Origin of the sequence: Stenotrophomonas sp. TWI602 (assembly GCF_039674045.1) — a bacterium.
Lineage (GTDB): Bacteria > Pseudomonadota > Gammaproteobacteria > Xanthomonadales > Xanthomonadaceae > Stenotrophomonas.
Genome location: NZ_JBDJMT010000010.1, coordinates 57,672 through 114,183, shown reverse-complemented (window position 1 = coordinate 114,183; position 56,512 = coordinate 57,672). Strand labels below are relative to the sequence as shown.

General features: G+C 66.5%; 54 protein-coding genes (2 of these 54 only partly in view). 25 read left to right on the top strand and 29 right to left on the bottom strand.

Translation table 11 applies throughout. The features are described 5' to 3' along the window. Positions 1-472, top strand: the 3' portion of a protein-coding gene (locus tag ABE483_RS11630) for a glycine zipper 2TM domain-containing protein (RefSeq protein ID WP_019185918.1). It extends 14 nt beyond the left edge of the window; 472 of the gene's 486 nt are visible here — the last part of the coding sequence; its start codon lies off the left edge, out of view; its stop codon occupies positions 470-472. Positions 473-556: 84 nt separating this feature from the next. On the opposite strand, the gene ABE483_RS11625 is transcribed toward ABE483_RS11630, so the two are convergent. After that, positions 557-760 carry a cold-shock protein gene (locus ABE483_RS11625; RefSeq protein ID WP_019185917.1) on the bottom strand — a complete coding sequence of 68 codons (204 nt, stop codon included), beginning with the start codon at positions 758-760 and terminating at the stop codon, positions 557-559. Positions 761-991: 231 nt separating this feature from the next. Between ABE483_RS11625 and ABE483_RS11620 the strand changes: the two genes are divergently transcribed. The 3 genes from ABE483_RS11620 to arsC all read left to right on the top strand — a co-directional run bounded on the left by ABE483_RS11620 (position 992) and on the right by arsC (position 3,150). Beyond that, positions 992-1,477: a DUF456 domain-containing protein gene (locus ABE483_RS11620; protein WP_259261564.1), complete on the top strand. Its 486-nt coding sequence runs from the start codon at positions 992-994 to the stop codon at positions 1,475-1,477. Positions 1,478-1,630: 153 nt separating this feature from the next. Continuing rightward, on the top strand, positions 1,631-2,797 hold the full coding sequence (locus ABE483_RS11615) for a phospholipase A (RefSeq protein WP_346464624.1): 1,167 nt from the start codon (positions 1,631-1,633) through the stop codon (positions 2,795-2,797). Further along, the gene (arsC, locus tag ABE483_RS11610) at positions 2,797-3,150 is read left to right on the top strand and encodes an arsenate reductase (glutaredoxin) (RefSeq protein WP_313218836.1); all 354 of its coding nucleotides are present in this window, start codon (positions 2,797-2,799) and stop codon (positions 3,148-3,150) included. The genes ABE483_RS11615 and arsC overlap by 1 nt, the downstream gene beginning before the upstream one ends. 9 nt (positions 3,151-3,159) lie before the next feature. Here the strand turns inward: arsC and ABE483_RS11605 are convergent, their stop codons facing one another. Both ABE483_RS11605 and ABE483_RS11600 read right to left on the bottom strand, forming a co-directional pair. Next, complete coding sequence (locus ABE483_RS11605) at positions 3,160-3,513, bottom strand: hypothetical protein (protein ID WP_313210307.1); 354 nt, start codon at positions 3,511-3,513, stop codon at positions 3,160-3,162. Between the two features lie 177 nt (positions 3,514-3,690). Beyond that, the gene (locus ABE483_RS11600; protein ID WP_313218839.1) at positions 3,691-4,326 is read right to left on the bottom strand and encodes a glutathione S-transferase family protein; all 636 of its coding nucleotides are present in this window, start codon (positions 4,324-4,326) and stop codon (positions 3,691-3,693) included. A gap of 160 nt (positions 4,327-4,486) precedes the next feature. On the opposite strand from ABE483_RS11600, the gene ABE483_RS11595 reads away from it, so the two are divergent. Beyond that, entirely contained in the window at positions 4,487-5,122 is a 636-nt protein-coding gene (locus tag ABE483_RS11595; protein WP_313218840.1) for a LysE family translocator, read from the top strand. 102 nt (positions 5,123-5,224) lie between these two features. On the opposite strand, the gene ABE483_RS11590 is transcribed toward ABE483_RS11595, so the two are convergent. After that, positions 5,225-6,742, bottom strand: coding sequence for a fumarate hydratase (locus tag ABE483_RS11590; RefSeq protein ID WP_019185911.1), 1,518 nt, complete (start codon positions 6,740-6,742; stop codon positions 5,225-5,227). 153 nt (positions 6,743-6,895) lie between these two features. Between ABE483_RS11590 and ABE483_RS11585 the strand changes: the two genes are divergently transcribed. From ABE483_RS11585 to ABE483_RS11565, 5 genes are all read left to right on the top strand, one after another. Next, positions 6,896-7,792: an RNA polymerase sigma-70 factor gene (locus tag ABE483_RS11585; RefSeq protein WP_346464626.1), complete on the top strand. Its 897-nt coding sequence runs from the start codon at positions 6,896-6,898 to the stop codon at positions 7,790-7,792. 36 nt (positions 7,793-7,828) lie between these two features. After that, positions 7,829-8,272 (top strand): carboxymuconolactone decarboxylase family protein, encoded by a 444-nt coding sequence (locus ABE483_RS11580; RefSeq protein ID WP_346464627.1) that lies wholly within the window; start codon positions 7,829-7,831, stop codon positions 8,270-8,272. 191 nt (positions 8,273-8,463) lie between these two features. Then, complete coding sequence (locus ABE483_RS11575; RefSeq protein WP_259261553.1) at positions 8,464-10,335, top strand: ABC transporter ATP-binding protein; 1,872 nt, start codon at positions 8,464-8,466, stop codon at positions 10,333-10,335. A gap of 95 nt (positions 10,336-10,430) precedes the next feature. Beyond that, positions 10,431-11,210, top strand: coding sequence for a ferredoxin--NADP reductase (locus ABE483_RS11570; protein WP_019185907.1), 780 nt, complete (start codon positions 10,431-10,433; stop codon positions 11,208-11,210). 203 nt (positions 11,211-11,413) lie between these two features. Beyond that, the gene (locus tag ABE483_RS11565) at positions 11,414-11,959 is read left to right on the top strand and encodes a TlpA disulfide reductase family protein (protein WP_313210322.1); all 546 of its coding nucleotides are present in this window, start codon (positions 11,414-11,416) and stop codon (positions 11,957-11,959) included. A 254-nt stretch (positions 11,960-12,213) separates the two neighbouring features. Here the strand turns inward: ABE483_RS11565 and ABE483_RS11560 are convergent, their stop codons facing one another. Next, entirely contained in the window at positions 12,214-12,696 is a 483-nt protein-coding gene (locus tag ABE483_RS11560) for a glutathione peroxidase (RefSeq protein WP_313210324.1), read from the bottom strand. A 261-nt stretch (positions 12,697-12,957) separates the two neighbouring features. On the opposite strand from ABE483_RS11560, the gene ABE483_RS11555 reads away from it, so the two are divergent. Next, on the top strand, positions 12,958-15,129 hold the full coding sequence (locus ABE483_RS11555) for a M3 family metallopeptidase (RefSeq protein WP_346466672.1): 2,172 nt from the start codon (positions 12,958-12,960) through the stop codon (positions 15,127-15,129). 122 nt (positions 15,130-15,251) lie between these two features. Here the strand turns inward: ABE483_RS11555 and ABE483_RS11550 are convergent, their stop codons facing one another. The 5 genes from ABE483_RS11550 to ABE483_RS11530 form a co-directional block, all read right to left on the bottom strand. Beyond that, positions 15,252-15,647, bottom strand: coding sequence for a tetratricopeptide repeat protein (locus tag ABE483_RS11550; RefSeq protein WP_346466671.1), 396 nt, complete (start codon positions 15,645-15,647; stop codon positions 15,252-15,254). Positions 15,648-15,739: 92 nt separating this feature from the next. Then, positions 15,740-16,321, bottom strand: a complete 582-nt coding sequence (locus ABE483_RS11545) for a hypothetical protein (RefSeq protein ID WP_346481734.1) — start codon at positions 16,319-16,321, stop codon at positions 15,740-15,742. A gap of 159 nt (positions 16,322-16,480) precedes the next feature. Beyond that, positions 16,481-17,599 carry a cyclopropane fatty acyl phospholipid synthase gene (cfa, locus tag ABE483_RS11540; protein WP_346481733.1) on the bottom strand — a complete coding sequence of 373 codons (1,119 nt, stop codon included), beginning with the start codon at positions 17,597-17,599 and terminating at the stop codon, positions 16,481-16,483. 14 nt (positions 17,600-17,613) lie between these two features. Further along, positions 17,614-18,471 carry a DUF3298 domain-containing protein gene (locus ABE483_RS11535; RefSeq protein ID WP_313218849.1) on the bottom strand — a complete coding sequence of 286 codons (858 nt, stop codon included), beginning with the start codon at positions 18,469-18,471 and terminating at the stop codon, positions 17,614-17,616. 65 nt (positions 18,472-18,536) lie between these two features. After that, complete coding sequence (locus tag ABE483_RS11530; RefSeq protein ID WP_121041132.1) at positions 18,537-18,839, bottom strand: GNAT family N-acetyltransferase; 303 nt, start codon at positions 18,837-18,839, stop codon at positions 18,537-18,539. A 212-nt stretch (positions 18,840-19,051) separates the two neighbouring features. Here ABE483_RS11530 and ABE483_RS11525 point away from each other — a divergent pair, with 212 nt between their 5' ends. Continuing rightward, positions 19,052-19,231, top strand: coding sequence for a hypothetical protein (locus ABE483_RS11525; RefSeq protein ID WP_313210339.1), 180 nt, complete (start codon positions 19,052-19,054; stop codon positions 19,229-19,231). Positions 19,232-19,319: 88 nt separating this feature from the next. Here ABE483_RS11525 and ABE483_RS11520 read toward each other — a convergent pair whose 3' ends face one another. Together ABE483_RS11520 and ABE483_RS11515 are read right to left on the bottom strand one after the other, a co-directional pair. Continuing rightward, the gene (locus ABE483_RS11520; RefSeq protein WP_019182898.1) at positions 19,320-19,943 is read right to left on the bottom strand and encodes a rhomboid family intramembrane serine protease; all 624 of its coding nucleotides are present in this window, start codon (positions 19,941-19,943) and stop codon (positions 19,320-19,322) included. A 7-nt stretch (positions 19,944-19,950) separates the two neighbouring features. Beyond that, positions 19,951-21,513, bottom strand: coding sequence for an oligopeptide:H+ symporter (locus ABE483_RS11515; RefSeq protein ID WP_070470348.1), 1,563 nt, complete (start codon positions 21,511-21,513; stop codon positions 19,951-19,953). 177 nt (positions 21,514-21,690) lie between these two features. On the opposite strand from ABE483_RS11515, the gene ABE483_RS11510 reads away from it, so the two are divergent. Beyond that, the gene (locus ABE483_RS11510) at positions 21,691-22,539 is read left to right on the top strand and encodes an endonuclease/exonuclease/phosphatase family protein (protein WP_313210343.1); all 849 of its coding nucleotides are present in this window, start codon (positions 21,691-21,693) and stop codon (positions 22,537-22,539) included. 81 nt (positions 22,540-22,620) lie between these two features. On the opposite strand, the gene ABE483_RS11505 is transcribed toward ABE483_RS11510, so the two are convergent. Further along, a complete protein-coding gene (locus ABE483_RS11505) occupies positions 22,621-23,232 on the bottom strand; it encodes a superoxide dismutase (RefSeq protein ID WP_123730769.1) in 612 nt (203 codons plus the stop codon). 268 nt (positions 23,233-23,500) lie between these two features. On the opposite strand from ABE483_RS11505, the gene ABE483_RS11500 reads away from it, so the two are divergent. Further along, positions 23,501-23,974, top strand: a complete 474-nt coding sequence (locus tag ABE483_RS11500; protein WP_313210346.1) for a ribonuclease domain-containing protein — start codon at positions 23,501-23,503, stop codon at positions 23,972-23,974. Continuing rightward, positions 23,971-24,417, top strand: coding sequence for a barstar family protein (locus tag ABE483_RS11495; RefSeq protein ID WP_313210348.1), 447 nt, complete (start codon positions 23,971-23,973; stop codon positions 24,415-24,417). The genes ABE483_RS11500 and ABE483_RS11495 overlap by 4 nt, the downstream gene beginning before the upstream one ends. Before the next feature lie 106 nt (positions 24,418-24,523). Here the strand turns inward: ABE483_RS11495 and ABE483_RS11490 are convergent, their stop codons facing one another. Both ABE483_RS11490 and ABE483_RS11485 read right to left on the bottom strand, forming a co-directional pair. Then, positions 24,524-26,239 (bottom strand): hypothetical protein, encoded by a 1,716-nt coding sequence (locus ABE483_RS11490; RefSeq protein ID WP_346481732.1) that lies wholly within the window; start codon positions 26,237-26,239, stop codon positions 24,524-24,526. 9 nt (positions 26,240-26,248) lie between these two features. Then, entirely contained in the window at positions 26,249-26,848 is a 600-nt protein-coding gene (locus ABE483_RS11485) for an NfuA family Fe-S biogenesis protein (protein WP_313210352.1), read from the bottom strand. Between the two features lie 90 nt (positions 26,849-26,938). Between ABE483_RS11485 and ABE483_RS11480 the strand changes: the two genes are divergently transcribed. The 3 genes from ABE483_RS11480 (at position 26,939) to zupT (ending at position 28,621) form a co-directional block, all read left to right on the top strand. Then, a complete protein-coding gene (locus tag ABE483_RS11480) occupies positions 26,939-27,280 on the top strand; it encodes a 4a-hydroxytetrahydrobiopterin dehydratase (RefSeq protein ID WP_019182889.1) in 342 nt (113 codons plus the stop codon). A 4-nt stretch (positions 27,281-27,284) separates the two neighbouring features. Next, the gene (locus tag ABE483_RS11475) at positions 27,285-27,704 is read left to right on the top strand and encodes an energy transducer TonB (protein WP_313210355.1); all 420 of its coding nucleotides are present in this window, start codon (positions 27,285-27,287) and stop codon (positions 27,702-27,704) included. A 107-nt stretch (positions 27,705-27,811) separates the two neighbouring features. Beyond that, positions 27,812-28,621 (top strand): zinc transporter ZupT, encoded by an 810-nt coding sequence (gene zupT, locus ABE483_RS11470; RefSeq protein WP_019182887.1) that lies wholly within the window; start codon positions 27,812-27,814, stop codon positions 28,619-28,621. Between the two features lie 227 nt (positions 28,622-28,848). Here the strand turns inward: zupT and ABE483_RS11465 are convergent, their stop codons facing one another. Then, complete coding sequence (locus tag ABE483_RS11465) at positions 28,849-29,787, bottom strand: RluA family pseudouridine synthase (protein ID WP_346481731.1); 939 nt, start codon at positions 29,785-29,787, stop codon at positions 28,849-28,851. A gap of 442 nt (positions 29,788-30,229) precedes the next feature. Between ABE483_RS11465 and ABE483_RS11460 the strand changes: the two genes are divergently transcribed. After that, positions 30,230-33,673, top strand: coding sequence for an Rne/Rng family ribonuclease (locus ABE483_RS11460; protein ID WP_346481730.1), 3,444 nt, complete (start codon positions 30,230-30,232; stop codon positions 33,671-33,673). A gap of 278 nt (positions 33,674-33,951) precedes the next feature. Here the strand turns inward: ABE483_RS11460 and ABE483_RS11455 are convergent, their stop codons facing one another. From ABE483_RS11455 to ABE483_RS11410, 10 genes are all read right to left on the bottom strand, one after another. Continuing rightward, positions 33,952-34,815, bottom strand: coding sequence for an endonuclease/exonuclease/phosphatase family protein (locus ABE483_RS11455; RefSeq protein ID WP_346481739.1), 864 nt, complete (start codon positions 34,813-34,815; stop codon positions 33,952-33,954). Positions 34,816-34,823: 8 nt separating this feature from the next. After that, the gene (locus tag ABE483_RS11450) at positions 34,824-38,006 is read right to left on the bottom strand and encodes a discoidin domain-containing protein (protein ID WP_346464529.1); all 3,183 of its coding nucleotides are present in this window, start codon (positions 38,004-38,006) and stop codon (positions 34,824-34,826) included. Then, the gene (locus tag ABE483_RS11445) at positions 38,003-38,839 is read right to left on the bottom strand and encodes a carbohydrate ABC transporter permease (RefSeq protein WP_123730759.1); all 837 of its coding nucleotides are present in this window, start codon (positions 38,837-38,839) and stop codon (positions 38,003-38,005) included. Before ABE483_RS11445 ends, ABE483_RS11450 begins: the two co-directional genes overlap by 4 nt. Next, complete coding sequence (locus tag ABE483_RS11440) at positions 38,836-39,717, bottom strand: sugar ABC transporter permease (protein ID WP_123730758.1); 882 nt, start codon at positions 39,715-39,717, stop codon at positions 38,836-38,838. Before ABE483_RS11440 ends, ABE483_RS11445 begins: the two co-directional genes overlap by 4 nt. Then, a complete protein-coding gene (locus ABE483_RS11435) occupies positions 39,714-41,036 on the bottom strand; it encodes a sugar ABC transporter substrate-binding protein (RefSeq protein ID WP_313210393.1) in 1,323 nt (440 codons plus the stop codon). Before ABE483_RS11435 ends, ABE483_RS11440 begins: the two co-directional genes overlap by 4 nt. A gap of 27 nt (positions 41,037-41,063) precedes the next feature. Beyond that, positions 41,064-42,677, bottom strand: a complete 1,614-nt coding sequence (locus tag ABE483_RS11430) for a glucoamylase family protein (protein WP_121038093.1) — start codon at positions 42,675-42,677, stop codon at positions 41,064-41,066. 226 nt (positions 42,678-42,903) lie between these two features. Next, on the bottom strand, positions 42,904-45,963 hold the full coding sequence (locus ABE483_RS11425) for a TonB-dependent receptor (protein WP_346464530.1): 3,060 nt from the start codon (positions 45,961-45,963) through the stop codon (positions 42,904-42,906). A gap of 96 nt (positions 45,964-46,059) precedes the next feature. Further along, entirely contained in the window at positions 46,060-47,091 is a 1,032-nt protein-coding gene (locus ABE483_RS11420; RefSeq protein ID WP_313218863.1) for a LacI family DNA-binding transcriptional regulator, read from the bottom strand. Positions 47,092-47,239: 148 nt separating this feature from the next. Further along, entirely contained in the window at positions 47,240-47,509 is a 270-nt protein-coding gene (locus tag ABE483_RS11415) for a BolA family protein (RefSeq protein ID WP_070470362.1), read from the bottom strand. After that, positions 47,506-47,805: a YciI family protein gene (locus tag ABE483_RS11410; RefSeq protein ID WP_019182875.1), complete on the bottom strand. Its 300-nt coding sequence runs from the start codon at positions 47,803-47,805 to the stop codon at positions 47,506-47,508. Before ABE483_RS11410 ends, ABE483_RS11415 begins: the two co-directional genes overlap by 4 nt. Before the next feature lie 219 nt (positions 47,806-48,024). On the opposite strand from ABE483_RS11410, the gene ABE483_RS11405 reads away from it, so the two are divergent. The 3 genes from ABE483_RS11405 to ABE483_RS11395 are packed head-to-tail and all read left to right on the top strand — an operon-like array spanning position 48,025 to position 51,913. Then, entirely contained in the window at positions 48,025-49,056 is a 1,032-nt protein-coding gene (locus ABE483_RS11405; protein WP_346481729.1) for a ScpA family protein, read from the top strand. Between the two features lie 15 nt (positions 49,057-49,071). After that, positions 49,072-50,091: an SMC-Scp complex subunit ScpB gene (gene scpB / locus ABE483_RS11400; RefSeq protein ID WP_346481728.1), complete on the top strand. Its 1,020-nt coding sequence runs from the start codon at positions 49,072-49,074 to the stop codon at positions 50,089-50,091. Then, the gene (locus ABE483_RS11395; RefSeq protein WP_346481727.1) at positions 50,084-51,913 is read left to right on the top strand and encodes a pseudouridine synthase; all 1,830 of its coding nucleotides are present in this window, start codon (positions 50,084-50,086) and stop codon (positions 51,911-51,913) included. The genes scpB and ABE483_RS11395 overlap by 8 nt, the downstream gene beginning before the upstream one ends. An 87-nt stretch (positions 51,914-52,000) precedes the next feature. Here the strand turns inward: ABE483_RS11395 and ABE483_RS11390 are convergent, their stop codons facing one another. The 3 genes from ABE483_RS11390 to ABE483_RS11380 all read right to left on the bottom strand — a co-directional run bounded on the left by ABE483_RS11390 (position 52,001) and on the right by ABE483_RS11380 (position 54,686). Continuing rightward, positions 52,001-52,435: a hypothetical protein gene (locus ABE483_RS11390; protein WP_123730749.1), complete on the bottom strand. Its 435-nt coding sequence runs from the start codon at positions 52,433-52,435 to the stop codon at positions 52,001-52,003. 278 nt (positions 52,436-52,713) lie between these two features. Then, a complete protein-coding gene (locus tag ABE483_RS11385) occupies positions 52,714-53,520 on the bottom strand; it encodes an amidohydrolase (protein ID WP_346464560.1) in 807 nt (268 codons plus the stop codon). 17 nt (positions 53,521-53,537) lie between these two features. Next, the gene (locus tag ABE483_RS11380; RefSeq protein WP_346481726.1) at positions 53,538-54,686 is read right to left on the bottom strand and encodes a pyridoxal phosphate-dependent aminotransferase; all 1,149 of its coding nucleotides are present in this window, start codon (positions 54,684-54,686) and stop codon (positions 53,538-53,540) included. Positions 54,687-54,788: 102 nt separating this feature from the next. Here ABE483_RS11380 and ccmA point away from each other — a divergent pair, with 102 nt between their 5' ends. From ccmA to ccmC, 3 genes are all read left to right on the top strand, one after another. Then, positions 54,789-55,418 (top strand): heme ABC exporter ATP-binding protein CcmA, encoded by a 630-nt coding sequence (gene ccmA / locus ABE483_RS11375; RefSeq protein ID WP_313210380.1) that lies wholly within the window; start codon positions 54,789-54,791, stop codon positions 55,416-55,418. Further along, entirely contained in the window at positions 55,415-56,110 is a 696-nt protein-coding gene (ccmB, locus tag ABE483_RS11370; RefSeq protein ID WP_313210382.1) for a heme exporter protein CcmB, read from the top strand. The genes ccmA and ccmB overlap by 4 nt, the downstream gene beginning before the upstream one ends. Before the next feature lie 123 nt (positions 56,111-56,233). Further along, a protein-coding gene (gene ccmC, locus ABE483_RS11365) for a heme ABC transporter permease CcmC (RefSeq protein ID WP_346465968.1) crosses the window boundary here: on the top strand, positions 56,234-56,512 show its 5' portion. It continues 486 nt past the right edge of the window; 279 of the gene's 765 nt are visible here — the first part of the coding sequence; its start codon is at positions 56,234-56,236; the stop codon falls past the right edge of the window.

The following is a 56,512-nucleotide window of genomic DNA, read 5'->3' as shown; positions in this document are numbered from 1 at the left end:
GATTGCCGCCGCTGCCGTTGCCACCGTCGCCCTGGCTGGCTGTGCCACCACCTCGCCGGGTTACGGCAGCAGTGGCTACAACAACGGGTACGGCAATTCCGGCGGCAACTACAACACCAACCGGTGTGCCGACTGCGGCATCGTGACCCGCATCAACCAGGTCGCTTCGGGCCGCAGCGCGCCGAGCGCGACCGGCGCGGTGCTGGGTGGCATCGTCGGCGCGGTCGCCGGCCATGAGATCTCCGACCACACCGGCGGCAGCCGCGGCAACAAGAACATCGCCGCCGCCGCAGGCGCGGTGGGTGGTGCGCTGGCCGGCAACCAGATCCAGAAGAACGTGACCAGCGATACCTTCGACATCACCGTGCGCATGGATGACGGCCGTACCGTGGTCGTCAACCAGCGCGATCTGGGTGGCATCCGCGAGAACACCTACGTCCGCGTGGTCAACGGCAAGGTGATCCTGCGCTGATCGGCGCAACGCACACGTAGACAAAAAAGGGCCCGCGCAAGCGGGCCCTTTTCGTGTTTCAACCAGGCAGGACCCGGTCTGCGCTCAGAGCGGCTTGACCTTGTCGGCCTGCAGGCCCTTCTGGCCAGTGACCACTTCGAACTCGACCGCTTGACCTTCCTTCAGGCTCTTGAAGCCCTGGGATTCGATCGCACGGAAGTGCACGAACACATCTTCGCCGCTCTCACGGCTGATGAACCCGAAACCCTTCGCGTCGTTGAACCACTTGACGGTGCCCTTCTCAGCCATCTCAGCTACTCCCTAACTGTCTTGTTGTTGGATACACCCGTACAGGCGGCTGACAGCAAGGGGAAGCGGGGTGCAACGATGCAGCGGATCTGGAAGATCTACCATCATCAGGCCACGATCCACGGTGACCTTGCCAAGCTCAGCGTCTGCAACTTAACCCGAGCAAAACGAAAAAGCAACTGGCCAAAACCTTCGGATGTCAACCCCATTTCAGGAACCATACTGGACAGCATGGACCATTCATTCATCTTGTACCTGCTAGCCGTCGTTCTGGTGCTCGTCGGCATTGCCGGCGTGATTCTTCCCGCCCTGCCCGGCATCCCGCTGGTGTTCGCCGGGCTGGTGCTGGCGGCATGGGCCGACGATTTCGTCCATGTGGGCTGGCTGCCGCTGACGGTCCTGGGCCTGTTGACCCTGCTGTCTTTCGCCGTGGACATCCTGGCCACGGTGGTCGGCGCACAGCGGGTAGGTGCCAGCCGCAAGGCCCTGTGGGGAACCTTCTTGGGCAGCATCGTCGGGGTGTTCTTCATGCCGATCGGCCTGTTCGTGGGCCCGCTCGCCGGCGCACTGCTGGGCGAGTACTGGCACACCCGCGAGCTGGGCCGCTCCACCAAGGTGGGCCTGGCGACCTGGCTTGGCATCCTGCTGGGGTTCGCGCTCAAGCTGGCGCTGGTGATCGCGATGCTGGGCCTGTTCGCGTTCGCCTGGTTCTTCTGAGGTCACCGCCAGACCGGGGCTTCACGCCCTGACCACACCATTGACCGGCATAAACCGGATCAGATCGACCGTGTCGTGCGCTGGCGGGATTATTCCTCAGCGGCCACACTGTGCCGGTTGACCCATTCATTCTTGTCACGCGGCCCTGCTCCCATGACCATGCCCCATTCCCGTTCCGTCCTGTTCACTGCCCTGGCCTTGGCCGGCACCGCCCTGCCCGCCGCAGCACAGGAGGCGGCACCGAAGCCGGCGTCACCAGAGGCCTGCGCACTGGTGGACACCGACGCAGCGCGCCTGGCCTGCTACGACACGCTGTTCGGGCGCACGCCCGACGTGACGCTGGCCGCCGATGCCGCCGCCACCGCCGCCAAGCAGGAGCGCCGGGAAGAACGTCATGCCGCCCGCAGTGCCGACGCCGACGCGCCCGCGACGCAGCGGGTCAAGCAGCGCCTCGGAGAAGTGTTCAAGAACGACGGCCATGAAGATGCGCTGGCCAATGCCGGCAAGGGCTCGCTGCTCGACAGCCGTTGGGAGCTCGCGCAGGACTCCAAGCTTGGCGCGTTCCAGCTGCGCGCCTACAAGCCGGTCTACCTGCTGCCCGCGTTCTGGACCAGCGACAAGAACCAGATGCCGCAGTCGCCCAATCCGGTCAACACGGTCACCACCTCGCAGCAGCTGGACAGCGCGGAACTGAAGTTCCAGCTCAGCTTCAAGACCAAGATCGTGGAGAACCTGTTCGGCGACAACGGCGACATCTGGGCCGGCTACACGCAGAGCTCGCGCTGGCAGGCCTACAACGCCGACAACTCGCGCCCGTTCCGTGAGACCAATTACGAGCCGGAAGTGATGATGATGTTCCGCAACGGCTACTCGATCGGCGGCTGGCGCGGGCGCATGAGCGGGATCGGCGTCAACCACATGTCCAACGGCCGCGCCGATCCCCTGTCGCGCAGCTGGAACCGGGTGATCGCCACCGTCGGCCTGGACCGGGAAAACTGGGCGCTGGTGCTGCGCCCGTGGTATCGCATCCCGGAAGACCGCAAGGACGACAACAACCCGGACATCTCCGATTACATGGGCCGCGGCGACGCGACCCTGACCTGGAACAAGAACGGCCACGAGGTCTCGCTGATGGCGCGGCACTCGCTGCGCGGCGGTGATCGCTCGCACGGCGCGCTGCAGCTTGATTACGGCTTCCCGATCAGCAACCTGCTGCGCGGCCATGTGCAGATTTTCGATGGTTACGGCGAGAGCATGATCGATTACAACCACAAGGCCACCTATGTCGGCCTGGGTGTGTCGCTGCTGGAGTGGTATTGATGGCGGTGACGATCTGGCACAACCCGCGCTGCAGCAACTCGCGCGGGGCGCTGGAGATCCTGCGTGAGCACGGCATCGAGCCGGTGGTGATCGAGTACCTCAAGACCCCGCCGGACCGTGCCACGCTGGCAGGGCTGATCACGCGCATGGGCATCGCCCCGCGTGCGTTGCTGCGCAACAAGGAGCCGGCCTATGGTTCGCTCGGGCTGGACGACGATGCGTTGTCCGATGCCGCGTTGATCGAGGCGATGGTCGCCCACCCGGAGCTGATCAACCGTCCGATCGTGGAGACCCCGCGCGGTGCACGCCTGTGCCGGCCGCCAGAGACGGTGCTGGAGATCCTACCGGCGTAAAACCGCGCCTCAGCTGCCGCCGCAGCGGCTGGTACACCGGTTGATATCCTCCCCGCAGGTCAGCGCCGGCAGCCGGTTGCGGCAGTAGTCGCTGCTGGCCTGGCATGATTTACGCAGGTCCGGGTTGTCGATCTTGTCGCACTTCGCATCGCGCTGGGTCGCCACCCCGGCGCCACAGCTGTCGCCGCTGCCAAATCCCGTACGGTTGGTCATGCAACTGTCGTACTGGCGTTGGCACTGCTGCATGCACTGGTTGGCGGCGGTGACCTCGCGCAGGCTGGGCGGGGCGGTGTGGAAATCGCCATCACTGCTGCAGGCGGTGACCAGCAGGATCAACAGCAGGGCGGAAAGCATCCTCGGCATCGTCGTGCTCCGTGTGGAAAGCATCCGGCCGTGGCCGGCATGTGTGCATGCCCGGAATGTAGCACTGCTTGTTTTCCGAATTAAGGCCGGGGTTCCCGGCGCGGTCGCAGACGCCTGTTGCGTTACATCGGCTGCGGCGCGCGTCGCATCTTCGAGGCGCACATCGACTGACGTCCTTCAACGCCAGTCGGTGATGCCCTCGCGCCGGTAGACCTCGGCGAACGCCGGCCGTGCTTTCAGACGATCGGCGTAGGCCTTCAATGCCGGCCAGGTGTCACTGGGCGTGGGCATGTTGCGCGACCAGCGCATCAGCATCACCAGCATGAAATCGACCACGCTCAACGACTCGCCCAGCACATACGGGCCGCGCGTGGACAGATGCTCGGCCAGATGCTGCCACGCGCCTTCCAGCCGCTCGCGCGCCCGCTGGCGGGTCGCGTCCACGTGCTCGGGGCCCGCCATTTCCTGCGGGTAGAACCACGCCCGATACGCCGGTTGCACGGTATTGGCGCACCAGAACATCCAGCGGTACGCCTCGGCACGGTCGGCAGTCCCCGGGGCTGGCAGCAGGGCCGCTTCCGGATGGCGGTCTGCCAGATGCAGCGCGATCGCTGCCGCTTCGGTCAATACCTGCCCGTCCAGCACCAGCGTCGGCACCAGGCCCGCCGGATTCAAGGCGAGATACGCTGCATCCTTGTGCTCGCGCTTGTCGAAATCCAGCAGCACCAGATCGTGCTCGATCTGCAGTTCCAGCAACAGCCAATGGACGACCAGGGCGGCGGTACTCGGCGATCCATACAACGTGGTGCGCATGCTCAGGGCCTCTTGAGGGAGGCGCACAGTATGCGCTCGCGCTCCGTGCCATCACATGGGTACAGAGCACGGGCGATGGGGACGCGTTCTGTCTCTGCCACTGCGCCGCGGACGCTCGCAGAATGCGTCTTCTGCCCCGCCGCCAGCCCAGGATCCTCCCATGCCCGATTCGTCCGCTCTGCTCGCCTTCGGTCTGATTTCGCTGGGCATGGTGCTGACGCCCGGGCCGAACATGATCTATCTGATCTCGCGCTCGATCTGCCAGGGACGCACCGCCGGGCTGATCTCGCTGGGCGGTGTCGCGCTGGGTTTTCTGGTGTACCTGGTGTGCGCGGCACTGGGCATCACCGCGCTGCTGATGGCAGTGCCGCATGCCTACGATGTGTTGCGTTTCGCCGGCGCGGCGTATCTGCTGTACCTGGCCTGGCAGGCGCTGCGCCCTGGCGGACGTTCGCCGTTCCAGCTGCGCACGCTGGACCATGACAGCCCGCGCAGATTGTTCGGCATGGGGCTGTTCACCGCGCTGCTCAATCCGAAGATCGCCGTGATGTATCTCTCGCTGCTGCCGCAGTTCATCCAGCCCCATGGGCATGGCAGCGTGATGGTGCAATCGGTGGTGCTCGGGCTGGTGCAGATCGCGACCAGCGTCAGTGTCAACGCACTGATCGTACTGGCCGCCGGCAGTATTGCCACCTTCCTGGCCGGACGCCCGCGCTGGCAGACGGTGCAGCGCGGCCTGATGGGTACGGTGCTCGGCGCGCTGGCGGTGCGCATGCTGGTGGACGCGCGCCGCTGAGGAGAAGCACTGGCCAACGGTCGGTGCCTGCCCGCCTCAGCCACGAAAAACGGCGCCCTTGGGGCGCCGTTTTCGTGTGCAGCGTTATCGCGACGGGAAGCCTCAGGCGACGACGACCGGAATCTTGCCGATGCGGGCCTGCCACTCGCGCGGGCCGGTCTGGTGCACGGACTCGCCGGTGGAATCCACCGCCACGGTCACCGGCATGTCCTGCACGGTGAACTCGTAGATCGCTTCCATGCCCAGATCCGCGAAGCCGACCACCTTGGCCGCCTTGATCGCCTTGGAGACCAGGTAGGCCGAGCCGCCGACCGCCATCAGGTACGCCGACTTGTTGTCACGGATCGCCTCGATCGCCGCCGGGCCGCGCTCGGCCTTGCCGACCATGCCCAGCAGGCCGGTCTGTTCCAGCACCTGGCGGGTGAACTTGTCCATGCGGGTCGCGGTGGTCGGGCCGGCCGGGCCCACCACTTCGTCGCGCACCGGATCGACCGGGCCGACGTAGTAGATGAAGCGGCCCTTGAGGTCGACCGGCAGCGGCTCGCCCTTGTCCAGCATCTCCACCATGCGCTTGTGCGCGGCGTCGCGGCCGGTCAGCAGCTTGCCGTTGAGCAGCAGGGTCTGGCCGGGCTTCCAGCTGGCGACGTCTTCCGGAGTGATCGTGTCCAGATCGACCCGGGTGCCCTTGGAGGCGTCATAGGTGATCTGCGGCCAGTCTTCCAATGACGGCGGATCGAGCATCACCGGGCCGCTGCCATCCAGCGTGAAATGCGCATGGCGGGTGGCCGCGCAGTTCGGGATCATCGCCACCGGCAGGTTGGCCGCGTGGGTCGGGAAGTCCTTGACCTTGATGTCCAGCACGGTGGTCAGGCCGCCCAGGCCCTGCGCGCCGATGCCCAGCGCGTTGACCTTGTCGAACAGTTCCAGGCGCAGTTCTTCGGCACGGTTGGAGGCGCCACGGGCCTTGAGCTCGTTGATGTCGATCGGCTCCATCAGCGACTCCTTGGCCAGCAGCATCGCCTTCTCGGCGGTGCCGCCGATGCCGATGCCGAGCATGCCCGGCGGACACCAGCCGGCGCCCATGGTCGGCACGGTCTTGAGCACCCAGTCCACGATCGAGTCGGACGGGTTGAGCATGGCGAACTTGGACTTGGCTTCCGAACCGCCGCCCTTGGCCGCGACGATCACCTCGACGGTGTCACCCGGAACCACCTTGACGTTGACCACGCCCGGGGTGTTGTCCTTGGTGTTGATGCGCTTGCCGGCCGGATCGGCCAGCACCGAGGCGCGCAGCTTGTTGTCCGGATAGTTGTAGGCGCGGCGCACGCCTTCGTTGGCCATGTCCTCCACGCCCATCGTGGCGTCGTCCCAGCGCACGTTCATGCCGATTTCCAGGAACACGGTGACGATGCCGGTGTCCTGGCAGATCGGCCGGTGGCCTTCGGCACACATGCGCGAGTTGATCAGGATCTGGGCCATCGCCTCCTTCGCGGCCGGCGACTCTTCGCGCTCGTAGGCAGCGTTGAGGCTCTTGATGTAATCGACCGGGTGGTAGTACGAAATGTACTGCAGCGCGTCGGCGATGGACTGGATGAGGTCTTCCTGCTTGATCGATGTCACGACTTGCTCGCTTGCTGGAGGCTGGCGGGGTTGAACCGCCGATTTTAACAAGGACCGCCACGCGGCGTTGAGAATCGCTCGCGGTGGCCCGGTTTGGTGCACAGTGGCTGCCCAGCCTTGTCACAGCGGTCTGCCCGGCCGCGTCCTTCCGGCATGACCCCGACCGATACCTTCCAGACCCACCGCCCCCGCCTGTTCGCCCTGGCCTACCGCCTGCTGGGCAGCCGCAGCGACGCCGAGGACACCGTCCAGGACGCCTGGCTGCGCTGGCAGGGCACCGACACCGCCGTGATCCGCGATCCGGAGGGCTGGCTGGTCACCGCCACCACCCGGCTCGGGCTGGACCGGCTGCGCGCCCGGCGCAGCGCGCGCCTGGACTACGTGGGGCCGTGGCTGCCCGAGCCGCTGGAGATCACCCTGGACCCGGATCCGCTGCAGGACCCGGCCCAGCGCCACGCGCTGGCCGACGAGGTTTCCGTGGCGTTCCTGGCGCTGCTGGAGCAGCTCACGCCGGACGAGCGTGCTGCCTTCCTGCTCAAGGACGTGTTCGACTACGACTACCCGGACATCGCCCCGCTGCTGGAGCACTCCCCCGCCAACTGCCGGCAACTGGTGCACCGGGCGCGGCAGCGGCTGCAGACCGGCGCCCCACGCTTCGCGGTCTCGCCCGCGCAGCACCGCGACCTGCTGGCACGCTTCATGGACGCCTCGCAGCAGGGCGACCTGACGGCGATCCGCTCGCTGCTCGACGCCAACGCCGAGATGATCTCCGATGGCGGCGGTCGCGTGACTGCGGCGATCCGCCCCCTGCTGGGCGCTGAGCGTATCGCGCAGCTGTACTGGGCGATCGCCCGTCGCAATGGCCAGCATCCCGCCCAGCTCGGCCAGGTCAACGGCGAGCCGGCGATCCTGCGTTTTGCCGGGGACCAGTTGCACTCGGTCACGATGATCACGGTCGATGGGGAGCGCATCGTGCGCGTGCTCAGCGTGCTCAATCCGGAAAAACTCACCGCGCTTGTCACAGCGCGCGAGGCTGGCGCGTCCTCCTGATGAAGACGGCCATTGCGGCCGTCATGGAGTACTCACATGTCCGCTTCGCCCCGCGTTCCCTACACCCGTCTGGCCGCTGAGGCCTTCAAGGGCCTGCTGGCCACCAGCAAGGCCGTCCACGACAGCTCCATCGATCCTGTATTGATGGAGCTGGTGTTCATGCGGGTCTCGCAGATCAATGGCTGTGGCTACTGCATGGACATGCACGGCACCACCCTGCGCAAGGGGGGGATCGAACCGCGCAAGCTCGATACGCTGCCGGCCTGGCACGAGAGCCGCTTCTTCGATGCGCGCGAGCGTGCCGCGCTGGGCTGGGCCGAAGCGCTGACCCGGCTGAGCAGCGCAGCGCCGTCCGATGCGGCCTACGACGCACTGGCCCTGCATTTCGATGAGAAGGGCATCAGCGATCTGAGCATGGGCATCGCGGTGATCAACGCCTGGAACCGCCTCGGCGCCGGCCTGCTGCCGCCGCTGCCATAAGGAACGGGTAGTGCCGGCCGCTGGCCGGCTCCGCACGATCGTCGTGCTGCACGGGTAGTGCCGGCCGCTGGCCGGCTCCGCACGATGCTGGATGCAACCTGGCGCCGGCCAGCGGCCGGCACTACCGGGCTGCGGTCCGCGTGCACTGAATTCATGCATCAACCACGGTCACGGCGCGCACAATACCGCCCATGCCCGCCTCCCCCGCTGCCGGTGCACCCGGCCAGAAGAATCCCAGCCTGCGCGAGCGCGTCAATGCGATGCGCAACCTGCCCCCGTTCCTGCGCCAGGTCTGGCAGACCAGCCCCGGGCTGACCCTGGCCAGCCTCGGGCTGCGTGTGATCCGTGCGTTGCTGCCGGTGGCGATGCTGTATGTCGGCAAGCTGATCATCGATGCGGCGGTACTGCTCAGCCAGCACGATGCGGGCTTCCCGCCGTTCGGCGAGGCGCTCTCCAGCGGGCTGCTGAACCCGCTGCTCGGGTTGCTCGCACTCGAGTTCGGCCTGGCCATGGCCTCGGACCTGCTGGGCCGCATGGTCAGCTACGCCGATACGTTGTTGTCAGAGCTGTTCACCAACGTCACCAGCGTGCGCCTGATGGAACACGCCGCCGAGCTGGACCTGGAAGATTTCGAAGACCCCGACCTGCAGGACAAGCTGGACCGCGCACGGCGCCAGACCATGGGCCGGATGAACCTGATGAGCCAGCTGTTCGGCCAGGTGCAGGACAGCATCACCGTGGCCAGCCTTGCGGTCGGCCTGATCGTGTACGCGCCGTGGTTGATCCTGCTGCTCGCGGTGGCGCTGATCCCGGCGTTCATCGGCGAATCGCATTTCAACGCCGCCGGCTACAGCCTCAATTTCCAGTGGACGCCCGAGCGTCGGCAGCTGGAGTACCTGCGCCAGATCGGGGCCAGCGTGGAAACCGCCAAGGAGGTGAAAATCTTCAACCTCCATCGCTTCCTGATCGACCGCTACAAACGGCTGGCCGAGAAGTTCTACCTGGCCAACCGCGCCCTCGCGCGCAAGCGCGCGATTTGGGGCACGCTGCTCGCCGCGCTGGGGACGCTCGGGTACTACGCGGCGTATGCCTACATCGCCTGGCGCACGGTACGCGGCGATTTCTCGATCGGCGACCTCACCTTCCTGGCCGGCAGTTTCCTGCGCCTGCGCCAGCTGCTCGAAGGGCTGCTGATCGGCTTTTCGCAGGTCGCCGGGCAAGCGCTGTACCTGGACGATCTGTTCTCGTTCTTCCAGATCGAACCGGAGATCCATTCGCGCCCGGACGCGGTCGCCATCCCGCAGCCGATCACCCAGGGCTTCGTGTTCGAGAATGTCGGATTCCGCTACCCCGACGCCGAAAGCTGGGCGGTACGCCATCTGGATTTCGACCTGCGTGCCGGCGAAGTGCTGGCGCTGGTCGGCGAGAACGGTGCCGGCAAGACCACCCTGGTCAAGCTGCTGGCCCGCCTGTACGACCCCGACGAAGGCCGCATCCTGCTTGATGGCCGCGACCTGCGCGATTACGACCTGGATGACCTGCGCGCCAACATGGGCGTGATCTTCCAGGACTTCGTGCGCTACAACCTCAGCGCCGGCGAGAACATCGGCGTCGGCCTGGTCGAGGCGATGACCGACGACGCCCGCATCCGCGATGCCGCGCGCCGCGGCATGGCCGATGAAGTGATCGCCGGCCTGCCCGGCGGCTACGACCAGCTCATCGGCCGCCGCTTCAAGATGGGCGTGGACCTGTCCGGCGGTCAGTGGCAGAAGATCGCGATCGCGCGTGCCTACATGCGCGATGCACAGGTCATGATCCTGGATGAACCGACCGCGGCGCTGGATGCGCGCAGCGAGTTCGAGGTGTTCCAGCGCTTCAAGGAACTGTCCGACAACCGCACCGCGGTGCTGATCTCGCACCGGTTCTCCTCGGTGCGCATGGCCGACCGCATCCTGGTGCTGGCCGGCGGCCGGATCGAGGCCAGCGGCACCCATGCCGAACTGATGACCCAGGGCGGACGGTATGCCGAACTGTTCGAGCTGCAGGCCGCCGGGTACCGCTGAAACCCAGACGCGACAGGCCTGTCCGGCCAGTCAATGAGAATTTATCTCATTTGAGATAAACTAGACCCGACGAAACCGACCAGAACCCCACCCCCATGTCTTCCGCTTTTGGCGCCGAAACGGTGCTTGAGGTCCGTCACTGGACCGACGCCTACTTCAGCTTCACCACGACCCGCGACAGCGGCTTCCGCTTCGAGAACGGCCAGTTCGTGATGATCGGCCTGGAAACCGAGGCGCGCCCGCTGCTGCGCGCGTACTCCATCGCCAGTGCCAACTGGGAAGAAAACCTGGAGTTCTTCAGCATCAAGGTCCAGGACGGCCCGCTGACCTCGCGCCTGCAGCACATCAAGCCGGGCGACAAGGTGCTGGTCGGCAAGAAGCCTACCGGCACCCTGCTGATCAGCGACCTGCACCCGGGCAAGCACCTGTACCTGCTCGGCACCGGCACCGGCCTGGCGCCGTGGCTGTCGGTGATCAAGGACCCGGAAACCTACGAGCGCTTCGACAAGGTGATCCTCACCCACGGCGTGCGCTACGAAAAAGACCTGGCCTACCGCGACCTGTTCGAGAAGGAACTGCGCGAGCACGAATTCCTCGGCGAGATGATCGGCGACAAGCTGCTGTACTACCCGGCCGTCACCCGTGAGGCGTTCCCCAACCAGGGCCGCCTGACCTCGCTGATGGAAAGCGGCGAGATGCAGAAGACCCTCGGCCTGCCGCCGCTGGATCCGGAAAACGACCGCGCCATGATCTGCGGCAGCCCGCAGATGCTGGCCGACCTGCGCACCGTGCTGGACAGCCGCGGCTTCCAGACCTCGCCGCGTATCGGCACCCCGGGCCACTACGTCTTCGAGCGCGCGTTCGTCGAAAAGTAATCGCGGCGCCGGGCTCCGCCCGGCTGATCGACGAACCTGCGCGCCAGCCGGGCAGCGCCCGGCTCTACGGGGCTGATACGCCAACCGCAGCCCTGCCGGGTAGAGCCGACCGTTGGTCGGCTCCCGCGGCAACGATCGCATGCACGTTGGGCTATATTCCGCGTCAGCCCGGCAACGGCCGGGCCTGACCTGGAGCCGTACCGATGATCAGGAAGATCCGCCCCGCCCTCGCCTGCCTGCTGCTCGCCATGAGCCTGGCTGCCAGCGCCGCCGCGCCCGCAACGCCCTCACCGAAAGCCGGCGATATCCCGCCGCAGATCCTGGGCAAGGACCGCCGGGGCAATGTGGTGGACCTGGCCAGCCAGCGCGGCAAGGTCGTCATCGTCACGTTCTGGGCCTCGTGGTGCGGCCCGTGCCGCAAGGAACTGCCGATCCTGGGCCAGCTGCAGAAGGTCATCGGGCATGACGCGCTGCAGGTCTACGCGGTGAACCTGAAGGAACCGCGCGCCGATTTCGCCGCCATCGCCCGCAGCCGCAACGCCCCGCCACTGGACTACATCCACGACGCCAAGGGCGAGGTCAGCGACCAGTACGGCATCCAGACCATCCCGCACATGTTCATCATCGGCCACGACGGCAGCATCGCCGGCGTGCATCGCGGCTACTCCGAGCAGAGCCTGCCGAAAATCGTCGACGACATCCTCGCCCTCCTGCCCGAAGACGTGCGCAACCGGAAAGCAGGCGGCTGATTCCACCGCTGCGGTGTAGAGCCACGCCATGCGTGGCTGGAACGTCGGCGATCCGATGATGCGAGCCGGTAGAGCCACGCCATGCGTGGCTGGAACGTTGGGCGAACCGGTGATGCGAGCCGGTAGAGCCACGCCATGCGTGGCTGGAACGTTGGGCGAACCGGTGATGCGAGGAGCCGGCCAGCGGCCGGCACTACCGGGATCACGGAGCCGGGCAGAGCCCGGCGCTACGCCGGCGCTGCCTCGCTCCGGCGTTACGCCAGCGCCGCCTCGATGTCGCCGCGCAGCGATTCGGGCTTGTCGGTCGGCGCATACCGCGCCAGCACCTGCCCATCGCGCCCGACCAGGAACTTGCTGAAGTTCCACTTGATCCCGCGCGTGCCCAATACCCCGGCCTTCTCGGCCTTGAGCCACTGCCACAGCGGATCAGCGCCGGCGCCGTTGACCTCGACCTTGTCCGACATCGGGAAACTGACCCCGTAGGTCAGCGAGCAGAATTCCCCGATCTGCGCCGCATCGCCCGGCTCCTGGTGCCCGAACTGATCGCAGGGAAACCCGACCACCACCAGCCCCCGTGGCCCGAACTCCCGCCACAGCGCCTCCAGCCCCTCGTACTGCGGCGTAAAGCCGCACTTGCTGGCCACATTGACCAGCAGCAACACCTTGCCCCGGTACTGCGCCAACGCCTGCGGCTGGCCGGACAGGTCCACGAACGGGAAGTCGAAGGCAGTGGTCATGGCAGGGGATTCCGGTGGAAAGACCTCATCTTAGCTTGCCTGCTGGACTCGTCCTGCACGGCTGGGGAGCCGGCCAGCGGCCGGCACTACTGCTCCCAATCTGGCCACACGCCGCTTTTTAAGGCGCCAATCAACTGTCCGGCGCCGCAGTTGCTTTCGCCATGCCCCGGCCGTGGTCCGGCCAAAACATGCCTTTCGACACAAGCCCCTCCGCAACGGCTCGGGTTACCCTCAAAGACTTGTCTGACCGGAGAATTCCCCTTGACCACCCGTCTTGCCCTCGCCGTCGCCGTGACCCTCGGCCTTGCCCTGCCCGCCTATTCGGCCACCGCCGCCACCCCGGCCGCGACCAGCGCCCAGCAGGCCAACCCGTTCTTCGCCGACAGCCCGCTGCCGCTGCACTTCCCGCAGTTCGACAAGATCAAGGACAGCGACTTCGCGCCCGCCTTCGACGCCGGCATGGCCCAGCAGCTGAAGGAAGTCGAGGCGATCGCCAACAACAAGGCCAAGCCGACCTTCGACAACACCCTCATCGCCCTGGAAAAGAGCGGTGAGACCCTGGACCGCGCCACCACCGTCTTCTTCAGCCTGGTCGGTGCCGACACCAACGACGCACGCAAGAAGCTGCAGGCCGATTACTCCGCCCGCTTCGCCGCGCACAGCGACGCGATCGCGCTGAACGGCAAGCTGTTCGCCCGCATCCAGACCCTGTACGACACCCGCGCCCAGCTCGGCCTCGACGCCGAGGGCGTGCGCCTGGTCGAGAAGTACTACGAGAGCTACGTCCGCGCCGGCGCCAAGCTGTCCGAAGCCGACAAGACCAAGCTCAAGGAAATGAACGCCGAACTGGCCAACCTGGGCACCAAGTTCAGCCAGAACGTGCTGGCCGAAGTGAACGCCTCGGCGATCACCGTCGATGACGTCAAGGAACTGGCCGGCCTCTCGCAGGAGCAGATCTCCGCCGCTGCCGAAGCCGCCAAGGCCCGTGGCCAGGACGGCAAGTACGTCATCACCCTGCTCAACACCACCGGCCAGCCGCCGCTGACCAACCTGGCCAACCGCGCGCTGCGCCAGAAGATCTACGAAGCCTCCATCACCCGCGGCAGCCGCGGCGGTGAGTACGACAACACCGCCCTGGTCTCGCGCATCATGCAGCTGCGTGCCGACAAGGCCAAGCTGATGGGCTTTGCGAACTTCGCCGCCTACAACCTGACCAACCAGACCGCCAAGACCCCCGAAGCGGTCAACGCCATGCTCGGCCAGCTCGCCCCGGCCGCCGTCGCCAACGCCAAGCGCGAAGCCGCCGACCTGCAGGCGATGATCGACAAGGAGCAGAAGGCCGCCGGCAAGCCCACCTTCAAGCTGGAAGCCTGGGACTGGGCGTTCTACAGCGAGAAGGTCCGCCAGGCCAAGTACAACTTCGACGAATCCCAGCTCAAGCCGTACTTCGAAATGAAGAACGTGCTCGAAAACGGCGTCTTCCACGCCGCCCAGCTTGAATTCGGCCTGACCTTCAAGCAGCGCACCGACCTGCCGGTCTACCACGAAGACGTCACCGTCTATGACGTGTTCGATGCCGACGGCAGCCAGCTGGCGATCTTCATCTTCGACCCGTACGCACGCGCCTCCAAGCGCGGCGGTGCGTGGATGAACTCGTACGTCTCGCAGTCCGAACTGACCGGCTTCAAGCCGGTGGTCGCCAACCACCTCAACATCCCCAAGCCGCCGGCCGGCAAGCCGACCCTGCTGACCTGGGATGAAGTGACCACCACCTTCCATGAATTCGGCCATGCCCTGCACGGCATGTTCTCGAACGTGAAGTACCCCTACTTCTCGGGCACCTCGGTGCCGCGCGACTTCGTCGAGTTCCCCTCGCAGGTCAACGAGATGTGGGCCGATGATCCGGTCATCCTGAAGAACTACGCCAAGCACTACCAGAACGGCACGGCCATGCCGCAGGCCCTGCTCGACAAGGTCGTCGCTGCCGCCAAGTTCAACCAGGGCTTCGCCACCACCGAGTACCTCGGTGCGGCCATGCTCGATCAGCGCTGGCACCAGATCGGCCCGGACCAGGTGCCGGCTGCCAAGGACGTCATGAAGTTCGAAGCCGATGCCCTGGCCAAGGACGGCATCTTCTACGCGCCGGTCCCGCCACGTTACAAGACCCCGTACTTCAGCCACATCATGGGCGGCTACTCGGCCGGCTACTACGCCTACATCTGGTCCGAAGTGTTGGATGCCAACACCCAGAAGTGGTTCCGCGAGAACGGCGGCCTGAGCCGCAAGAACGGTGACCACTTCCGCCAGACCCTGCTCTCCAAGGGCGGCAGCGTCGATGCGATGGAGCTGTTCCAGAACTTCGCCGGCCACGCCCCGCAGATCGAGCCGCTGCTCGAAAAGCGCGGCCTGACCTCGGGTGACAGCAAGAAGTAAGCGTCCGCTGCAACGACGTGCAGTACAAAAAACGCCCGGCACTGCCGGGCGTTTTTTTTGGTTCTTCTACCCATGGCGATACGGACGTGACGGTAGGTACCAACCGTTGGTTGGTGCGACCCTCAATGCGCCTGCGGGTCGAACCAGGCTTCCCAGGTAAACGGTGAGGCAGCCATCGTGCGCGCCTGTTCGAACGCCGCCCTCGCCTGCGCCGTGCGCCCGGTATTGAGCAACGCCACGCCAAGGTTGAATGCCGCATGCCGATCGTCGCTACCCAGCGCCAACGCCCGCTGCAACACCTCACGCGCACGGGCGTACTGCGCGCGGTCACAGGCAACGGCGCCGAGCCCGGTCAGGAGCAGCGGATCTTCGCTGTGTGCCGACAACGCGGCCTCCAGCGTGGCCGTGGCCGTTGCAAGTGCAGCGTCCGCATCACGCGTACCGGCGAACGCGGCCTCCACCTCGCTGCGGGCGCTCAGCAACGCGTGGACTACGACGGAAGAAACGGCGTCATGCATGCGGCGCAATGCTAACGGGAAACACACCCGACCGGCGATGCCGGGCGGGATCAACGCGGCTGCCAGCGCTGTGCCGGCAGCCGCAACCGCGCTTAGTTCGAGGCGGTGGTATAGACGTAACCCAGCGGCGATCCTGCCTGGTCAACCTTCGCCTTCACCTTGAAGTGGAACGCCGGCAAGTTGGAGCCGCTCATCCGGCAGTTTTCGGTCTCGGTCACATTGCAGGTGTACGCCTGCTCGGTCGGCTCGAAACCCATGCCGATGTACATGTCCAGATCTGGATTGGTGCGCAGCATGGTGGTGGTGTAACGGTTCGCCCTCGGCTTGATCACACCGGAGATCGTCTCACCTGCCATCAGCGTTACAGTCATGCCCGCCGTGCGTGAGCCGCCCGGCGCCGTCTGCAGGTTCCAGGACAGGCACACCATGTCGGACGGATCAGTGCACGCCACTTCTTCCACGTCGTAGGCCTTGCGCGCGGCCGACGCCTGGCTGGCCAGGGTGCAGGCGAACAGCACCGCGATGGCGCTGGCGAAATGGGTTTTCTTGTTGCTCGTCATCTGTTGATCAACTTCATGTTGGGAACGGATGCCATCGCGAACCGCAGCCGAGAGGCCACGGCGCGCAACGACCGCGCCAACTTGGCCATGCGGCGGCGGCGAAAAACTGCGCACCGAGCCACGTATCGTCCGGTCCCGCAGCGCAGCGTGCCCGCGAGGCATTGAACGACCCAACCGCGACACATCGTGATTCTTTCAGCCTATCGAAACTGAACGAATGCAATCCCGTAACAACGCCTCGAGGGGCGACACGCGGTATCCATGCCGATCCCGTCAGCGCGGCGCCACATACCCACCCGGCACCCCATGCGGCGACAGCACCAGCTGCCACAGCTGCGCATGCCGGCAACGGAAGCTGGCCATCGAGGCGGCCAGGTAGAAACGCCACATGCGCTTGAAGCGTTCGTCGTAACGCTGCGAATCCAGCTGCGGCCACGCGTTTTCCACGTTCAACCGCCACGCCTGCAGCGTCCGGTCGTAATCAGTGCCGAAGTTGTGCCAATCCTCCAGCACGAACAGCCCTTCGAACGCGGCGGTGAGCTGGGCGGCCGAGGGCAGCATCGAATTGGGGAAGATATAGCGCGCAATCCAGGGATCGGTGCGGTGGCGCGACAGGTTGCCGCCGATGCTGTGCAGCAGGAACAACCCGTGCGGATGCAGGCAGCGCCGCGCCACCTCGAAGTACCCGCGATAGTTCTTGTCGCCCACGTGCTCGAACATGCCCACCGAGAAGATCGCGTCGAAGGTCTCGTTGAGGTCGTGGTAGTCCTGCAGGCGGATCTCGATCGGCAGACCGGCACACAGCTGGCGCGCGTACTCGGCCTGCTCCTGCGAAATGGTGATGCCCACGCCGGAGACGCCATAGCGTTCGGCGGCGAACTTCAACGCTTCGCCCCAGCCACAGCCGATATCCAGCACATGCTGGCCGGGGCGCAATTCCAGTTTGCGGCAGATCAGGTCGAGCTTGGCCTCCTGCGCCCCGTCCAGGTCCTGCGCGTCGCGCCAGTAACCGCAGCTGTAGACCAGGCGCTGGCCGAGCATGGCCTCATACAGGTCGTTGCCGAGGTCATAGTGGCGCTTGCCGACTTCGAAGCTGCCACCGCCCGCCTGCAGGTTGAACAGGCGCGCCTTGAGTCCATCGGCCACTTCGCGCCAGCTGTGCACGCGCTCGTCCAGATGAGCCTGCATCAGGTGATACAGGAAGCCGTCCAGCGAGGCGGCGTCCCACTGGCCGTCCATGTAACTCTCGCCCAGGCCGAGCGAGCCCTGGGCCATGACCCGCGCGTAGAAGCGCGGGTCGTGCACCGTGATGTCCTGCGGCTGGTCACCGTCAACGGTGACCCCCGCCTCATGCAGCAACCCTGTGACCCGTCGTTGCAGCCCAGCGTCCACGTCGCCTCCGTCGATCAGCCCCGGGCGAACAACCCCGCGACATCCTGCCCCACGTGCGGCACCAGCACGGCGGCCGGGACGTCCACGGTCTGCGTGCCGTCCGAGTACGGCCCTACCTGGTAGGGCGGGAACACGAAGCGTATCGCAGAGATGCGCCCGTCGGAACCGGTCAGCGGCTGGAACTGGCTGAAGTTGTCGGCACTTGGCCCGGTGCCGTCGGCGATCATCCGGCTGGCATTGCGCAGCGATTCCTGCATCTGCGCCGGTTCCATTTCATCGCCGCTCAACCGGGTCGCCACGCGCTCGCGCAGCTGGTCCGCCACGTAATCGCTGATCGCCTTCCAGCCCTTGGCATCGGCCACCAGCTTGTCGGCGGTCAGCATCTGCTGCTGCTCCGGCAGCCACACAAAGCGCGCCACCAGCGGCTCACCGTGGGCGCCGCCGGTATAGCGGCTGCCATCGGCGGTCACCACCACCAGCTGCGGCGTTTCCAGCACCTTCTCGAAGGTCAGCGAAAGCTCGTAGGGCATGGTCGGCTTGTCGTTGCCCAGCCCGTCCAGCGCCTGCTGCAGCTCTGCCCGCGCACTGTCGGCATAGCCACCCAGCGCCTTGGCCAAGCCCGGATACCGGGCGATGTCCGGCGGGTAGGTGATCCCGACCACGGCCTGCGGCGAGGTCTCGATCACATCGCGCAGCTCGACCGGTGCGTCGGGAGCCACCGCGGGCGCGACGGCTTCGGCGGCCGTGTCGACCGGCGCCGCCGGTGCTTGTGTGTCGCCGTCGTGCTTGTTGCAGCCTGCCAGCACCACCACGCCCATGGCCATGGCCAACGCGCTGGCGCGCAGCGCGCGACGGTTTCCTGCGATGTTCATCCTGAAATCCCCTTGTTGTAACCCACCATCATGATCGGCCATCCCTGAAGCATGACCCGCTGTCGTCATCGGACCAGCAGGTCGTCGTACTCCTCGTGCCGCTGCAGGAACGCCTCGGCGTAAGCGCAGGCCGGCACCACCTTGAATTTCTGTTCGCGCGCATAGCGCAGCGCCACCTTGGTCAACTCACCCGCCACGCCACGGCCGGCGATCGGCTCCGGCACCTCGGTATGGGTGATGATCATCCGCTTGCGCTTGATCTGGTAATCCAGCAGCGCCAGATGCCCTTTGACCCGGGCCTGGAAGCGGTGATTGGCCAGATCGTGCTCCACCTCGTAAGCCAGTCCGGGCGGCGTGACCGAAGCCATGAGCGGTGTCTCCTGCGGCGACTGCAGCGATAGTGCGCAGCCGGCCGCCATGATCGCGTGAAGCCTGAACAGGGGCAAGCAGCGACGTGCTGCGTCACATCCCGCCCTAAAGCCCGGCGCCTGCAGGCCGATACCGGAGTCGGACAGGGCGTGAAAGCTGGCATGGCTTTTGCGAAGACCTGCCTGTACGCACCCGCTTTCCGGAGGTCCGCATGGACAACACTGCACCTGCCCCCGCCCCCCACGGCGACGCCGACACATCGCTGCTGGAAGGCTTGTTCCAGTTGGCCGTGAATGGCCAGACCCAAGGCTGGGAATTCGACCAGATCGACAACGAGGTCTATGCCCGCCTGCTCAGCACCTATGGCGTAGACGGCAAGAAGGCCGCCTGACGGTTGCCGGGCTCACGACCAACGGTCGTGAGCTACCCCGGCCAGATACGTCGTCGTAGGTACCGACCGTTGGTCGGTACGCCCCGACTCAACCGCCGAGGCGGAAGGTCGGGTTGCTCAGCTCACGCAGGAAGTGGCTGAAGATGCTCGGCTGCATGGCCAGCATGAACAGCACACCGAAGGCCGCACCGGCCAGATGCGCGCTGTGGTTGATGCGATCGCCGCCGCGGCGGTCCATCCAGATGCTGTAGCCGACATAGAACACGGCATAGATGATCGCCGGCGCCGGAATGAACAGCACCAGGATGATCGACCACGGCTTGATTAGGATGAAGGCGAACAGCACCGCCGATACCGCGCCCGATGCGCCCAGGCTGAGGTAGTTGGGGTTCTTCTGGTTCTTCAGATAGCTCGGCAGGATCGACACCAGCAACGCACCCAGGTAGAACGCCGGATACGTCAGGTAGCTGCCGCTCAGCTGCAGCATCACCTGTTCGATGAAGCCGCCGAAGAAGAACAGCGTGATCATGTTGAACGCCAGGTGCGACAGATCGGCGTGGATGAACCCGTACGTGATCAGGCGATCGTACTGACGGTTCCGGTCCACCGCCGGCGGCCACAGGATCAGGCGGTCGGCGAGCGCACGGTTCTTGAACGCCATCCACGACACGATGACGGTAATGGCGATCAGCAGCAGGTTGACTGGGGTCATGTCAGGCTCAGGCGGTGCGGTAGTTGTCGACCATACGATAGCGCTTGGCATACCAACCGAAGGCCAACGCCGCCAGGAACGCAAAGCCGGCGAAGAAGAACATCAGGAACGCCGCCTCGCTCAAGCCGGTACTGGCGATCTGGTGGGTCACCGTATCGTTGCGCACCGCCGCGTTGGACAGCAGCACCCACAGGTTGCCGATGGTGGTGGTCAGGTTCCAGAAGCTCATCACCACGCCCTTCATGGCCTGCGGCGCCTGGCTGTAGGCGAACTCCAGGCCGGTGGCCGATACCAGCACCTCACCGAAGGTGAGCAGCGCGTAGGGCAGCATCTGCCAGAAGATGGACATCACGTTGCCGCCATCCATCATCACCTGGATGCCACCGACCACGATCCAGGCCAGGCCGCTGAAGGCGATACCGGCGGTCATCCGGCGCAGCGCGGTCGGCTCGAAGCCGAAGCGGCGCAGCATCGGGTACAGCACCAAGTTGTTGAACGGGATCAGGATCATCACCAGCAGCGGGTTCAGCGCCTGCATCTGCGACGCAGTGAACCAGCTTGGCATGGCCATCTGCTGGCCCTGCAACACCCAGGTCGAGGCCTTCTGGTCAAACAGCGAGAAGAACGGCGTGGTCAGGGCGAAAATCACCAGCACGCGCAGCACCGAGCGCACGCCCTCGACCGCTTCGGCCGGATGCACCGCACGGGCGCGGTCCAGCTGGATCCAGGTACCGCCACCGATACCGGCCAGCAACAGGACCAGCGCGATGCACAGGCAGATCACGATGCCCAGGCTGCCCACCAGCCCCATCGAGGCCACCGCCAGCACCGCGCCGAGAATGGCCAGGGTACGCCCCGGACGGCCCTTGCCCGGCACCTGTGCCGACAGCGCGGTGCGCACCACGTTGCCGAACGAATGCGGGTCCTTCGGCGGCAGCGGCACAAGCACATAGCGCTTGCGGCCCATCCAGAACACGAAGGTGGCCACGAACATCAGAATGCCCGGGATGCCGAAGGCCCACGATGGGCCCAGGTTCTTCAGCGCCAGCGGGATCAGCAGCGAGGCGAACAGCGAGCCGAAGTTGATGATCCAGTAGAAGGCGTCGAACACGACCTTGGCCAGATGCTTGTTGCTCTGGTCGAACTGGTCGCCCATGAACGAGGCCACCAGCGGCTTGATGCCGCCCGCGCCCAGCGCGATCAGGCCCAGGCCGACGAAGAAGCCCTGGCGGCTGTCCTCGAAGATGGCCAGACAGGCGTGACCGGCGCAATAGATCAGGCTGAACCACAGGATGGTGTGGTACTTGCCAAAGAATTTGTCGGCCAGCCAGCCACCGAGCAGCGGGAAGAAATACACGCCGATCATGAAGCTGTGCATGATGTCCTTCGCCTCACCGGCGCGGCCATCGGCGGTGATCTCCTGCAGCAGCAGCGAGGTGATCAGGAACTGCACCAGGATGTTGCGCATCCCATAGAAGCTGAAGCGTTCGCAGGCCTCATTGCCGATGATGTAGGGAATCTGGCGCGGCATCTTGCCTTTGCCTGCGCTGGCGGCTGCGATATTGCTCATCCTGTGGGGCTGTCCTGCGAACACGAAAGGACCAAGATTACCGGAACCCCCTACCCCAGCGCACGCTGCACAGCTGCATGACAGGCGGCGCCGGACATGGCAGGCGGGCCCGAAACGACCGCGCGGGATGGCGCCCATGTCACGGATCGTCGACGGGGGAAGCGTAAACTTATCGTTATGCGCACGCACATCAAGGGTCAGACCCGACGTTGGACCGGCTGGATCCTGCTGCTGTTGCTGGCGGCCCCCGCCGCAGGCGCGCATGCGCGCCAGGCCGAGGAGGCCCTGCCCTCGCTGAAGATCGCCACGCTGGAACTGCCGACCCAGGACGATGCGCAGTGGCAGCAACGGCGGGACCAGGTGCTGCAGCTGCTCGAATCCATGCAGCCGGACGTGATCGCGGTGCAGCGCGTGCTGCAGACCCAGGGGCGCAATCCGGCCTGCTGGCTCGCCAGCCGGCTGCGCTACAGCTGCGATTTCGTCACCGCCGATCCGCCCAGCCAGCCGTTGCGCCATGGCAGCGCGATGCTGACCCGGTTGCCGGTCACCGATGACGCCGTCACCCTGCTGCATCCGCCCGGGCAGTTCAGCGCGGCCGGCATGGTACGGATCAAGCTGCGCGAAGAGCTGATCAACATCTACGTGGCCCGGCTGCGGCCGGAGCCGGATGACGCGCAGATCCGCCGGCACCAGACCAGCGACCTGATGACCTGGATCGGCGCGACCGCCGAGGGCCTGCCCTCGCTGATCGCCGGCGATTTCTCCGCGGAGATCACCGAACTGGTGGGCAGCACGCCGGGCTTCCAGCCAGCCCGCAAGAACCCCGGCGAACGCGTGGACCCGCCCTCACTGGCCGGCGCAGCGCGTGGGCACGGCCTGGACGTGCTGTTCCAGGTGAAGTACTTCGGCGGCATCCGCCAGGACAGCATCAAGCTGCCGGCCAGCGAGAGTGACCCCACCGCGATGCGCCTGGGAACCATGGCGACCCTGCGCCTGCAGACGCCGGAAAGCACCAGCGCGCCCTGACGTCGCAGCGCTGCGGGCGGCGCAACGAAAAACGGCCAGGCATCGCTGCCTGGCCGTTCGCGTTTCAGGTGACCGTGCCGATCAGGCAATGGCTTCCTGGTAACGACGCTCGACTTCATTCCAGTCGACGACGTTGAAGAACGCGCCGATGTATTCCGGGCGACGGTTCTGGTACTTCAGGTAGTACGCATGTTCCCACACGTCCAGGGCCAGGATCGGCGTGTTGCCGTCCATCAGCGGGCTGTCCTGGTTGGCGCTGCTTTCCACCACGACCTTCTTGTCCGGGGTGACGCTCAGCCAGGCCCAGCCGCTGCCGAAACGGGTCAGGGCCGCCTTGGTGAAGGCTTCCTTGAACTTTTCCAGGCCGCCCAGCTGCGAATCGATCGCCTTGGCGACATCACCGACCGGCGCGCCGCCGCCGTTGGGCGACATCACGGTCCAGAACAGGGTGTGATTGGCATGGCCGCCGCCGTTGTTGCGCACGACGCCCTGCAGATTTTCCGGCAGCGACTTGGTCTTCTTGACCAGTTCTTCCACCGGCAGGTCGGCGAACTCGGTGCCTTCCAGCGCGGCGTTGACGTTGTTGATGTACGTCTGGTGATGCTTGGTGTGGTGGATTTCCATCGTCGCTGCGTCGATATGCGGCTCGAGCGCGTCGTAGGCGTAGGACAGCTTGGGGAGGGTATAGGCCATGTGGTTCTCCTGGTAGCTCACTCACCCGGCAAAGACCGGGCGTTGCGGAGTCGATGATGGGGATGGCCGATAAGCTTACCAAGGGCCATGTAAAGGAAACTTCGTCCTGCGCGGTCGATCGCGTGTCCGGATCGTGACGCGACAGTGACGGGGCACGCCGGGCAACGCGGGCTCCTTCGCCGTACAACACGCCTGTTCGGCTGGGCCTCACCGTGCGGGGCGATGATCGCAGTAGAGTAGTCGCCTCGCCCATCGCCCCTGGCCCCTCATGCGCAAGCCACTGCTGTTGTTGATCGCCATCGCGCTGCTGGTGGGCGGCCTGGCCGCCATCAAGCTGGCCCAGCGCCCGCCCGCGCCGCAGTTCGCGCCCTCGCTGACGCAGCCGGATGCCGCGCCGCCCGCCGGCGCCGCGACGTCATCGCCGGCATCGACCCAGGCAGTGCGCGATCCCCTGCCCCCCTTCCTGCCCGCCGAGGCGCGCGACACCATCGCGCTGATCCAGCGCGGCGGCCCGTACCCGCACCGGCAGGACGGCAGCATTTTCAGCAACCGCGAACAGCGCCTGCCGCAGCGGCCGCGCGGCTACTACCACGAATACACGGTGGACACGCCCGGCGCCGGCAATCGCGGCGCGCGGCGCATCGTCACCGGCGGCACACCCCCTACTGGCTGGTTCTATACCGATGATCACTATGAAACGTTCCGCAGTTTCGACGTTCCACCTGCCGGGAGCTGGCAATGACGCATGACGGATTCGAATTGGGCCTGCACGACATCAACAATGCCGGCATCTATGCGATCGGCAACGATGATGTCGCCCCGTTGTCGGCGGCGATGCGCGATGCCGGCCTGCGCGTGATCCAGATCGATCTGGACGGCTGCCACGACAAACGCACGCTGCTGATGCGCCTGGCCGCCCGCCTGGATTTTCCAACCGGCTTTGGCGGCAACTGGGATGCGCTGACCGACAACCTGCGCGACCTGGCCTGGCTGCCGGCCAACGGCTATGCGCTGTTCTTCAGCGACGCTGATGCCCTGCGCAGCGATGCCGGCGCCGATTTCGACACGCTGCTGGACGTACTCGACGAAGCCAGCCGGTACTGGAGTGACGGCAACGTGCCGTTCTGGGCGTTCGTGGCACTGCGCGATGCGGACGTGGAACCGGACGCGGACCCCGCACCGTAACGCCCAGCATCCGGTAGAGCCACGCCATGCGTGGCTGCGAGGCGCCTGATGCCTGACCCTAGCGCAGCCACCCATGGGGTGGCTCTACCGCCGATGAGGCGCAGCCTCATCGGCTGCCGTTGTCTTCCTGCAGCTCTTTCTTGAACGGGATGTCCGGCGGCGGCCGCGCGATGGCCGGCTGATCCTGCATGTTGGGATCGCTCAGGCCGCACCCGCCACCGAACTGCAACACGGAAATCACGCAGGAAATGGACGAACTCGTGCCCGGGATCGGAATCTCCACGGCCTTGATGCCCTTGCGCACCCACTCGGCCAGCAACGATTCGTTGGGGGCCCAGTACTTGTCGAACGAGGTCGGCGTGTAGTCGTACGGTGGGCGCTTGAGCCATGTGCCGGACTGTGCGATGCGCTCCTTGCTCCAGCCGTCCTTATCGCCGCCCGGTGCGCCACGCTCGCTGTTAGCGTGCCCGTCCTGGCCAGGCACGCGCACGCTGCCGTCGGCCTTGAACAGGCTGCCGCCCGTCCCTTGGGTCGCACTCACGGCCCGGCCATTGAGGTCGGCATCCTGCGGATGATTGGCCGCACCCCAGTCGTCGGACCGGTTGGGCGTGGTCCAACTGCCCGGGGGCGCCCTGGAGGGGCTCGACGCGGCGCGCGCTGCCGTCGCCGCCGTGGATGCACTCGCCGTACTGCTGGCATTGCTTGCCGCCGCCGGTGATGGCGGTGCCGGGCGCGGGGCGGCGTTGGGCACCGCGCGTTCGCGTACGGCGACCTCCGCCGATCGACCGGGCACCGCCACCTCGCGCGTGGGCACTGTGGCCACGCTCACCGCCGGCGCGGTCACCGGCCGGATCTCGCGTTCGCGCACCTGCACGTCACGTTGCGGAACGGCGGCCTCCACCCGTGGCCCGGGAATGGCCACGGTCGGTGTCGGCGCTTCTATCACGGTGACCTGCCGCTCCTGCACGCTCAGCTCGGGCGTGCGCACCTGCGGTTCGGCCGGGCGCGGCGCCGGTACGGTGGCACGCGGCGTCGGCGCCTCCACCGTGACCACGGTGCGCTCACGGACGGCAATGTCCTGTGGCTCGCGCGTCATGACACGCATGTCGGTGCGCGGGACGCTGGTCGGCGGCACCACGAAATCGGTCGTGGCCTGGGCCACCTCGGTCGCCTGGACGGGCTGTTCCACCGCGGGCGTGGCGGGCGCGGGTGGCGCCGGTTGCGGCTCGCTCGGCGGCGCCGGCGCTGCGGTCGGCTGCGGGGCCGAGGCTGTCTGCGCATCGGCCTCGGCCTGCGCCATCGCCTGGGCATTGGCCATCGCCGCAGCGATCGCCGCTTCCGCCGTGGCCGGCTCGGCAGCGGCGGGTTGCGCGCCTTCCTCCTGCTGCGGCGTGCCGCGTCCAACGAACGCCACCTGCACACGCCCGCTCTCACCGCCCTGGTCCGGTTCGGCAGGCGGCCGGATCAAGGCGACCCACAGCAGCAACAACGCGAACATCAGATGCAGCAACGCGCTGATCACGGCCGAGGTCCAGCGCATCCAGCGCTGATCGCGCGGCGCCGGATCCCAGCCCTGCCAGAGCAGGCGACGCATCGCCTGGACGAAACTCAGTTCCGGCAGGCGCCCGCCCCGCGGAAGCGGCTCGCGCTGGGCCAGCTCGGCCAGCACTTCGCTGGCCCGGAACGGCCGCGGCAATGGCGACAACGCGCGCAGCCACAGGCCCCACCCATAGGGGAGGCCGGTGGTTTTTTCGAGAATGCGCTTGTCCGGCTGGCGAGCCAGCAGCCAATCGAGGATGTCGTCAGCCCGGCGCAGTGGCACGCAGCGCGATCAGGCTGCCGTGCCGCGGGGAATGTACGGCGCGTCGCCACTCTCGTGGTCGGTCGCATCGCGTACCGCGGTGATGCCGGGCACACGCCCCATCAGGGTTTTTTCGATGCCCTGCTTGAGCGTGACGTCGGCCATGCCGCAGCCCTGGCAACCGCCGCCGAAGCGCAGCAGCACCACGCCATCGGCCGAGACTTCCTGCACCGCGACCTTGCCGCCGTGCGAGGCCAGCTGCGGGTTGACTTCGTTCTCCACCACCCAGCGCACGCGCTCGACCAGCGAGGAGCCTTCGGTCGGCGCCTCGCCCTTGATCTTGGGGGCCTTGATGGTCAGCTGCTGGCTGCCCGTGGCATTGGTGACGAAATCGATCTCGGCACCATCGAGCCAGGCCACGCTGGTAGCGGCCACGTAGAGGGTGAAGCCATCGCAGTCCACGGCCCACTCGTCACCGAGCAGCTCACCGGGATCGGCGAACTCCAGGCGGGCATCGGCGCGCGGGGTACCCGCATCGACGGCGGTGAGGCGTACGCCCATGCCGGGCACGGCCTCACGTTCGATCAGCTTGCGGAAATAGGATTGGGCAGTGTCGGATATCTGGATCATCGGGCTATTCTAGCCAATCCCTTGTTATGCGCTCATTCGGTTTATACACCGGACCGCGCATTGTTCAGTCATACAGATGTGGAGGAACCCATGGCCGACCTGATTCCGCTGGCGCAAGCCCACTGCGTGCCGCGCAAAGGCAGCGACCACAAGCTCGGCACCGCCCGGGTCACCGAGCTGCTGGCCCAGATTCCCGGCTGGGAGCTGGCCGAGGCCGGCCAGGCGCTGACCCGCACCTTCCGCTTCGACAACTACCACGGCACCATGGCCTTCGTGAACGCTCTGGCCTGGGTGGCCCATCGTGAAGATCACCACCCGGACCTGGGCGTGCATTACGACCGCGCCGTGGTGCGCTTCTCCACCCACGATGTGGGCGGCCTGAGCGAGAACGACTTCATCTGCGCGGCGAAAGCCTCGGCCCTGACGGAGTAAGCCCATGAAACTGCAGTACCTCCTGCTGTCCAGCCTTGCCCTGGCCGCCCTGGCCGGCTGCAACAAGACACCCGCCGAACCGGCCGCCCCGGTCGCGGCACCCACCGAGGTCGCCGCGGTCAAGACGCCACCGCCGGAGTACCCGATCGAACTGGCCTGCCAGGGGATCGGCGGCACCAGCACCTTCAAGGTGACCATCGCCGCCGACGGCCAGCCCAGCCAGGTCCAGCTCGCCAGCGGCAGCGGCAACGCCCAGCTCGACGAGCAGGCGCAGAAGGCCGTACAGGCCTGGCAGTTCAAGGCGGCCACGCGCGCCGGGCAGACGGTTCCGACCACGATCCAGGTGCCGGTCAGCTTCAATCCGCCGCAGCCCAAGCCCGACCAGTGCTTCGCGGTCGAAGAACGGCTGCGTCGCGGCGGTTGATCGCCGCGTTGTGTTGAGGTCAGCCGCCGCAAACCTCGTGCTCCCTACTCCGCGCCCCGGTGATGTTGCCCGGGGCGCGCTGCACTTCTACAAGGACGCGTTGGCGGATGCCTGATATTTCCAGTGAAAACGTATGGATCGCCCTGGCGGTCACCCTGGCCGCCGGCCTGGCCACCGCCCTGGGCAGCCTGATGGTGCTGTTCTCGCGCCGGCCCAACCCGCGCCTGCTGGCGTTCGGGCTAGCCTTTGCTGGTGGCGCGATGGTTTTTGTCTCGCTGACCGAGATCCTCAACAAGGCGATCGACTCGTTCACCCAGGCCTACGACGCCCGGCTGGGCTTCGCCTATGGCACGGCGGCCTTCCTGGTCGGCGTGCTGCTGATCGTGGTGATCGACCACCTGATCCCGAACCCGCACGAGAGCCTGGACAAGCAGGACCCGCTGTTCCGCGACAACAACAAGGCCTACATCAAGCGGGTCGGCCTGCTGACGGCGGTGGCGATCACCGCGCACAACTTCCCCGAGGGCCTGGCCACGTTCTTTGCCACGCTGGAAAGCCCGTCGGTGGGCATGCCGCTGGCCTTCGCCATCGCCATCCACAACATCCCCGAGGGCATCGCGATCGCGGTCCCGGTGTATTTCGCCACGCAGAACAAGTTCTACGCGTTCGGCGCCAGCCTGCTGTCCGGCCTGGCCGAGCCGATCGGCGCGGCGATCGGGTATGTGGCCCTGTCCGGCGTGCTCAACCACGCCACGTTCGGCTGGGTGTTCGGGATCATTTCCGGGGTGATGGTGTTCCTGGCCCTGGACGAACTGCTGCCGGCGGCCAAGCGCTACGCCAAGGGCCACGAGACCGTGTACGGCCTGGTGGCCGGCATGGGCAGCTTGGCGATCAGCCTGGTGCTGTTCAAATGGTGAGGCCAGGGCCATAACCCGATAACGCGGGCCCGGTAGTGCCGGCCGCTGGCCGGCTCCTCCACATGCCCGGTAGTGCCGGCCGCTGGCCGGCTCCTCCACATGCCGAGCGACACTGTGCAGAGCCGGCCAGCGGCCGGCACTACCGACACGTGTCGATCGAGATGGTGCAGAGCCGGCCAGCGGCCGGCACTACCGATGCGGGCGGGGGTAGCCGGGCAGATCCGGCTTTACTTCAACCGGTTCAACACCTCGGTCAGCTCCTCGGCCAGCGGTGCATTGATCAGATACGGCGTCTTGCCTGCATCCAGCGCGAACTCCAGCGAGGCGGCGTGCAGGAACAGTCGTTTCAGGCCGATCTGCTCACGAAGTCGCTTGTTGACGTCCGGATCGCCGTACTTGTCGTCACCGGCCACCGGGTGACCCAGATGCTGGGCATGCACGCGGATCTGGTGGGTACGGCCGGTTTCGATGCGGACCTCGCAGTACGAATGCCCACCCTTGCGCTCCAGCACCTTGAAGTGGCTGATCGATTCCTTGCCGATCGGATTGACCTGCACGTGCCGCTCGCCGCCCTGGCGCAGACCCACGTGCAGCGGGGCATCCACGGTCATCGTGCCATCGGGCATGCGGCCGGCCAGCAAGGTCAGGTAGCGCTTGCGGATGCCGGCGCCGTGGTCTTCGCGCAGCAGTGCCTGCAGCTCGCTCAGCGCCGAGCGCTTCTTGGCCACGATCAGCAGGCCCGAGGTATCCCGGTCCAGCCGATGCACCAGCTCCAAGGTCTTGCCCGGGCGCAGGGCACGCAGCGTTTCGATGGCGCCGAAGCTGATGCCGCTGCCGCCGTGGCTGGCCACGCCCGACGGTTTGTTCAGGGCCAGCAGCCGATCGTCTTCGAACACGATGGCATCTTCCAGCCTTTTCATGAACGCCGCGGGCGGACCGGCCTTGTCGCCTTCCTCGTTGAGACGGACCGGCGGGACCCGGACTTCGTCGCCGCCCTCGAGCTTGCGCTCGGCCTTGGCGCGGCCGCCATTGACGCGGACCTGGCCACTGCGGACGAGCTTGTAGATCAGGCTGCGCGGTGCACCCTTGAGCTGGCCGAGCAGGAAGTTGTCCAGGCGTTGCCCGGCGCGGTCGGCCGGGACAGTGATGATACGTACGCTGGTCATGGCTTCAGCGGCTTTGGGGGTGGGCTCGGTAACGGTCATTGGCCTTTTATTCTGTTACACTCGGCGGGCGAGATAAGGGATTGATTTCGTTGGAAGTTGTTCTGGGCCAGAAGCCCGACTTCCCGCGATTCCGGCACAGTGCGCAGCCACCGCCCCCGGGGCGGCCATGTTAGCGGCTCACCGGCGGTCCCGGCCATCGCCGGATGTCTGACACGCATTCGCGCTGAACATGTCCCTGTGGCGCTCCAGCCTGGCTGAAAGCTGCCTCCGGCCCCGTTACACCCAAACCAAAACAAATGAAGCGCTCCCGCGGCCTGCCGTGGTGTTGTAGCGCTGGAAACCCAAACCGCCCTCCCCGCGCATGCGCGATGGGCGGTGAAGCGTGACCAGAAGCGAAACCCCATGGCGTTCCGCGCGGTAGCAGCGCGCGAGGAACGCAAGAATGAAGCGAATGCTGATCAATGCCACGCAGGCTGAAGAGCTGCGGGTAGCCATCGTGGATGGCCAGACGCTGTACGACATCGACATCGAACAGCCGTCCAAGGAACAGAAGAAGTCGAACATCTACAAGGGCCGCATCACGCGCCTTGAGCCTTCGCTGGAGGCCGCTTTCGTCGAATACGGCGGCGAGCGCCATGGCTTCCTGCCGCTGAAGGAAATCTCCCGCGATTACTTCCAGGCCGGCGTCGACCACAACAAGGCCGGCATCCGCGAGCTGCTGCGTGAGGGCCAGGAAGTCGTGGTCCAGGTGGACAAGGAAGAGCGCGGCAACAAGGGCGCTGCCCTGACCACGTTCATCTCGCTGGCCGGCCGTTACATGGTCCTGATGCCGAACTCGCCGAGCGCCGGTGGCGTCTCGCGCCGCATCGAGGGCGAGGACCGCGCCGCGCTGAAGGAAGCGCTGGACAAGCTGAACATCCCCGACGACATGGGCGTGATCATCCGCACCGCCGGCGTCGGCCGCGATGCCGAAGAGCTGCAGTGGGATCTGGATTACCTGCTGCAGGTCTGGAAGTCGATCGCCGAAGCGGCGCTGACCAAGCCGGCCTCGTTCCTGATCTACCAGGAATCGCGCCTGATCGTGCGCGCCCTGCGTGACTACCTGCGCGCCGATGTCGGCGAGATTCTGGTGGACACCGAAGAGCTGTACGAGACCGCCCAGGAGTTCATGCAGCAGGTGATGCCGCAGACCCTGCGCAAGCTCAAGCATTACAAGGACGACATCCCGCTGTTCAACCGCTTCCAGATCGAATCGCAGATCGAAGGCGCGTATGAACGCAACGTCCGCCTGCCGTCGGGCGGCTCGATCGTGGTCGACCAGACCGAAGCGCTGACCGCCATCGACGTCAACTCCTCGCGCGCCACCAAGGGCAGCGACATCGAGGACACCGCCTTCCAGACCAACCTGGAAGCGGCCGAAGAAGTGGCCCGCCAGCTGCGCCTGCGCGATCTGGGTGGCCTGGTGGTCATCGATTTCATCGACATGGCCTCCAACAAGCACCAGCGCGAAGTCGAGAACCGCCTGCAGAACGCGCTCAAGTACGACCGTGCGCGCGTGCAGCTGGGCCGCATCTCGCGCTTCGGCCTGATGGAAATGAGCCGCCAGCGCCTGCGTCCGAGCCTGGGCGAATCCAGCCAGATCGTCTGCCCGCGTTGCGACGGCCATGGCCGCATGCGCAGCGTCGAGTCGCTGTCGCTGTCGATCATCCGCGTGGCTGAAGAGCATGCGATGAAGGAGAACACCGGGCAGGTGCTGGTCCAGGCCCCGGTCGAGATCGCCAACTACCTGCTCAACGAAAAGCGCAGCGCGCTGCGCGAGATCGAACAGCGCCATGACGCGCCGATCGTGATCGTCGCCGACGAGCAGCTGCACACCCCGCATTACGAAGTGACCCGCCTGCGTGAGAACGAGCTGGGCGAAGAAAGCGGCAAGCCGAGCTACCAGCGCGGCACCCCGCGCAAGCTGCCGGTGCACGCACTGACCAAGGCCCAGCTGAACATCCCGGTCGCCCCGGTGGTGACCCAGGTCAAGCACAGCCAGCCGGCCCCGGTGCGTGAAGCGCCGGAACCGGAAGCCGCACCGGCCCCGGTCGCCGCCCCCGTGGCCGCCCCGGCGGCAACCGGCGTGGTGGGTTGGCTCAAGCGCATCTTCGGTGGCGAACCGGCCCCGGCCGCCGCACCACAGCCGGGCAACCGCCCGGGCCAGGACGGCAACCGCAACGGTCGCAACAAGGACCGCAACGGCAAGGACCGCAACGGTCGCCGCGATGAGCGTGGCGAGCGTGGTGGCAACGGCAATGCGCAGGCGCAGGGCCGTGGCAAGGACCGTGGTGAGCGCGGCGAACGCGGCGCGAAGGGCGAGCGTCGCGACGAGCGCCGCCAGGACACCGCCGCACCGGCCAACGGCAATGCGGCACAGGTGCAGGCACCCGCCCAGGGCAAGCCGCGCAACGAGCAGCAGCCGGCCAAGCCGCGCAATGAAGCGCGCAATGACCAGCAGCAGCCGAAGCTGAAGCAGAAGCAGGGTCAGAACGGCCAGGCCAAGCCGCAGCAGAACGACGGCGACAAGCCGGCCGTGAGCGAGAAGCCCGCGCGTCAGCCCCAAGCCGATGCACCGAAGCCGACCACCGCTGCGCCGGTCGCTGCCGACGCCGCCGTGATCGCTGCGGCTGCCGTGGTCGCCACCGATGCCGCCGCGCCGGCCGCCCACGTCCAGGAAACGGCCAAGGCCGCTCCGGCCGAGGACGCACAGCTGGGCGACACCGACGCCACCGAACAGGGTGACGCGCCGGCCAATGCCGAAGACGGGACCGGTGAAGGCGCTTCGCGTCGTCGGCGCGGCCGTCGCGGTGGCCGCCGTCGTCGTCGTGGCAATGGTGAGCAGGCTGCCGGCAGCGATGGCCTGAACGGTGACGACAACGGTCTGGATGACGAGGGCGACGACCAGGACGGCGATCAGGACGGCGATACCGCCGCCCCGGCCGAGCGCCAGGTCGCCAACAACGGTCAGCCGCAGCCGGAGTTCGAGTTCGACGACGAATCCGGCAACGCGCCGGCCGCCGCGCCTGCGCCGGTCCAGGCCCCGCGCCCGGCCCCGGTGGCGGCAGTGGCTGCCGCCGCTCCGGTCGCCGTGGTCAGCAGCCCGGTCGTGACCGCGGGTCATGCCGAGCCGACCCCGGCACCGGTGGCCGACAAGGCCCCGACCCCGGTCGTCGAGAAGGCTGCTTCCCCGGCCGTCGAGCCGGTCGCCGAGAAGGCCCCGGCCTCCTACAACGACCCGGTGCCGTTCGTGGAAAGCCCGAAGCCGACCCCCGCCGCTGCCCGGCCGGCTGCGCCGGTGGAAGCCGCGCGTCCGGTTGAACCGGTCGCTGCTCCGGCAGCCCCGGCCCCGGTCGCTGCTCCGGTGGCGCCGGCTCCGGTCGCTGCTCCGGCGGCTCCGGCGCCGGTCGCTGCTCCAGTGGCGCCGGCCCCGGTTGCTGCTCCGGCGGCGCCGGCCCCGGTTGCTGCTCCGGCGGCTCCGGCTCCGGTTGCTGCTCCGGCGGCTCCGGCTCCGGTTGCTGCTCCGGCGGCCCCGGTCGTTGAGACCACCCCGCAGGAAGTGAAAGAGCCGACCGTCGCACCGGTGCAGACCAGCATGCTGGATGCCGTGGATGCGACCCAGGCCCCGGCACAGCCGGCGGCCCCGCAGGCCCGCACCGAATCGGTCCCGGCCGGCCCGGTCGTGCACAACGGTCAGCTGTTCGGTTCGGCCGCCAGCGAAACCCCGGCGGCGACCAACGCTGCCGAACAGGCCGCGCAGGCCGAAGCCCGCGAGGACATCCCGACCGATGCCCCGCAGGCCGAGGAAGGCGACAAGGCCGACCAGGAAAAGAAAGACACGCTCTGATCCTGAGTGACTGACGCAACAAACAGACAGCGGCCTTCGGGCCGCTGTCTGCGTTTGGGGTGTTGGATGGCGCAGCAAGCGGCGTGCGTCACGCGGTCATGAGGGCGGCACTGAGAGCAATCCACGCATGGCGTGGATCTACACACGCCATCGGACGCAACAAGGGTAGACCCACGCCACGCGTGGATCCTGCACGGGATACATCAAATGCAGATCCACGCCATGCGTGGATGCGGCCGTTTGCGTGCTACGCCGTCACCGACGACGCGGCGCGCACCTCAGGGCGTCGTCGCGCCGGCGTTTCCGGTGCCCGGCGCGAACTGCAGCCGGGTCCACACGCCGTAATGATCCGACGCCCAGCGGCCGTCTGCGTACGGCTGGTCGAACAGGATCTTCGCCTCACGGGCGAGCAGTCGATCCTGCTGGAAGAAAATGTGGTCGATGCGCGAGGGCGCGTCGTAGTAGTGCCGGTTGAGCGTACTGACCTGGGCCAGTTCGTTGTTGACGTGCACGCTGCCGTAGCTGTCCCCGTAGTGGTTGCGCAGCTCGCTCAGGTCACCGGCATCCACCAGTGCATTGAAGTCCCCCGCCACGACCACCGGCGCGTCGCCTGCGCTCTGCGCGATGAAGGCCAGCAGATCCGCCACCTGCTCTCCACGGATGCGGCTGCCCACCTCGTCCGAACGCTCATTCAAGTGCGTTGCGTAGACGTTGACCGGGCGACCCTCCACATCGATGCGCAGATGCGCCACGGTGCGGTAATCGCCCAGCGGCGCCAGCAGATGGTCGTTGCGCGACAGCACCGGCCGCCGGGTCAGGAGGGCATTGCCGTAACGCTTGAAACGCCCCGGCGGATCGGTCGAGACGAACTGATACTCATAGCCCAGCTTGCGCGCCAACCATGCGGCCTGGTTACGCACATGGGGTTTCTGGATCACTTCCTGCAGCGCGATCGCATCGGGCTGCAGTGCCTGCAGTTCACGCAGTATCACCTGGCGGCGGGCCGGCCAGTTCTCGCGATCGTGGTGAAGATTGAAGGTGACCATGGTCATCTCCTGCGCGGGTGCCGCCACGGCGCTCTGCGCCAGTGCAACCAGGGGCGCGGACGCCAGCACCGCGGCCAGCAGGCCGCGCATCATCATCTTCCTCATTACGGTGCCTTGCGTTCCGCCCGGCGTACCGACGCCGGAATCTCGATCTCGACCTTGGCCGGCACCTGCATCACGCGCAGTTCGCCGCCCACCCATTCCGCCGGCTCACCATTGACGGTGGTGGCGCCCGGCTCGCCGCTGTACGGCCACGGCAGCACCACGCCACCGACCGGCGGCACCAGGCCGGCCGACACGGTCAGGGTGAGCTGCTTGTCGTTGCGGATCAGCGCGTAGTTGAGCTGCCCGTTCGGGGTGCGCAGGCCCTGCACGCCGACCCCCTTGCCTTCCAGCCAGCGCGACGGCACGCCCGCGGCCAGCACCAGGCTGTCGTCGATATCGCGGCTGTAGGCGAACATGTCCAATGCCGAACGCACGAAGTCCGAGGCCACCCACGCATGGGGCAGGTCCCCCAGGAAGAACGGTTTGCGCGGCGTGCGCGAGACCACTTCGGCCCACTGGTTCCACGGCTGCGGTGCACGGTCCTTGAAGAAGAACTCGGTCGCCTGCCAGGCGCGGTCGCGCCAGCCCAGGCGCACGAAGGCGGCCACGTTGCGCCACTCGTACGGGGTGTAGTCCTTCCACTCGCGCTTGCCATCGCGGCGCGCTTCGAACTCGCTCCAGTAGCGCTCGAACGTGTTGTTCAAGTAGGGCTGCGGCAGGCGCCCCTGCTCACCGGCCGGCGCCAGTGCGATGGTGGTCGATGTGGCATCGAAATCACCCAGCTCGGCCGAGCCGGGCAGGTAGTCGATCTTGTGCTGCGCGGTCGCCGCCAGCAGCGAAGCCTGCAGGTCGTCACGGAACTGATCGCGCGACTCACTGATCTGCATCGCTTCGGCCTTGCCGAGCGTGCTGGCGATGATCGCCGCGTCCTTGTAGCCGCGCAGCGCCCAGAAGTTGTCCCAGTACGAATGCATCGGCTTGGCCGAATAGCCTTCGTGGCTGATCGAGACCGGCATCATCCCGTAGAAGGCGGGGTTGCGCGCCCGATTTTCTTCGGTGCGTTCGCTCAGGCGCAGCTGCTCCATGTACTGGTAGGCGCCCTGCACGTGTGGCCACATCACCTCCAGGAAGGTGGTGTCACCGGTGTAGCGCCAGTACTCGGCGATGTTGAAAATGAGCTCGCCATGGCTGTCGTTCTCCGGCACCGGATCGCTGCCGCGCGAATCGACGCAGCACGGCACCTTGCCATTGTCGAACTGATACGGCGCATACCAGTTCACGTACTGCCGCACCGCATCGCTGCGGCCCATGCGCAGCAGCCCTTCGGAGATCATTGCGCCATCGCGGATCCAGCTGCGCGAATACGAACGCGTGCCCGGCTGCAGGCTGGGGCCGATGCGCGAGATCAGCATGTGCGCCAGCGCGGTGCGCAGCGTATCGGCCAGCGGCTTGCCGGCCGCCGGGACCTGCAGCGTCACCTGGTCCAGCTTGGTCCGCCACATCGAGGCGACCTGCTGCTGCGCCTTGGCCGCATCGAAGGCCTTGGGCATCACCCAGTTGCCGGTCTGCGGCAGCACGATGGCGACCTCGCGGCTCTGGCCAGGCTCCAGCTTCCAGCGGTACAGCAGCGCGCCCGAGGCCAGGCCGGTGCTGTCCTTCACTTCGGTGGTGCCCGGCAGCTTGCCGCTGGCCAGGTGGACCACGTCGAACTTGCTGTCGAACGCGGTGGCGAAGGCCGCGTCCGGTGCCTGTGCCGGGTACAGGCGCGGCGTGCCGTTGACGTCGACATGGGTCGGGTCGAAGGACAGGTTGTTGATCGGGCTGACGCCGCCGACGGTATTGAGGAACTGGGTCGGCGGGTTCACCTGCCACGGGCGCACGGCCAGGGCCAGGGTGTACTCGTGGGCGACCTTGTCGGGGTTGCGCAGGGTGTAACGACCGACCAGCTGCGCGTTGTCCGGCGTGCCCTGCACGAAGCCGGTCACCTGCAGGCCAGCCTTGTCGTGGGTCCAGCCGACGTTGGCGATCGGCAGGTAATCGTCCTGCAGCGACTGGTCGGTCTTGACGTCGGCCCAGCTCAGCAGTTTGTTGTCCACCAGCACGAACGGTTCGACGCTGAAGCTGGCCTTGGCCACTTCCAGCGCACCGTCTTCGCCGATCAGGGCCTGCTCGCGGCCGCCATCCAGACCCAGCAGCGTCCAGTACGGCTGCTCGCCGGTGAAGCCGCGCGGCACCGAACCGCGCGGCAGGTCGGCACCGACCGAACGGACGAAATCATTCGGGGTATCGGCGAACTCGAGCGGCTTGAGCGTGATATCGCGGATACCATAGCGCCAGCTCGGGCCGCCCTTGAGGTCGAAGCGCAGATAGCGCGCGTCCGTATCCGGCAGCGCCAGCCAGTCGCGGCCACCGCCGCCGGCGGTCACCTCACGCAGCGTATTCCAGCTGCGCCCATCGGCCGAGGAACGCACCACGTAGCGGGTGGCCTCCAGTCCGGGCAGCCATTCGATCACCGCCCCGCCAAACTCGCGCACCTTGTGCAGGTCCAGGCTGATGGTCTGTTCGGCCACGCCGCCGCTGATCCAGACCGTGTCCGGCTTGCCATCGACGATGCGGTTCTGCAGCGCGGTGGCGGTATCGGCGATCACCGACGGGCTCAGTGAAGACGTATCGGCCGGCGGCAGTCCCTGCAGCGTGAGCCGGTCGAAACAGACCGTGCCCTTGCCGCCGACCTTGCTGTAGATCGTGAATTCCACGGCCGCGCTGCGCTTGAGCGTCTTGTCGGTCTCCGGGCCCCAGGCCTTGTCGATCTGGCGCTTGCGGTACTGCACCGGCGTCCAGGTTTTGGGGAACGCATAGCCGGGGCGGTTGACCCACCACACGTTGTCGCCGCTGGCGTCGATCAGCTTGAACTGCAGATCGTTGGCAGGGGAATCGCCGCGCAGCTGGAAGCCGAACTGGTAATTCTCCGGGTACTGGATGCCCAGCTCGCGACGGATGCCGACATAGCCGGACACGTTGTGGAAGTCGTAATCCACGCACAGCGCGCGGCCTCCGCCACTGCCGGCCACGCTGCGCAGCGAGCCGCTGACCTGGTCGGAGACGACCAGCTTCCACGGCGACATGTCATCGAAGCTGTCCAGCACCTTGGGTGCGGGCAACACCGGCGTCGCCGGCGGTGCGGCTGAGGCCGCCAGTGACCAGACCAGACCCAGACCCACCGCGACGACGGCATGCTTCACCCTTTGACACTCCCCAGCAACAGACCTTGGATGTAATAACGCTGCAATGCCAGGAACAGCAGCAGCACCGGAACCACCGTGACCACCGCGCCGGCCATCATCATTTCAACGTCCATGATGTGCTCGCGCGAGAGCGTGGCCAGGGCCACCGGGAGAGTGTAGTGCTCCTGGTCGGTCAACACGATCAAGGGCCACATGAAATCGTTCCAGGCAGCCATGAAGGTGAAGATCGACAGGGTCACCAAAACCGGCTTGAGCATCGGCAGCACGATCTGGAAGAAGATCCGCAGCTCCCCTGCCCCGTCGATGCGGGCCGCTTCGAGCAGCTCGTCCGGGATCGAACGGGCGTACTGGCGGACCAGGAAGATGCCGAACACCGTCGCCAGCGCCGGCACGATCACGCCACCGAAGTTGTTGACCAGGCCCAGCTGCTTCATCAGCAGGAACAGCGGCAGCATCGCCACCTGCGCCGGGATCACCAGCGCGGCCAGCAGCAGCTGGAAGATGCGCTCGCGGCCGGCAAAGCGCAGCTTGGCGAACGCATAGCCGGCCATGGTGTTGAGCAGCAGCGAGCCGAAGGTGATGGCCAGCGACACCATCAGGCTGTTGACGAAGTTGTTGGCCATGCCGGTGCGCGCGAACAACTCATGGTAGTTCGCGGTGGTCAGCGAGGACGGCAGCAGCGGCGGCGGAAAATGCGCCGCTTCGCCGGTCGGCATGAACGACACCGACAGCATCCACAACAGCGGCGCCAGGCTCAGGACCGCCAGCACCACCAGGCCACCATTGACCCACCAGGCATGCCAGCGCGATTGACCGATTTCACGACTCATACCAACTGCCTCTTGCGGCCGAAACGCAGCATGATGCTGGTCACGCCCAGGATGATCAGGAACAGCAGGAACGCCACCGCGGAGGCGCGCCCCAGGTTCCACCACTTGAAGCCTTCTTCAAACATGAAATACAGCACGCTGACAGTGCTCTGCAGTGGGTCGCCACGCGTCATCACGTAGGGCTCTGCAAACAGCTGGAAGTAGCCGGACACCGTGATCACGCCGACCACCAGCAGCACCGGGCCGAGCATCGGCAGGGTGATGTGCAGGAACTGCTTCCAGCGCGAGGCACCGTCGATGCGCGCGGCCTCGTACAGGTCATGCGGAATCGCCTGCAGGCCGGCCAGGAAGATCACCATGTTGTAGCCGAAGTTCTTCCACACCGCGAACAGCATGATGGTCGGCATCGCCCAGTTCGGGTCGCCCAGCCAGTCGATCGGGCTGATGCCCAGATGGCCCAGGCCGTAATTCACCAGGCCGTAGCTGGTATGGAACAGGTAACGCCAGATCACCGCCACCGCGACCAAGGTGGTCACCACCGGAGCGAACAGCGCGGTACGGAACAACGCTTTGAAACGGGCGGCCGGTGCATTGAGCAGGATCGCCGCACCCAACGACACCGCGATCGACAGCGGCACACCGACGATCACGAAGTACGTGGTATTCCACAGCGACTTCCAGAACATCGGGGTCTGCAGCAGATCGATGTAGTTGCCCAGGCCGACGAAGCGCAGGTTGTCACCGTCGGCCAGTGCGTACAGATCGAAATCGGTGATGCTCAGCGCCAGCGCCGAGAACACCGGCAGGCCGAAGAACACCGCGATGACCAGAATGGCCGGACCGGCGAACATCCAGCCGGCAAGCGAACGCTGCTTCATGGTGCCGCCTCCGTGGCCACCGCACTGGAGTGCGCCGTGTCGCTCGCCCCGGAGGATTCCTGCCGGTGCTGCTCATGCATCCAGCGGCGTTTGGCGAGGACCTTGTCCACGCGTTCGTCCAGCTCTTTCACTGCTTGATCCTGGTCTAGGCCACCACGCACCACCTGTTCGGTGGTGATCCGCATTTCCTGGGCGATCCGCTCCCACTCCAGCACCTTCGGGGTCGGCTTGACCCGCTCGAGCTGGTCGCGGAACGGCTGCGCCAATGGGTCGTTGGCCAGCGAGGGGTATTCCCAGGTGCTGCGCCGCGGCGGCAGGTCGCCGATGATCGAATGGAAGCGCTCCTGGATCGCCGGGCGCGACAGGAACTCGATCAGTTTCCACGAGGCTTCTTTCTGCTTCGAATCGCGGAAGATCACCAGGCTGGTCCCGCCGGCGATGCCCGCGCCCGGGCCATCCGGACCCGGCAGTGCGGCGGTGCCCCACTGCCCTTCCAGTTCCTTGGGCTGCAGCTTCTTGAACTCGCGGATGTTCCAGGGGCCGGACACGTAGAACACATTGAAGCCGCGGAAGAACTCGTCCCAGACGTTGGAGATCTGCGTCTCGGACATGCGCGGGGCCCAGCCCTGCGCGAACATGTTCTCGTAGAAGCCCAGCGTCCTGCGGAAGCCCGGGCTGCTGAAATTGCCACGGGTGTCTTCATCGCGCAGCAACGGATCGGGCTGCTGCAGCGCGAAGGACAGCTGCTGCTCGAACTCGTTGATCGGCATCAGTACCGCGTAGCGGTTCGGGCCCTGCATGGCCTTGATCGCCGCCATCATCTCGTTCCACTCGGCCCAGCTGCGCGGCGGGTGGTCGTAGCCGGCCTTGGCGAGCATGTCCTTGCGGTAATACAGCAGGCGCGTATCCACGTACCACGGCACCCCGACCAGTTCGTCGTGGATGACGTTGGTATCCCAGATGCCCTGGAAGTAGTCGGCCGGGTCCACCACCTTGGACTGCGCCACGTAGGGCTGCAGCGGGGTCAGGGTATTGAGTTCGGCGAACTCGGGGATCCAGGTATTGCCCAGCTGGCACACGTCCGGCAGCCCTTCGGCGGCGAACGCGGTCAGCAGCTTTTCATGCGCGGCCGTCCACGGGATGTTCTGCACATCGACATGGATGCCGGGATTTTCCGCTTCGAACTCACGGACCAGGCCGGTGACGACTTCGGCCTCGCGGCCCATCGCCCAGAAACGCACGGTGACCCCTTCCGGTTCTTTCCGGCAGGCACTCAACAACAGACTGCCGGCAATCAGCAGCAACAGACTCAACCCCAGCTTCGGGCGCGACGACAATGGCACTGCTTACTTCCCCTGCTGCTGGTTGCGGTTCGAATTGGAATTGTTTTTCTGTTCCTGGGCGGCCGCCGCGCGCGATTCGGCGATGCCGACCGAGCGGGCCGAGGCCGCCTTTTCATCTTTCTGCAGTTCCATCGGCTGATCCTCGCCTTCCGGGGTCAACCAGCCACCGCTGAAGCCGGCACGCTCCAGACCCTTGCGGATATGGGCGTTCTTCTTCATCACATCCCAGACAAAATCGTTCCGGTAGTTGGCGATCATGGTCAGGATCGGGCCCTGGTCGATACCGATGTAATCGCTGGCCACCCAGCCGCGATCCGGCACCAGGCGACCGGTCTTGATCGGAATGTCGTAGTTGAAACTCGGGTTGAACGAATCCAGGAAGCCGTAGCTGGAATAGATGTAGTCGCCGTAGCGCTTGTGCATCTCCACCGCGGCCGGGATGACTTCTTCCGGCGCGAACACGATCGAGGCGATCGCCGCGGTCGGCGCGATGGTGCCGTCATCGAAATTCTCGCGCAGGCCCGCGCCGCGCGAAGAGTAATGGCGGAACTGGCGCTGCTCGCCGCGGTATTCCTGGGTGGTGTTCTGCGGGCCATCGCTGGCGGTCAGGCCCCACACGTTCTGGCCGTAATCCTTCCAGTTCATCGGGTTGGCGATCGCGTACTCGCGCTGCGCCAGGGCAGCCGAACGGCTGTTGAGGAAGTAGGTGCTGCCCCGCTCGCGCATGTAGGCATCCTGGATGTCGCGGAAGTCCACCCAAACATGCGTGTACTGGTGCCCGAACAGCGGGCCGAAGGACAGGTATTCCTGGCCCTGGTAGACGCCCCAGTCGTTGTCGTAGGTACGCGTCCAGACCGTCCAGGCGTCCGGGCTGACCGGGTGGGTCGGCGAGCCGAGCGCGAGGATGTAGACCATCATCGCCTCGTTGTAGCCCATCCAGTCGTGGTCGATGAAGCCGCTCTCCGGGAACCAGCCCATCGAGATCAGCGGCGCGCGCTGCTGCAGCCACGGCCAGTCCACGCGCTTGTACAGCGTATCGGCGATCTCGCGGATCTCTTTTTCGCGTGCGTCGTCACCATCGTAATAGGACTGCGCGAACAGCACGCCCATCATCAGCAGCGCGGTATCCACGCTGGACAGTTCCACCCAGCTGTCGTAGCGGCGGCCTTCCTGCATGTCCAGGAAGTGGTAGTAGAAGCCTTTGTAGCCGCCCTTGCCGGTGCGCTGCGGGCCCATCGGCAGGTCGCGGAAGAATTTCAACGTCAGCAGGGTGCGGTCGATCGCCTGGTTGCGGCTGACCCAGCCGTTCTCGATGCCGATCGGATAGGCGGTCAGCGCATAGCCCACCGAGGCGATGCTGGCGAACGGGCGCGACGGGTAACGGTCCGGGCTGAGCCCGTTGACCTCGTTGGTGGTATCCCAGAAGAACTGGAAGGTGCGGCGCTCGATATCGTCGAACAGCGGCGGCAGCTCCGGCTTCATCGGCCGCGGCGGCACATCCGCCTCGACCAGGATCACGGGCGGCTTGGGCTTGGCCGGCTCCTGCTGGGCCTGCGGCTGGCAGGCAGCGACGGCGAGACTGATCGTCGCAGCGGTCAACAGGTGGCGTGCCTGCATGGGCCAACTCCTTGTGCGTTGTTCGTGACTGGGAAGCATAACGTCCAATGACCTGAAATCGTTTACAGAACGCGTCCTTAAAAAACCACGCAGGCGTGGTCCAGAGCCGCGGGTCATTGCCCAGGCCGCTGCCACCCTCCGTGGCACCGGCCTGGACAATGGACTGGCCCGAAGGCCAGCCATTGCCATGAAACCGGCCCCGTCCGAAGACGGGGCCGTTGTTGCATCAGAAGCGGAAGCCGACTTCTGCCTTCACCTGACGCGGCGTACCGATGATGTCGCCGGTCTCGTTGTAGCTGGCCTGCAGCTTGCCGTTGGTCTTGACGTAGTTGTAGGTGGAGAAGTTGTCGAAGTTGAACACGTTGATGATGTCGATGCGCGCGTACAGCTCGGTCTCGCCCGGCATCTTGAACGTCTTCGTCGCCTGCAGATCGACCGAACGGTAGCCGAAGATCTTGCCACCCAGCAGGAACTTGCCATTGGCGTTGGGCACCGCGGCCTGCGGGGTCGGCAGGTTGTAGCCACTGGCCTGCGGCACGCCGTACCAGTCATTGACGGCAGTCGGGGTGGCCAGGGTGACCTTGCCACCGAAGGTGATGCCCCAGAAGCCCGCGTACGAACCGGTGACCACCAGGCGGTGGCGCGGCGCGCCGTTGGAACGGATGGTCGGGTAATCCTCGATCAGGCCGCGGTCGAACGCGTACTTCTCGTTGATGTCGCGGTTGTGGCGCGCGGTGGTCCAGGTGTAGGCCACCGAGGTACCCCAGCCGCTTTCCTGGGTGAACGGCTTCTGCGCCGACAGCAGGACCTGGGTCGCACGGGTCTTGATGCCCTGCTGACCGATGATCAGGCTGCCGAAGCCCGGCACGTTGCAGCTCCAGGCCTGGCTCAGGCCCGGGTCGGTGCCGCCGCACAGGCGCGGGTCATCGAAGAACTGGCCGGTCGGGTAACGGTTGCCCAGGGTGAAGGCGAAGCCGTCGTAGCTCAGGGTGCGGGAGATGGTGGCATCGGTCAGCCACTCACCCACCTGGTTGCTCATGCCGAAGCTGAACTGATCCGAGTACGGCACCTTGAGGTTGTTGTTCAGCAGATCGACTTCCAGACCGGCATTGCTGGTCGAGCCGACCAGGGTCTGCAGGTTGCCGATCCCGTTGAGCAGGTTCGGGTTCCAGTCGTAGCAGGCGGCCTGACCGTTGATGCAGGTGCCGGTCGACGGATTGCGGAAGTAGATCGTCGGCTGCGGCAGGGCCAGCTTGGTGGTTTCCAGCTGCAGGTTGTCGAACAGGTCGCGATCGTACGAACGACCGGCACCACCGTGGAACACGTGCTGCTCGTCGGCGTTGAGGTCATACGAGAAGCCCAGGCGCGGCTGCCAGGCATCCTTGAACGCCTTGCGGTTCTTGCCGGTGCTGATGTAATCGCCGATGTTCAGGCCACCCAGCGCCAGCGAATCGGCGTAGGTCTGGCCAGCGGCCGCACGCGGATCCTGCGAGTAGATCGCGTCGACCACCTGCTGCGGGGTGACGAAGTCCAGGTACGACGGGGTCTTCTCGTAGTCCCAGCGCAGGCCGAGGTTGAGCTGCAGGTGATCGTTGACCTGCCAGTCGTCCTGGATGAACAAGCCGATCTGCTTGGACTTCGAACGCACTTCGCCCGACACGCCCGACACGCCGGTCACCGGCTTGACGAACTGCGCCTTGTAGGGGATGGAATCCGGGAAGTCCGGATCGCCCAGGGTGTAGGTGAAGGTCGGGTTGATCTGCGCCGCGTCAGATGCGTACAGGTCGATCTGCTTGTACTTGGCGCCCATCTTGATGGTGTGATCGCCGGCCCACTGGATGCCATCCAGGGTCAGGTTGTCTTCGATCGACCAGCCCTTCTGGCCCTTCACCTGCGAATCCAGCGCCGATGCGCCACCGATCTTCACCACGGTGCGGTCTTCGGTGCCGTCCGGTGCGGTGTAGGTGATGCCGTTGGCCAGGGTCAGCGGGGTCGGGTTGTTGAACGAATCTTCATGGGTGACCATCAGTTCGTTGTAGTAACGCTCGCCGCTGTGGTTCCAGCGCAGGGCGTAACGACGGTCGGTGTTGACCACTTCACGGCCGGCTTCCGGCGCGGTCTGGCCGCTGAACTGCGACTGGGTTTCATCGCGATCCTGGAAGGTCAGCTCGATGCGATCGTTGTCGGTCGGCTCGAAGTCGACCTTGGCGAAGATCAGATCCTGCTGGAACGGCTGGCTGGCCGGGCCGAGACCGGCGGCGCCTTCCGGCGGCAGCAGGGCGGCAGCACGGCCGACCGCGCCGTCAGGCGCGATGGTGACCGGCAGGTCGAAGCGCTTGGCTTCATAGGTCACGAAGAAGTGGGCCTTGTCCTGGATGATCGGACCACCCAATGCAAATCCGTATTCCTTCTCGGCCGATGCCTCCTTCGTCTGGCCAGCCTGACGCTCGGCCGGGGTCTTGGCGCGCATGTCTTCGTTGGTGTAACGGTAGAAGGTTTCACCCTTGAACTCGTTGGTGCCGGACTTGGTGGCCGCAGTCACGGCCGCGCTCGACACCTGGCCGTATTCGGCCTTGTAGTTGCCGCTGATGACCTTGTATTCGCCGATCGCCAGCTGCGGGAACGGGTTGCCGGCGCTGCCGGACTGGCCGGCCACGCCGCCGCCCTTGACGTAGCTCTTCTGGCCCACGCCGTCGATGTAGACGTTGGTGCCGTCGGAGTTGGTGGCACCGCCACGCAGGGAGGTGTTGCCCTTGGCATCACGGGTGAAGATCAGGCCCGGCACCGCGTCGGCGAATTCCAGGAAGTTGCGCGACACCTGCGGGGTGGTCTGGATCTGCTGCAGGCTGACGGTCTTGCCCACTTCGGAGGTACGCACTTCCTGCAGCAGGGTCGGTGCAATGACGTTGACCGTGTCCAGGTTGGTGGCGTTGGCGGTGCTGCCGTTGGCCGGCGCGCCGCTGAAGTTCAGGGTCGCGGTCGAGGCCACGGTGACGGTCACCTTCTGCGTCTGGCCATTGGCCACGACGTTGTAGGTGCCCGGGTCCAGGCCCATCAGCGAGTAGCTGCCATCGGCACGGGTGGTGGCGCGGCGCACGGTGCCGCTGGCCACGTTGGTGGCGGTGACTTCGGTGCCGGCGGCAGCCTCGGCGACCTGGCCGCGCAGCGACGAGGTGGCCGACTGCGCCATCACGCTCGGGGCGGCGCCCAGCATCAGGCAGGTGACCAGCGCGCTGGACAACAGACTGCGGGCGGGCGCGCGGTTGCGGTGATTGGAATACGTCATGTAACTCTCCGGGTGGTGGTGGCCGTCTTTGCGGCCCCTGTCGTTTTATGTGGTGCGTTGTTTTAGGGCGTCACGACCAACGGTCGTGACCTACTGCTAGGTTCTGGCTTTGCTCGAATCACGCACGATCAGGGTCGGCACGAGCGTCTGCTTGTCGCCGGCCCCTTCTGTGTTGTTGCCATCCATCAACTGCAACAGGCGCGTCGCGGCCTTATCGCCGAGGTCGGCGATACTCACCTGCATCGTTGTCAACGATGGGTGAACGAAACGTGCCAGCGGAATGTCATCGAAACCCGCCAAGGCGACATCGGTCGGCACACGGACACCTGCCTGCGCGAACGCATACAGACACCCCAGCGCCATCATGTCGTTGGCGGCGAACACCGCATCGGGCAGCGTGCCGGCTGCCAGCAACTCCTGTCCGGCGCGATGGCCGGAAGCTTCGTCAAAGTCACCGGGCAACTCGATCCCTTCGGCAGCATCGCCGAAGGCCGCCAGCGCATCGCGGAAACCGCGCAGGCGCTCACGGGCGTCGTAGTTGAGATCCGGACCGGAAATGAAGGCGATGCGCCGATGCCCGACGTCCAGCAGGTGACGGGTCATGGCCATCGCGCCGGCATGGTCATCGATGCTCAGCACCGGATGATCCTGCTCGGGCAGGTACGTGTTGATCAGCACCGTGGGCAACGACTGCGGCAGGTTGTCGGTCAGGAAGCCCGGGCTCTCGGCATACGGCGAAAGCACCAGCAACCCATCGACACGGCCGCGCATGGCCCGCAGGGCCGCGCCCTGCTGCTCCTGGTCACCGTGGTAACTGGACACGAGCAGATGCTGGCGACGCTCGCGGGCCACCCCGTCGATGCCACGCATCAGTTCGGAAAAGAATTCGCCATAGAGATCGGGCAACACCACGCCAATGGTGTTGGTCCGCCGGCTGCTCAGGCTCCGGGCCGCTGCATGCGGGGTGTAGCGCAGTCGCGCTGCCACCTCCAGCACCAGCTTGCGCACGGGCTCGGCAACATTTTCATGGCCATTGAGTGCGCGCGAGACCGTGGCAACAGAGACACGGGCCTCACGGGCGACATCTTTGATAGTGATCGCTGCCTTGTTCACTTCGCCGCCCTCCACGGCTTAGAGATCTGGGCTTGGCGCGGAATGTAAGCGTTTTCAAACCCGGATGTAAACACTACGTTAGCCTCATGTCGTACGGCGGTAACCAAAAGCTGTCCATGGCGGCCCCTTTCGGGACTGGCCAGGACAAGGCGGGACAAGGGTTTCAGCGGTTTTTGACCGGTGTCTCGGCTCGGATGGACAACGCATGGATATCGGTCTCCATCATCGTCCCCAGGGCCGCATAGACGGCCCGGTGGCGCGCCAGCGGGAGCTTTCCTTCGAAGGCGGCGCTGACCACGTGCACCTTGAAGTGCCCCCGGCCGTCACGCGCGCCCTCATGGCCGGCGTGGCGGTGGCTGTCGTCCTTGACCTCCAGCAGCTCCGGATCCAGTGCCTGCTGCAGCGCCTCGCGGATGCGCTCGACCCGGTTCACGGCAGGACCTTGCGGAACGGACGCACCTGGACGCGAACATAGACGCCCGCCTCTACATAAGGATCGGCGGCGGCCCAGTCCTGGGCGTGGGTCAGCGAATCGAACGCGGCGATCACCACGCTGCCACTGAAGCCGGCCGGGCCGGGATCTTCGCTGTCGATGGCCGGGCACGGGCCGGCCAGCAGCAGCCGCCCCTCGTCCTGCAGGGCCTGCAGCCGGGCCAGGTGAGCCGGGCGCGACGCCAGACGGGCCGCCAGCACATCCGTGCCGTCATAGCCTTCAATCACATACCACACGGGCAACTCCGAGGTCTTGTTGAATCAATCCCGGACATTCTAGCGGGCTGGCTGGACACTGGCGCGGCAACCCCGTAGTCTTATGTCCATTGCACGTGGCTGGATGCAGCGCCCCGTCGGCAACCGGCTCCACCGCCAGCCGACGACCGATCCACTGCCCCACACCAGCACACGTAGACGACCTCCCCGTAGTTCTGTAGCTGCCCATCGCGGCGCGCCTTGCTGTTTGAAGTGTGGAATCGCGCCGACCCAGGCGTGTCATGGCTTGCCATCCTGCCGCCCGGGACCGTTCCGGACGCTGGCATGGTGCGGCGACCGGTCCGTTGCAATACTGACGTCTATTTGATGACTGCCGAACTCGCGCCCGACGCGAACCCGCCAATCCGAGTGCCCGCCCCACAGCAGCAGGAAATGCCGCTGGCCCTGGTGCATGGACAGCCGGTCCTGCAGATTCCGCAGGACCTGTACATCCCGCCGGACGCGCTGGAAGTCATCCTGGATGCGTTCGAGGGTCCGCTGGACCTGCTGCTGTACCTGATCCGCCGGCAGAACCTGGACATCCTGGATATCCCGGTCGCCGAGATCACCCGCCAGTACGTCGAATACATCAACGTCATGCAGGAGCTGCGCTTCGAACTGGCGGCCGAGTACCTGGTGATGGCGGCGATCCTGGCCGAAGTGAAGTCGCGGATGCTGTTGCCGCGGCCGCCCAGCATCGAGGGCGAGGAAGCCGATCCGCGCGCCGAGCTGGTGCGCCGGCTGCAGGAGTACGAACGTTTCAAGCAGGCCGCCGAGGACATCGACAGCCTGCCCCGCCAGGACCGCGACACCACCGTGGTCCACGCCTTCGTCCCCGACCGCGCGGCCGTCAAGCTGCCGCCGCCGGTGGATCTGAAGGAAATGCTGATGGCGCTGCACGACGTGCTCAAGCGCGCCGAGCTGTTCACCGGCCACGCGATCAAACGCGAGGCACTGAGCGTGCGCCAGCGGATGGGCGACGTGCTGGGTCGTCTGGAAGACGGCAGGTTCTACCGGTTTGAAACGCTGTTCACCGCCGAAGAAGGCAAGCTGGGGGTGCTGGTCACCTTCCTCGCCCTGCTGGAACTGGCCAAGGAACAGCTGCTGGACATCGTCCAGGAAGCTCCGCTGGCGCCGATCTATGTCAAGTCCCTGGCCGCCGGCAACACCAACGAACCGCTGCAGTTCAACAGCGAGTTCGACGACAACGACGCCGCCAACGCATCCGACTGAGCACCCGACCCACGTATGGATCAACCGCTGATCAACCGTATTGTCGAAGGCGCCCTGCTGGCGGCCAGTGAGCCGTTGACGCTGGCGCAGCTGCAGGGCCTGTTCCCGGAAGAGGAGCCGGCACCGCCGGGCAGCATCGAACGCGCGCTGGAACTGCTGCGCGAGGGCTGTCAGGACCGTGGCGTGGAACTGGTCGAGGTGGCCTCCGGCTTCCGCTTCCAGGTCACCAGCGAAGTGCATGGTTACATCACCCGGCTGTGGACGGAGCGCAAGACCCGCTACACCCGTGCCACGCTGGAAACGCTGGCATTGATCGCCTACCGCCAGCCGATCACCCGCGGCGAGATCGAACAGGTCCGCGGCGTGGCGGTCAGCAGCAACATCATCCAGGCCCTGGAAGAGCGCGAATGGATCCGCGTGATCGGCCACCGCGACGTGCCCGGCAAGCCGGCGCTGTTCGGGACCACCAAGGGCTTCCTGGATTATTTCGGTCTCAAGCGGCTGGACGAACTGCCGCCGCTGTCCGAGCTGCGCGACCTGGGTGAGCTTGAACCGCAGCTGCCGCTGGACAGCGAAGGCCAGCCGGCTGGTCGCCTGCCCGCCGGCGCGGCGACCCCGGAGGCCGAACGGGATACGGACGCGGCCAATGACGACGCCACTCCGGCGCCGTCAGGTCCGTCAGACCCGGCAGACCCGCCAGGCCCGGTGGACCCTGTTGCCGCCCGGCTGGCCGCCCGCGTGGCGCTGGCCTCGGCGAGACTGGCGGAGCAACCGGCAGAACCGGACAATAGCGAGGCGGCCGATGCTTCGGACGCCTCCGACACCCCATCCCATGCGCCGTTGCCGCTTGCCGACGACGACGCGGATACGACCGCCAGCGATGGCGAACCCGATACCGCGCCGGGAGAGCGCGCGGCGCCCCAGAACGAAACCGAAAACAACGCCGTCGCGAAGACGACCGTGGCTGTTGACGAAGCCGATCCCGAACCAGAGGCCGACGCATCCGTTGCCGGCCGGAGCCAAGTAAATGAGTGACACCCCCCGCAAGCCATCGTTGAACAAGCTTTCGCTCAAGCGCGAAACCGCCTCCGAACAGCCCAAGCTCGAAGAGCGCCTGCACAAAGTGCTGGCGCAGGCCGGCCTGGGTTCGCGCCGCGCGCTGGAACAGCGCATCGCCGATGGCCTGGTCAAGGTCAACGGTGAAGTCGCGCAGACCGGCCAGTCGATCAAGAGCGGCGACAAAGTCGAACTGGACGGCCGTGGCTTCGTCGCCACCGCGCTGACCGAAACCTCCCGCGTGCTGGCCTACAACAAGCCGGAAGGCGAAGTGACCACGCGCGAAGATCCCGAAGGTCGCCCGACCGTGTTCGAAGCGCTGCCTGCCCTCAAGGGCGCGCGCTGGATCGCGATCGGCCGCCTGGACATCAACACCACCGGCCTGCTGCTGGCGACCACCGATGGTGAGCTGGCCAACGCGATGATGCACCCCTCCTACGAGGTCGAGCGCGAGTACGTGGTGCGCGTGCGCGCCCCGGAAGGCGAAGAGAAGGTGCCCGACAACATCGTTGACCGCCTCGCGCGTGGCGTGGCGCTGGAAGACGGCCCGGCCAAGTTCGACGAGATCGAACGCATCGGCGGCACCGATTCGCACGACTGGTTCCGCGTGGTGGTCAAGGAAGGCCGCAACCGCGAAGTGCGCCGCCTGTGGGAATCCCAGGGCTGCCAGGTCAGCCGACTGAAGCGCACCCGCTACGGCAAGGTCAGCCTGCCGCGCGAACTGCTGCGTGGCCAGTCGGTCGAACTGCCGGCCAAGCAGGTTGAAGCGCTGCGCGCCGAACTGAAGCTGGAAGAAGGTGCCCCGTCGGCACTGACCCTGCAGCCGGTGATCGGCCAGCGTCGTGCCGCCAAGACCACCGTGCGCGTGTCGCGCGACGGCGGCCGTGGCAACGCCTACGTCAACGGCCACAACTCGGCCGATGAAGGCCGCGAACTGCGTCGTTTCGACAATGTGCGCGAAGAGCGTGGCCGTGGCCGCGGTGGCAAGGGCGGCGGCTTCAAGGGTGGCCTGACGGTCAGCGGTGAAGCGGCGGCCAAGCAGTCGCAGCGCCCGTTCAAGGCGCGCCCGGACAAGGGCAACCGCGCGCTTCCGGAAGGCAACCCGGCCGCGTTCCGCAGCTGGTACGTGCCGGACGGTGTCAGCACCGGCCCGAGCGGCCACCGCAATGCCGGCCCGGGCGCAGCCCGCGGCCCGGGCGCGCGTGGTCCGGGCGCTGGCGCAGGCGCCGGTGGCCAGGGCCGTCCGTACGGCAAGCCGAAGGGTCCGGGTGGCGCAGGCGGCCCGGGGCGCGGCAGCTACGGCGGCGGTGCTGAAGGGCGTGGCGGTTACGCCGGCGGTGGCGGTGGTTACGGCGGCGAGAACCGCGGTGGCGAAAGCCGTGGCGGCTACGGCGGCCAGGGCCGTCCGGCCGGCGCCGGTGCCGGTGGCAACCGCGGTGGCCAGAGCGGCCAGGGTCCGTCGCGTCATCCGTACGGCCATCCGGGCAATGCCCCGAGCTTCCCGTCCGACCACGCCAATCCGGGCAGCAGCCCGTACGGCAGCGCGCGTCCGGCGGGTAACCGCGGTCCGGGTGGTCCGGGTGGCAATCGTGGTCCGGGTGGTCCCGGTGCGCGTGGCCCGGGCGCCAATGCGCGCGGCCCCGGCGGCCACGGTGGCAACCGCGGTCCCGGTGGCCCGGGCGGCAACCGTGGCCCGGGTGGCCCCGGCGGTCGTGGTCCCGGCGGTCCGGGCGGTCGCCCGGGTGGCAACCGCGGCCCGGGTGGCGGCGGTCACCGTGGTGGCGGCCCGCGCGGCGGCTGATCAGTGAGATAAAAAAACCCCGGCTTCGGCCGGGGTTTTTTGTTGGGGGCTGAGCGGTGCAGCCACGCAAGGCGTGGCCCTACCCCCTCAACGGCGTTCGATGGTGAACCGCCCCACGCCCACACCCAGATCCCAGCCCTTGCCGGTTCCGGCCAGGGCCAGCGATACATCGCCCTTGGTCATCACCTGCGCATTGCTGGATTTGTCGGCGCCGGCGTGCGCTTCAACGGCCGCGTAGGAACCGATCAGGTCGTTGACCGAGTAGGCGCCGGAGAACTTGCCCTTGCCGTCGACGATCTTCGACTTGCCCACGGTGAGCCCGCCGCCCTTGGCGGTGATCTTGACCGGGATGCGGGTGCCGTTGTCGCACTGGATGGTGCCGGTACCCGAGGCGGTCTTGTACAGCACCGACCAGCCGGCGAGGTTGTAGTGCAGCTCGCAGTCAATGTTGCCGGCGGCCTGCGCGGCCGGGACGGCCGAGATGCCGGCCAGTGCGATCAATGCCAGGGAGAACTTCTTCATGCGGGTCCGCTCGTACTGAAGGGGTAACAAGCCAAATCTAGCAGCGCGCGCGTGTGGCGCGGATGATGCGCATCGCGCGCATCCGGCATCCGTTCAGCACGAGCGGCCCGGGTAGTAGTGCCGGCCGCTGGCCGGCTCCAGGCAATCCTGCAACGCCCATGAGGGCCGGCCGCTGGCCGGCTCCAGGCAATCCTGCAACGCCCATGAGCGCCGGCCGCTGGCCGGCGATGCGCACCGCCAGCAACGTGCAGAGCCGGCCAGCGGCCGGCACTACCGTTTCAGCTGCGTTCCTGCAGGCTGAAACTGTCGGCATCGAGCATCGCCGGGAAGCGCGCGCGGTGGGCGGCGAGTGCCGCGGCCGAGATCGTGGTGGTGACCACCTGCTCGGTTTCGCGCACTTCCACCTGCGGCTGGCCGAGGAAATCGATCACCGCACTGTCGCCGGCGTAATGCAGATCGTTGCCGTCCACACCGATCCGGTTCACCGCCGCCACAAAGCAGAGGTTCTCGATCGCACGCGCACGCAGCAGCGTCTTCCACGCATAGGCGCGGGCCGATGGCCAGTTCGCCACGAAAATCTGCAGATCGAAATCCAGCTGATCGGCGCGCTCGACGTTGTAGCGGTTGCGGCAGAACACCGGGAAACGCAGGTCGTAGCAGACCTGCGGATTGATCCGCCAGCCTTTCCACTCCACGCACAGGCGCTCGCGGCCGGCGGCGTAGCGCTCGTGCTCGCCGCCGTAACGGAACAGGTGGCGCTTGTCGTAGTACTGCAGCTCGCCCTCCGGCGTGGCCCACAGCAGGCGGTTGTAGACGCCCTCGCCCACCCGCAGCTGCACGCTGCCGGTGACCGCCGCGCCCAGCCGCACGGCCTGCTCGCGGATCCAGGCGACGGTGGGGCCGTCCATGCCCTCTGCCTTGTCGATGGCATCGTTGGAGAAGCCGCTGGTGAAGGTCTCCGGCAGGATCACCAGATCGGTCTGCCCGGCCAGCGGCGCCAACAGCGCACCGTAATGCGCGCGGTTACCCGCCGGGTCGTGCCAGCGGGTGTCGCCCTGGATCAGGGAAATGCGCAGATCCTGCAGCTCGGTCACGGCACCCATCACAGTGCCCGCAGGCGGTCGATCGCCGCGTCCATCGTGGCGTCGTTCTTGGCAAAGCACAGGCGGACCAGACGCTGGCCGGCCGGGGCGGTCTCATAGAACGGCGACAGCGGGATCGCCGCCACGCCCTTCTCGATCGTCAGCCATTTCACGAATTCGTGGTCCGGCAGATCGCTGACGGCCGCGTAATCCACCAGCTGGAAGTAGCCACCCGGCACCGGCAGCGGTGTCAGGCGCGTGGTCAGCAGCTGCTCGCGGAAGCGGTCACGCTTGGCCTGGTAGAACGCACCGAGTTCCAGATGGTGCTCGGGCTCATCGCGGATCATCGCGGCGAAGCCGTACTGGGCCGGGCCGAAGCTGGTGAAGGTGTTGTACTGATGCACCTTGCGGAACTCGGCGGTCATCGCCGGCGGCGCAATGGCATAACCGATCTTCCAGCCGGTGCAGTGGTAGGTCTTGCCGAAGCTGGAAATCACGAACGCGCGCTCGCGCAGTTCCGGATGGCGCAGCGAAGATTCGTGGCGACGACCGTCGTAGATGATGTGCTCGTACACCTCATCGGAGATCAGGTAGATGTCGGTGCCGCGCAACACATCGGCCAGCGCCTGCATGTCCTCGGCGGTCAGCATCGCGCCGGACGGGTTGTGCGGGGTGTTGACCATCAGCAGGCGGGTGCGCGGGGTGATCGCGGCACGCACGCGGTCCCAGTCGACCGCGAAGGTCTGCGGGTCCAGCGGCACGTGCACGGCACGCGCGCCGGCCAGGTCGATCGCCGGCTCGTAGCAGTCGTAGGCCGGGTCGAGCACGATCACCTCCTCGCCGGGGCGGACCACGGCGTGGATGGCGTTGAAGATCGCCTCGGTGGCGCCGCTGGTGACGGTGATCTCGGTATCCGGGTCCACCTGGGCGCCGTACAGATCCAGCGACTTCTGCGCGATGGCGTGGCGCAGCGGCGCCACGCCGGTCATTGGCGGGTATTGATTCAGACCGCCCTGCATCGCGGCGACGGTTTCATCGATCAGCCGCTGCGGTGCGGAGAAATCCGGGAACCCCTGGCCCAGGTTGACCGCGCCGTGTTCGGCGGCGAGCTGGGACATCACGGTGAAGATGGTGGTGCCCACCTTGGGCAGCTTGGTTTGCGGTTGCATCGGCAGCAGGGAAAGAACCGGGGGAACTCCCAGTGTACGCAAATCATCCTGCCCGTTCCCCCGATACAATGGCGGCCCATTCCGGTGCAAAGATCCCGCCCCTTGAACGCCCCTCCGTTGCTGGCCGCGCATGGCCTTGGCTTCAGTCGCAACGACGAACCCGTCTTCGGCCCGCTGGACCTGCACGTGGATGCCGGCGAAGCCCTGCTGGTGCAGGGCGACAATGGCGCCGGCAAGACCACCCTGCTGCGGGTGCTGGCCGGCCTGCTGCGCGCCGGCAGCGGCCAGGTCGAGATCGATGGCAAGCGTGCCGGGCACAAGGAGCGCGCGAACTATGTGGCCTACCTGAGCCACCTGCCCGCACTGAAGCCGGACCTGGACACGCTGGAGAACCTGCATTTCCTGTGCGGACTGCACGGCCGCCGCGCCCGCCAGATGCCCGGCAACGCGCTGGCCATCGTCGGCCTGGCCGGCTATGAGGACACCTTGGTGCGACAGCTGTCGGCCGGGCAGAAGCGACGCCTGGCGCTGGCCCGCATCTGGCTCTCGCCCGCGCCGCTGTGGCTGCTTGACGAGCCGTACGCCAATCTCGATCTGGACGGCATCAACCTGGTGAACCGCATGATTTCCGCGCACCTGCGCAGCGGCGGTGCCGCCCTGGTCACCACCCACGGCGCGTACGCCGCGCCACCGGTGCGCACGCGCCTGCTGACCCTCGGAGCGGCGCCATGATCGCGCCGGGTACCGAACCGGGTCTATGGCAGACCGCGCGGGCGCTGGTCGCCCGCGACATGCGCCTGCTCTGGCGCCGCCGCGGCGATGCGCTGCAGCCCTTGCTGTTCGCGTTGCTGGTGGTGGTGCTGTTCGCATTGGCACTGGGCCGTGATCCCGAGGCGATGGCACGCGTGGCCGCAGCCGTGATGTGGCTGGCGGTGCTGCTGGCCGGCCAGCTGGCCCTGGATTCGCTGTTCCGCAGCGACGCCGAAGATGGCTCGCTGGAGCAATGGCTGCTGGCCCCCGTCCCGCTGGCCTGGCTGGTGCTGGTGCGGGTACTGGTGCACTGGGTCACCACCGCCCTGCCGCTGATCGTGATGTCGCCGTTGCTGGCGGAAATGCTGCATCTGCCGCATGACCAGCTGCCGATGTTGCTGGCATCGTTGCTGCTGGGAACGCCGCTGCTGAGCTTGATCGGCGGGGTGGTCGCCGCGCTGACGGTCGGCATCCGGCGCTCTGGTATTCTCGTGGCGCTGCTGGCCCTGCCGTTGTATGTGCCGGTGCTGGTGTTCGGTGCGGGCAGTGTGGCGGCGGTCGCCCGCGGCCAGGACCCGATCGGTGCGCTGCTGATGCTGGGCGCCGGGCTGGTGGTGGCGCTGGTGCTGGCCCCGCTGGCGACGGCCGCGGCGATCCGCATCTCGCTGAGTTGAGCGGTATGGCGTACTGTCGGTGGCGTGAACTGCGTTGTGAGCGTCACCTGCCTCCGCGTCAACCGTTGCCGAGCCACTCCACGTCCGTTCCATCGTCGCCCTTCGTTGGATAGCCACTGCCGCATGCACCCGATCGTCCGCTGGTTCCACCAACTCGGTTCGCCGCCCACCTTCGACCGCTTTGCCGCGCGCTGGTCGCGGGTGTTCTACCTGGCGGCGGTGCCGGTGCTGCTGGTCGGCATCTGGCAGGCGCTGGCGGTGGTGCCGGCCGACTCCAAGCAGCTGGACAGCTTCCGCATTCTCTATATCCACGTGCCGAGCGCGTGGATGAGCCTGTTCGTGTTCGCGCTGATGGCGCTGTACGCCGCGATCGCGCTGATCTGGCGGATCAAGACCTGCGAA

Coding starts and splice junctions, on each gene's coding strand:
- ABE483_RS11595 (WP_313218840.1), top strand. CDS start 4,487: ATGCCCGATTCGTCCGCTCTGCTCGCCTTCGGTCTGATTTCGCTGGGC.
- ABE483_RS11600 (WP_313218839.1), bottom strand. CDS start 4,326: ATGCGCACCACGTTGTATGGATCGCCGAGTACCGCCGCCCTGGTCGTC.
- ABE483_RS11485 (WP_313210352.1), bottom strand. CDS start 26,848: ATGATCCAGATATCCGACACTGCCCAATCCTATTTCCGCAAGCTGATC.
- ABE483_RS11430 (WP_121038093.1), bottom strand. CDS start 42,677: ATGCAGGCACGCCACCTGTTGACCGCTGCGACGATCAGTCTCGCCGTC.
- zupT (WP_019182887.1), top strand. CDS start 27,812: ATGCCTGATATTTCCAGTGAAAACGTATGGATCGCCCTGGCGGTCACC.
- ABE483_RS11550 (WP_346466671.1), bottom strand. CDS start 15,647: ATGCATGACGCCGTTTCTTCCGTCGTAGTCCACGCGTTGCTGAGCGCC.
- ABE483_RS11475 (WP_313210355.1), top strand. CDS start 27,285: ATGAAACTGCAGTACCTCCTGCTGTCCAGCCTTGCCCTGGCCGCCCTG.
- ABE483_RS11560 (WP_313210324.1), bottom strand. CDS start 12,696: ATGACCACTGCCTTCGACTTCCCGTTCGTGGACCTGTCCGGCCAGCCG.
- ABE483_RS11390 (WP_123730749.1), bottom strand. CDS start 52,435: ATGAAGAAGTTCTCCCTGGCATTGATCGCACTGGCCGGCATCTCGGCC.
- ABE483_RS11480 (WP_019182889.1), top strand. CDS start 26,939: ATGGCCGACCTGATTCCGCTGGCGCAAGCCCACTGCGTGCCGCGCAAA.
- ABE483_RS11380 (WP_346481726.1), bottom strand. CDS start 54,686: ATGCAACCGCAAACCAAGCTGCCCAAGGTGGGCACCACCATCTTCACC.
- arsC (WP_313218836.1), top strand. CDS start 2,797: ATGGCGGTGACGATCTGGCACAACCCGCGCTGCAGCAACTCGCGCGGG.
- scpB (WP_346481728.1), top strand. CDS start 49,072: ATGGATCAACCGCTGATCAACCGTATTGTCGAAGGCGCCCTGCTGGCG.
- ABE483_RS11535 (WP_313218849.1), bottom strand. CDS start 18,471: ATGAACATCGCAGGAAACCGTCGCGCGCTGCGCGCCAGCGCGTTGGCC.
- ABE483_RS11500 (WP_313210346.1), top strand. CDS start 23,501: ATGCGCAAGCCACTGCTGTTGTTGATCGCCATCGCGCTGCTGGTGGGC.
- ABE483_RS11505 (WP_123730769.1), bottom strand. CDS start 23,232: ATGGCCTATACCCTCCCCAAGCTGTCCTACGCCTACGACGCGCTCGAG.
- ABE483_RS11530 (WP_121041132.1), bottom strand. CDS start 18,839: ATGGCTTCGGTCACGCCGCCCGGACTGGCTTACGAGGTGGAGCACGAT.
- ABE483_RS11460 (WP_346481730.1), top strand. CDS start 30,230: ATGAAGCGAATGCTGATCAATGCCACGCAGGCTGAAGAGCTGCGGGTA.
- ABE483_RS11395 (WP_346481727.1), top strand. CDS start 50,084: ATGAGTGACACCCCCCGCAAGCCATCGTTGAACAAGCTTTCGCTCAAG.
- ABE483_RS11570 (WP_019185907.1), top strand. CDS start 10,431: ATGTCTTCCGCTTTTGGCGCCGAAACGGTGCTTGAGGTCCGTCACTGG.
- ABE483_RS11445 (WP_123730759.1), bottom strand. CDS start 38,839: ATGAGTCGTGAAATCGGTCAATCGCGCTGGCATGCCTGGTGGGTCAAT.
- ABE483_RS11575 (WP_259261553.1), top strand. CDS start 8,464: ATGCCCGCCTCCCCCGCTGCCGGTGCACCCGGCCAGAAGAATCCCAGC.
- ABE483_RS11580 (WP_346464627.1), top strand. CDS start 7,829: ATGTCCGCTTCGCCCCGCGTTCCCTACACCCGTCTGGCCGCTGAGGCC.
- ABE483_RS11565 (WP_313210322.1), top strand. CDS start 11,414: ATGATCAGGAAGATCCGCCCCGCCCTCGCCTGCCTGCTGCTCGCCATG.
- ABE483_RS11455 (WP_346481739.1), bottom strand. CDS start 34,815: ATGATGATGCGCGGCCTGCTGGCCGCGGTGCTGGCGTCCGCGCCCCTG.
- ABE483_RS11625 (WP_019185917.1), bottom strand. CDS start 760: ATGGCTGAGAAGGGCACCGTCAAGTGGTTCAACGACGCGAAGGGTTTC.
- ABE483_RS11525 (WP_313210339.1), top strand. CDS start 19,052: ATGGACAACACTGCACCTGCCCCCGCCCCCCACGGCGACGCCGACACA.
- ABE483_RS11605 (WP_313210307.1), bottom strand. CDS start 3,513: ATGCCGAGGATGCTTTCCGCCCTGCTGTTGATCCTGCTGGTCACCGCC.
- ABE483_RS11620 (WP_259261564.1), top strand. CDS start 992: ATGGACCATTCATTCATCTTGTACCTGCTAGCCGTCGTTCTGGTGCTC.
- ABE483_RS11615 (WP_346464624.1), top strand. CDS start 1,631: ATGACCATGCCCCATTCCCGTTCCGTCCTGTTCACTGCCCTGGCCTTG.
- ABE483_RS11520 (WP_019182898.1), bottom strand. CDS start 19,943: ATGACCCCAGTCAACCTGCTGCTGATCGCCATTACCGTCATCGTGTCG.
- ABE483_RS11515 (WP_070470348.1), bottom strand. CDS start 21,513: ATGAGCAATATCGCAGCCGCCAGCGCAGGCAAAGGCAAGATGCCGCGC.
- ABE483_RS11495 (WP_313210348.1), top strand. CDS start 23,971: ATGACGCATGACGGATTCGAATTGGGCCTGCACGACATCAACAATGCC.
- ABE483_RS11465 (WP_346481731.1), bottom strand. CDS start 29,787: ATGACCAGCGTACGTATCATCACTGTCCCGGCCGACCGCGCCGGGCAA.
- ABE483_RS11510 (WP_313210343.1), top strand. CDS start 21,691: ATGCGCACGCACATCAAGGGTCAGACCCGACGTTGGACCGGCTGGATC.
- ccmB (WP_313210382.1), top strand. CDS start 55,415: ATGATCGCGCCGGGTACCGAACCGGGTCTATGGCAGACCGCGCGGGCG.
- ABE483_RS11585 (WP_346464626.1), top strand. CDS start 6,896: ATGACCCCGACCGATACCTTCCAGACCCACCGCCCCCGCCTGTTCGCC.
- ABE483_RS11440 (WP_123730758.1), bottom strand. CDS start 39,717: ATGAAGCAGCGTTCGCTTGCCGGCTGGATGTTCGCCGGTCCGGCCATT.
- ABE483_RS11425 (WP_346464530.1), bottom strand. CDS start 45,963: ATGACGTATTCCAATCACCGCAACCGCGCGCCCGCCCGCAGTCTGTTG.